Here is a 57447-nt window from a genome sequence, read left to right as displayed (position 1 = left end):
GGACCACCCGGCCTGGCATGTGCGTTTTGACAGTGAAGAGGCTTGCGCTCGTGGGCACGCCGGAGATTGGAACACGCGGCTGGGTGCCAGTCGGTAGAGGTGCAGCAGATAAGATCGAGCGCCCCGCGCGGTGCTCGATCTCATATCCACAGCAAATCACCTGCCATGCACGCCTGCTCCACCAATTCGTGACTGGCCGTTCCCGATCCGCGACGGATGTATTATCGTGGCGAGGTGCGCAAATAACAGCAGCCTGAGCGATCAGGCATCTGCAAGACAAACGAGGGTGTCATGAGTAACGAGATTAACTGGGACAAGCTTGGCTTCGACTACATCAAGACTGACAAGCGCTACCTGTCCGTGTTTCGCGATGGCGAGTGGGACAAAGGCACCCTGACAGAAGACAATGTGCTGCACATCAGCGAAGGTTCGACCGCCCTGCACTACGGCCAACAGTGCTTCGAAGGCATGAAGGCCTACCGTTGCAAGGACGGCTCCATCAACCTGTTCCGTCCCGACCAGAACGCCCTGCGCATGCAGCGCAGCTGCGACCGCCTGCTGATGCCGCGCGTGCCAACCGAACAGTTCATCGAAGCCTGCAAACAGGTGGTCAAGGCCAACGAGCGTTTTGTACCGCCGCATGGCAAGGGTGCCCTGTACCTGCGCCCATTCGTGATTGGCGTGGGTGACAACATCGGTGTGCGCACCGCACCGGAGTTCATTTTCTCGGTCTTTGCCATCCCGGTCGGCTCCTACTTCAAAGGCGGCATGACGCCGCACAAGTTCCTGATCTCCGACTACGACCGCGCCGCGCCACAAGGCACCGGCGCCGCCAAAGTCGGTGGCAACTACGCTGCCAGCCTGCAACCAGGCTACGAGGCAAAGAAAGCCGGCTTTGCCGACTGCATCTACCTCGACCCGCTGACCCACAAGAAAATCGAGGAAGTCGGTTCTGCGAACTTCTTCGGTATCACCGCAAACAACGAGTTCGTTACACCGAAGTCGGCGTCGGTGCTGCCGGGCATCACCCGCTTGTCGCTGATGGAGCTGGCCGAATCGCGCCTGGGGCTCACAGTCATCGAAGGGGACGTTGAGATCAACAACCTCGAGCGGTTCGTCGAAGCTGGCGCCTGCGGCACTGCCGCGGTTATTACCCCGATCGGTGGCATCCAGTACAACGGCAAGCTGCATGTGTTCCACAGCGAAACCGAAGTCGGCCCGGTTACCCAGAAGCTCTACAACGAGCTGACCGGCATCCAGAGCGGTGACGTCGAAGCGCCGGCTGGCTGGATCGTCAAGGTCGCCTGAGCCGCTGCGCCACGCTGAACCACGGGGCATGCCAGGCACTGGCATGCCCCGTTTTGTTTTCCGGCCGTGGGTAGATGAATTTTTCTTAAATCGCCGTTTGGCTATTCTTTGGCACAATCAAGTCTCCAATAAACGCCCAGGAACCAGCATGACACGCGTACTGACCATCGAAGACGACGCCGTCACCGGCCAGGAAATCGTCGCCGAACTCACCAGCCATGGTCTGGATGTGGATTGGGCCGACAACGGCCGCGAGGGCCTGGCCAAGGCCATTGCCGGCGGGTACGACCTGATAACCCTGGACCGCATGCTGCCCGAGGTCGATGGCCTGACCATCGTCACCACCCTGCGCAACCTGAAAATCGCCACGCCAATCCTGATGATCAGCGCGCTGTCCGACGTCGATGAGCGCGTGCGCGGCCTGCGTGCCGGCGGCGATGACTACCTGACCAAGCCGTTCGCCTCCGACGAGATGGCCGCTCGGGTCGAAGTGCTGCTGCGGCGTAACAGCGTACCGATGACCCAGACCCGCCTGCAGGTCGCCGACCTGCAGCTGGACCTGATCAGCCACGAGGCGAGGCGCGGCGAGCAGACGCTAAACCTGCTGCCCACCGAGTACAAGCTGCTGGAATACCTGATGCGCCACAGTGGCCAGGTGATCACGCGGATGATGATCTTCGAAGAAGTCTGGGGCTATCACTTCGACCCCGGCACCAACCTGATCGACGTGCACATCGGCCGCCTGCGCAAGAAGATCGATTCCCCCGGGCAGTCGCCGCTGATCCGTACCGTACGGGGCTCCGGCTATGCCATTGCTGAACCCGTCTAAGGGCTGGAGCTCCTCGACCAGCCGCCTGCTGGCGCTGTACAGCTTCCTCTTCGTGGCCTGGAGCAGCATCCTCATGGGGGTGCTGTACTTCGAGGTTTCAAGCTACCTGAACAAACTCACCCGCCACTCCATGCTGCAGCGCCAGCACCTGTTCGCGCACATGAGCGGCAAGCAGCTGGATGACGCCCTGATCGCCAGCCAGGCGTTCGAAGAGCGCGCCTTCGATGCCTACGGCCTGTTCGACGCCCAGCTCAACCCGATTGGCGGGCGCATCCGTGCCATTCCGCCAGAGCTTGGCATGGACGGCAAGGTACACGAGCTCAAGCGCTGCCTGGATGCCGATGACCCGCACATGCCCCGTGACAGCTGCGACGCAGTGGCCATCAAGGTGCAGGACGGCCGCTGGCTGGTGCTGTTCCGCGACAACGGCTCGCTGTTCGTGGTCACCCGCATCATCCTGCATGCATTGCTGTGGGGCATCTCACTGACCCTGATTCCCGGCTTTGCCGGCTGGTACCTGCTGCGGCGCAGGCCGTTGAAGCGCATTCGCGCGATCCAGGCCCAGGCCGAGCTGATTGTCGCCGGCGACCTCACCCACCGCCTGCCGCTGTCGGCGCGGCGCGACGAACTGGACATGCTGGCCGACATCGTCAACGCCATGCTCGACCGCATCGAACGGCTGATGCACGAGGTAAAGGGTGTGTGCGACAACATCGCCCATGACCTGCGCACGCCGCTGACGCGTCTGCGCGCACAGCTGTACCGCATTCGCCAGCAAAGCCCGGTTGATTCACCGCAAGCCGAGGCACTGGACCAAGCCATCGGTGAAACCGATACCCTGATGGCACGGTTTCGCGGTTTGTTGCGCATCAGTGAGCTGGAAGACCGCCAGCGCCGGGCCGGTTTCGTGCAGTTGGACCCGCATGATCTGCTGGTGGAGCTGCACGATTTCTACTTGCCGTTGGCCGAGGACGGCGTCATTCGCCTGAACCTGCAGCAGCCTGCGCAGTTGCCGGCATTGCATGGAGACCGTGAATTACTGTTCGAGGCATTGGCCAACCTGGTGGGCAATGCCATCAAGTTCACGCCTGAAGGCGGGCGAGTGGGCATTAAGGCGACCCAGGACGATGCGGGCGTGCATATCGCCATCGAGGACAGTGGGCCAGGCATTCCCGAAGAAGAGCGAACTGCAGTGCTGAAGCGGTTCTATCGCAGCGAGGAAGGCCACCGCCATGCGGGGTTCGGGCTGGGGTTGTCGATCGTTGCGGCGATCGTCGACCTGCATGGGTTTGGGCTGGAGATTGGCGAAAGTGAGCTGGGTGGGGCGAAGCTGGTGTTGCATTGCCCGCTGGCGGGGCCGGGCAAGTAAAGCCGGGGGCTGCAGAGCGGCCCCCATTTACATCAGTCAGCCAGGCGCCAGGTAGTCGCGCCCTTGCTGTCTTCCAGCACCACGCCCATGGCGGTCAGCTGGTCACGGATACGGTCGGACTCGGCCCAGTTCTTGTCCGTCCGCGCCTGCAGCCGGGCCTGGATCAAAGCCTCGACTTCAGCCGCGTCAACCTTGCCCTCTGCCCCTGCACGCAGGAAGTCATCGGCGTCCAGTTGCAGCACACCCAGCACATCACCCAGCTCACGCAGGCGACCGGCCAGGCCAGCAGCGGCTTGAGGGTCGCTGTCGCGCAGGCGGTTGATCTCGCGCACCAGGTCGAACAACACGGCGCAGGCTTCCGGGGTGCCGAAGTCGTCGTTCATCGCTACGCTGAAGCGCTCGACAAACCCTTCGCCACCCTTGGCCGCCACCCGCGGCAGGCCGCGCAGTGCGTGATAGAAGCGCTCCAGGGCGCCCTTGGCATCACGCAGGCTGTCTTCGGAGTAGTTGATGGCACTGCGGTAGTGGCTGGCCACCAGCAGGTAGCGCACCACCTCCGGGTGGTACACGTCGAGTACGTCACGGATGGTGAAGAAGTTGTTCAACGACTTGGACATCTTCTCGCCATTGATCCGGATCATGCCGCAGTGCATCCAGGCATTGGCGTACTGCTTGCCGGTGGCCGCTTCGCTTTGGGCGATCTCGTTCTCGTGGTGCGGGAACTCCAGGTCGCTGCCACCACCATGGATGTCGAAGCTCTCGCCCAGGCAGCAGGTGGACATCACCGAGCACTCGATGTGCCAGCCCGGCCGGCCCGGGCCCCATGGCGATTCCCAGCTCGGCTCGCCCGGCTTGACGCCTTTCCATAGCACGAAGTCCAGCGGGTCTTGCTTGGCCTCGTCGACTTCGATGCGGGCACCGATGCGCAGGTCTTCGATCTTCTTGCGCGACAGCTTGCCGTAGCCGACGAACTTGCCGACCCGGTAGTACACGTCGCCGTTGCCCGGCGCGTAGGCGTAGCCCTTGTCGATCAAGGTCTGGATCATGGCGTGCATGCCGGCGATATGGTCGGTGGCACGCGGCTCCATGTCCGGCTTGAGGATGTTCAGGCGGCGCTCGTCCTCGTGCATCGCGTCGATCATGCGGGCGGTCAATGCGTCGAACGCTTCACCGTTTTCGTTGGCCCGGTTGATGATCTTGTCGTCGATGTCGGTGATGTTGCGCACGTAGGTCAGCTCGTAACCACTCTTGCGCAGCCAGCGGGTGACCAGGTCGAAGGCCACCATGCTGCGGCCGTGGCCCAGGTGGCAGTAGTCGTACACGGTCATGCCGCAGACGTACATGCGCACCTTGTTGCCATCGAGCGGCTTGAAGGCTTCCTTGGTCTTGCTCAGCGTGTTGTAGATGTTTAGCACGGCGGTTCCTTAGCTGCCCCAGGAGTCACGCAGTGTGACGGTGCGGTTGAACACCGGGCGGCCCGGCTGGCTGTCCTTGAGGTCGGCGCAGAAGTAGCCTTCGCGCTCGAACTGGAAGCGGTCTTCCGGCTGTGCCTGGCCCAGCGACGGCTCGGCGCGGCAACCGGTGAGCACTTGCAGCGAATCCGGGTTGATGTTGTCGAGGAAGCTGGCGCCCTCCTCGGCCTTCTCCGGGTTCGGCGAACGGAACAGGCGGTCGTACAGGCGCACTTCGCATTCGACGCTGGCGTCTGCCGGCACCCAGTGGATCACGCCCTTGACCTTGCGGCCCTCGGGGTTCTTGCCCAGGGTGTCCGGGTCGTACGAGCAGCGCAGCTCGACGATGTTGCCGTCAGCATCCTTGATCGCTTCGTCGGCGCGGATCACGTAGCTGCCGCGCAGGCGCACTTCACCGGCCGGCTCCAGGCGCTTGTAGCCCTTCGGCGGTTCTTCCATGAAGTCGTCACGGTCGATGTACAGCTCGCGGGCGAACGGCAGCACGCGTACACCCATGTCTTCCTTCGGGTGGCGCGGCAGCTCGAGCTGCTCGACCTGGCCTTGCGGGTAGTTGGTGATGACCACTTTCAGCGGGCGCAGCACGCACATGGCGCGCGGCGCGGTGCGGTCGAGGTCGTCACGGATGCTGAATTCGAGCATCGACATGTCGACCACGCCGTCGGAGCGGTTGGTGCCGACCATCTCGCAGAAGTTGCGGATAGAGGCAGGGGTGTAGCCGCGACGGCGGAAGCCCGACAGGGTCGACATGCGCGGGTCATCCCAGGCGCTTACGTGCTTTTCGTCGACCAGCTGCTTGAGCTTGCGCTTGGAGGTGATGGTGTAGTTCAGGTTCAGGCGGCTGAACTCGTACTGGCGCGGGTGCGCCGGTACCGGCAGGTTATCGAGGAACCAGTCGTACAGCGGGCGATGGCCTTCGAACTCCAGGGTGCAGATCGAGTGGGTGATGCCTTCGATGGCATCGGACTGCCCGTGGGTGAAGTCGTAGTTCGGGTAGATGCACCACTTGTCACCGGTCTGGTGGTGGTGGGCGTGGCGGATGCGGTACAGGATCGGGTCGCGCAGGTTCATGTTCGGCGACGCCATGTCGATCTTGGCACGCAGCACGCGCTCGCCGTCCTTGAACTCGCCGGCCTTCATGCGCGCGAACAGGTCGAGGTTGTCTTCGACGCTGCGCTCGCGGAACGGGCTGTTCTTGCCAGGCTCGGTCAGGCTGCCGCGGTATTCCTTGGCCTGATCAGGGGTCAGGTCGCAGACATAGGCCTTGCCACGCTTGATCAGTTCAACGGCCCAGTCGTGCAGCTGGTCGAAGTAGTTGGAGGCATAACGCACGTCGCCGGCCCAGTCGAAGCCCAGCCATTTGACGTCGCGCTGGATGGCGTCGATGTATTCCTGGTCTTCCTTGGCCGGGTTGGTGTCGTCGAAGCGCAGGTGACAGACGCCGCCGAACTCCTTGGCCAGGCCGAAGTTGACGCAGATCGACTTGGCATGGCCGATGTGCAGGTAGCCATTGGGCTCCGGCGGAAAACGAGTGACGATGCTGCTGTGCTTGCCCGAGTCCAGGTCGGCCTGGATGATCGGCCGCAGGAAGTTCGCAGGGACGGCGGGGGCGCCTTTGGCAGCGGCGTTGGGCGCGTTGTCGGCAGTGGGCTTGCTCATAGGATCCTTGAATGCACGTGTCCGGCCTGGGTAGGCCGATTGAATCAAAGGGCCTATCATAGCCGAAGCAGTCAAGCTGCTGACAGCCAGGCCCGGACAAACTGCCGTGATTTATCGCAGCTTTTTGCCGCAGGCTGGCAAAATGGCCAGTGCGCGCCATGTGTCGCGGTCGCCCGATGTTGCGTCAGGTGACTAAAGGCGCACTGCGCACCCTAATTCCCGAATGCCATGAAAGAGCGAATTTCAGCATGTCCAAAGTCAAACTGAGCACCAACCACGGCGACATCGTCCTGCAACTGAATGCCGAGAAGGCGCCACTGACCGTCGCCAACTTCATCGAGTACGTCAAAGCTGGCCACTTCACCAACACCGTGTTCCACCGTGTGATCAAGGGTTTCATGATCCAGGGTGGCGGTTTCGAACCGGGCATGAACGAGAAGCGTGACAAGCGTCCGAGCATCCAGAACGAAGCCGACAACGGCCTGAAAAACAACAAGTACACCATTGCCATGGCCCGCACCATGGACCCGCATTCGGCCTCCGCGCAGTTCTTCATCAATGCTTCGGACAACGATTTCCTCAACCACAGCGGCAAGAACACCCAGGGCTGGGGCTACGCGGTATTCGGTGAAGTGGTCGAAGGCACTGAAGTCGTCGACGCCATCGAAAAGGTCGCCACCGGCTCCAAGGCTGGCCACCAGGACGTGCCGAAAGACGACGTGATCATCGAGAAAGCCGAGATCATTGAGTGATACTGCTGATCTCTGATCTGCACCTGCAAGAAGAACGCCCGGACATTACCCGGGCGTTTCTTGATCTGCTCGACGGCCGCGCACGGCATGCCAAGGCGCTGTACATTCTGGGCGACTTCTTTGAAGCCTGGATCGGCGACGACGCCATGACGCCCTTTCAGCAGTCGATCTGCCAGGCCCTGCGCCAGCTGAGCGACAGTGGTACGGCGGTCTACCTGATGCACGGCAACCGTGATTTCCTGATTGGCCAGGACTTCTGCAAGGCCGCTGGTTGTACGCTGCTGGCCGACCCGAGTGTGATCGAACTGGGCGGTGAGCAGGTGTTGCTGATGCATGGCGACACCTTATGCACCCGCGACCTGGCCTACATGAAAATGCGCCGCTACCTGCGCAACCCGCTGAGCCTGTGGATCTTGCGGCATCTGCCGCTTGCCACCCGGCAGAAGCTGGCACGCAAGCTGCGCAGCGAAAGCCGCGCACAAACGCGCATGAAGGCGACCGAAATCGTCGACGTCACGCCTGAGGAAGTGCCGAAGGTGATGGCGGCGCACGGTGTGAAAACGCTGGTGCATGGCCACACCCACCGGCCGGCTATTCACAAGCTGGTGGTCAACGGTGAGCCGGCCCGGCGCATCGTGCTGGGCGATTGGGACCGTCGCGGCTGGACCCTGCAGGTAGATGCGCAGGGCTTTCAGCTGGAGCCGTTCGAGTTTTCCTGAAATTGCTCGCTTTGCCGTTGCGGCCTCATCGCCGGCAAGCCGGCGCCCACAAGGTACTTCACTGTTCCCGAGAGCAGCAGTTTACCTGTGGGAGCCGGCTTGCCGGCGATGAGGGCGGTGCGGATTACAACTCAGGGCTGGCGCGCCACCGCAGCCTTGTCCCGCTCACTGATCACATACTGCCGATACTCAGGGTCAGCCTTGATCTGCGCCTCGGTGAACGGGATGGGCGCCAGCTGCTTGGCCGAGAACGCCTTGGTCTGATCGCTCGAATGCGCCGAAGCGGCTTCGCTGGACTGCGAGAACGCCAACAATCCCCGGGCCTGCGGCCCTTTGTCGGTAAAGCTCACCAGCTGCAGGTAACTGGTGCCGCTGACCACCAGGCGCTTGCCTGGCCCATGGGGCACGCTGAAAATCGCGTTGTACACGCCCAACCCCTGCGGGCCACCAGGCACCGGCGTACCATCGGCCGCTTGCTGGATCTGCCCCCAACGGCTGTCTTCGGTAACACCGGCCTTGGCGACCTGTTGCAGTGAAGCCAGCGCCGCTTCGCGCAGCAAGGTGCGCACCGCCGCCTGCTCGACCGCCAACCCACGCGGGGTGTGTTGCGGGTCTGCCGGGTCAAATGCCACTCGCCAGCTTTGCGGGTGCTTGATCAAGGTGTCGACGATATTCTGGAAGTGCACCAGGCCAATGCCACTGTTCAGGTCTGCCTTGCCGTTCCAGCTCGCCAGGCTCGCGCAAAGTGCCTGCAGATCAGCCTCGGCACCTTTGCACCATTGCTGCAGGTCCGGCAGCACCAGGCTGGCCATGTAGACTTCGTCATCCATCACCATGCGCTGCAGGTCGTCCACGCCCAGCTTGGCATTGCCTTGCAGGCGCTCAAGGGCGAAGCGCCCGCGCATGCCCAGTGGCTGGTCATTGCGGCTGACCAGTGGTGAGTAGCCGGTCAACGGCTGCGCCGGGTTGGTCATCCAGGCGGGGTCGTTGGAGCTCTGTACGAAATCGTTGCGTTCCAGGCTGGGTAGCAGGTGTGCAGGGAAGATACCAGGCTGGGCTGCCTGCGCATCGACCTTCCACTGGCAGGCGCTGCGCGAGCCATCCAGTACCACCAGCGGCCCTTGCGCCGCTGGGTTGCTGCACTGGTTCAACAACGACTGGTCCACATACGGCACTACCGACTGGTTCAAGTACAGCGCCCGGCCCCCGGCATCGACGGCCAGGGTATTGACCCAAGGGATACCTTGCAGTTGCTCGATCGAGCCCTTCAGTGCGTCCAGGCTGTCGGCGCGGTTGATGCGATACCACTGCTGCAATACACGGGTATTGTCCAGGTTGGCGTCACGCAGGCTATAGGCCGCCTGGTTGTCCCACTCCAGGCGACCGGGCCACTGCACCACCGGCCCGAACTTCGAGCTGTAGACCTGTCGCTGCACTTGCTTCAGCGTGCCATCCGCAGCCTTGACCGTGACGCTGACGGCCTGGCGGGCCAGCGGCAATGACTGGCCATCGTACAGGTAGCGCGTAGGGTCCTTCGGGTCCAACTGCAAACGGTAGAGGGTGAAGTGCTTGGACGTGTCGACCGTGTGGGTCCAGGCCAAATGGCGATTGAAGCCGATGTTCACCACGGGCAGGCCCGGCAGTGCCGCGCCCATCACATCCAGCTGGCCGGGGATGGTCAGTTGCATCTGGTAGAAACGCATCCCGCCCATCCATGGGAAATGCGGGTTGGCCAGCAGCAGGCCACGGCCGTTGGCGGAACGGTCTGCACCCACCGCAACGGCATTGCTGCCACGCTCTGAGGCGAAGCGCTGTTGCTGGGCCAATGCCGCGCCAAAGCCGGGCGCGGCCTGCTGGCTCGCCAACTGGGGCGGCTGCGCAGCCGCTACTGCTTCGGCAAACTGGCCCAGCCCGCCCTCCATCAACAGCCGGCGGGTCAGTTTGATCAGGTCGAGGCTGGTAATCGGCCGCAGCCACTCACCATCGCCGCACTCGGCCGGCAAGCCCTGGCTGCGCCGTTCACCCAGCGCACGATTGAAGCCGCTGGCATAGCCCTCCAGCAGATCACGCACCGTGGCGGGCTGAGCCTGGAGGAAGCCGCTCACGGCAGCCGGTGTATTCAGCCAGGTGAAAAACAGGTCGCTGGCCAGGTTGTCGCGCTGTTCGAGGGTTTTGCCCTGCGCACCAAAGTAGCGAGAGCGTTCACCGTTGACCGTCAGCACTTCGTTGGCCAGCAGGCACAGATTGTCCTGAGCGTAGGCATAGCCGATACCGTAACCCAGGCCACGCTCGTCCTTGGCCACGATGTGCGGCACACCGAAACTGGTACGGCGAATCTGGGCACTGGCGTCAGTGCTGGTTTCCCGCGCCTGCACGGCAATGCTGGAGGCGACCAGCGCAGCCGCCAGGCTCGCGCAAGTCAGGGGGCGTGAAATAGAGAACACGGGCATTCCTCGGATACAGGGATCATTCCAGATCAGACGAGTGGCCAGATGAAAATTTTACGCAAGTTGCGCAGCAGGATCGTCTTCTTCAAACGGCAGGCAACTTTTTTCACGCTCAGGCTGCAGATTTGCCGCTCTCATTCGTCCTAGTAAGTGAGGCACCCATATTTCGGGATAGTCCACGAAAAGGAGCATTCACATGTACAACCCGCAACCCTCATTGCAGACCGGGCGCGCCCCGGCCAAGGCGGACAAAGGACAGGACGCCTGCGGGGAAGAGCGTGTCGGCAATGAGCAGATCCGCGAGCTGTTGCGCACCTATGGCCTGCGCACCAGCTTGATCCGCCTGAAGGTCATCGACGCCCTGCACACTGCAGGCCGCGATGGCCGCAGCATTGGCGTGCGTGGCGTGCACGCGCAACTCGAGCAACTGGACATTCCGCTGTCGTTCCTCAGCGTACGTGAGGTACTCAAGCGCCTGTGCACGGAAGGTGTCATCAGCCTTGGCAATGACAAGTGCTACAGCCTCAACCCGCAAGCGCGCGCGGTGCTCGACCAGCCCTCGCCGCGCTGATGCAGGGCCGGCCAGGTCTGGCCGGCCGGCACGGTCAAGGTTTGACCTTGCGCCGCATGATCCCGTTGATCACCACAACCACCACCGCGATGGCGATAGCCAGCATCTGGAAGGTCTGTTCACTGATCGTGCCCTGTTTCTGCAGGTGAGACAGGCCCAGCATGAGGCCCAGCACCACCAGGATGATCAGAAGGGAATATTTGAGGCGCTGCACGTGTGTCATCGATAGTTCCTTGCTACATCGGGGGCAAATGGCTCGCAATGAGCCGCGGCAATGATACAACGCCTGTGGGTTACGGCGCTGCATTTCCTGCTTAGCGTTGCCCACCAAGCCTGAAAGCATTGGGCCCCAACCCAATGCCGGAGGCGTCATGTTCAAACCCGCCCTGTTTACCTTGCTGATACTGCCCTCACTCCCCGCCCACGCGCTGGACACCCACCCGCTACCGCCTGAACAATTGCTCACGCTGGGCACCAAGCTGGCTGCCCACGCCGGCAGCAACCAATGGCAGCAGTTGTGGCAGCGAACCCGCGCAGCTGGCCATTTGCAACCCGAACCTGGGCGCGCCTACTTCACGCTATCGCAAGCGCAATTGCCACAGCTTGCCCGCGAGACCTTGACCAAGGCAGACCAGGTCGAAGCCCAGAACAATACCTTCGCACTCTACCGCCGCGCTTTCCCTGGGCAGGTCGTCGGCATGCTCGATGAGCAACCCCTCAATGCCTTCTGCCTCGTCATCGACTGGCGCAGCCTGCCCCAGAACATGGCCGACTCCCCCTATGCCTATCTCAGCAGCGCAAGCCTGGTGCAGGGCTACCCCTGCCCTTGAGGGTACCGGCACCCTCACTGCTCGTGGAAAAGCGACCTATTGAGAAATCAATGCCTTAAGGGCGGCGGTGAAGCGATGTCCTACAAACAGCTAAACCGTTGCCTTCAAATAGCGCTCACGGAGGCTACAAACACCAGCCCACTTGGCGCCTAGCGACGGTATTCGTCGCTCACTGACAATTCAGCCATGCCAACGACTGAACAGCGCTGGTAATCGCTGACCCGCCCCGGGTCTTCAAAGCATCGCGCCCCACCTACCGCGAGGGAGCCTCCCATGGAATTGCCAGATCTCACCGCCATCGACATCAGCCAACTGCCGCATTCGCTGCAGGCCTTGATCGAATGCGTCGGTATTGAAAACGCCTACCAGCTGACCTGCGCCTACGGTGGCAGGCCCAAGTACATCCCCAAGCACCGCGAACGGACCAAGCTCGCTGACGTACTCCCTGGCGCAGCCCTCGATGCCTTGATCAAGCGCTTTGCCGGCGTGGCCCTGGAAATCCCCAAGGCAGACCACTTCCTGCGGCAGTTGCGCAACCTGCAAATCCAGAAAGAAAGCGCTGATGGCTTGTCACGCAGCCTGCTGGCCGACAAGTACGGCTTGAGCCTGCGCCAGATCGGCAACATCCGCCGTCAAGAGCCTTGCGCTCGCTGACGGCAATCACCCTGGCCGCCCGTTGACGGCCACATTTGCAACATCAACCACAGAAAGAGAATCCCGCTATGTCCATAGACAGCAGCCTTATCGGATCCGTCATCAATGCCTTGCCCATGGACCGGATGATCGCCGGCCCGCTTCAAGCCATGGTTCAGGCTCAGGTCACTGCAAGCAAGTCCTATGCCGACTTCCTCATGCAGGTGTGCGTGCAGGACGGCAAGGCGGTCGCCATCCAGTTCGACTATGACGAAACCATCGTCGATGAGCAGGGCGACTACAAAGGTATCGTCAGCAAGTCCATGAAGGTGCCGCTGATGGCGGCCATCACCCACCCGAACATTGTCATCGAAGAGGGTAAAGTCGAGTTCGAACTGACCATCAGCCAGGCGGCCGAAGATTTCAGCGATTCTGCCAAGAGCGGCGACATTGCTGGCGCCCTGGGCTGGGGCCCGTTCAAGCTGGAGATGAAAGGCAGCATTAGCCACAAGTCCACGCAAACCCGCAAGACCGATACCCGCGCCCGCTATGCATTCAATACCACGTTGCGCCGCCAGGATCCGCCAGAGGCGATGATGAGGGTCATCGATTTTCTTACCGATGCCGCCACCAAGCCGACGGTTGTGCCCAAGGCGACCCTGGCAAGCCCTGACGCCATTTCGACCGACGGTGTCCTGACGGGTACACCGTCGCCAGCCAACAATCAGCCGGCAACCCCGACTCCATAACTGGCGTCAATTATCAGCAGCCCCCCTGAATGACCGCCCCGCTGCCACGGCGGGGCGCTCCTGCCCCTGGAGCGATTGATTGGAAAAGCCACCAGCCCCCATGACAGCCATTGACCTTCGGGATATCACCCGGGGCCTTCAAGAAGCCGCAGCGGCCACCAACAGCCTTATTGCCCAGCAATACATCAACCTGTTCGACCAGTTCTTCGATATCGACCCCCAGGCCCTCGGCGCGCCAATGAAGGCCAAGATGGTGGAAGTCGCCATGGACGAAAACCATATTATTCGCGTGCCATTGTTCGCCCTGGTTTCGCCCAAGGGGCTGGCCTTGGAGCGCATGCAGGTTGACCTATCGGTGCGGGTGAATAGCACGGAGGCCCTTCGCGCCCTGCAGGCGGAAAGCGAGCGCGACAGCACCGCAGCCTTCAAGGTGACGATCGGCGCGCAGGGCCGCCAGGGTGATGCCCGCGACCCCGATGAAGTGCAGATCCGCATGCAGTTTCAAGCCAGCGAACCGCCCGAAGCCCTCAATCGCCTGATCGAGGAATACACCAAGCTGATCACCCCCGCCCGCAAGCCCCTCACCCCGCCTGCCACCGACACCAACGAGTTCGTCGAGGCTGCAACCGTACGCTGACGGCAGCCCTCAGAAGTCGCGTTTGTAGAAGATGTCCAGCGAGCTTGCCAGCCCGCTGGCCGCTTCCAGGTAAACCTTTTTGCTGAGCTTGTAGCGCAGCGCGATGGTGTTGGCCGGCTCGAATACCCCTACCCCGTACCGCAGGCTGAGCTTCTCGGTCAGGTTACCGCTGGCCACCACACTGGTTGTGTTGCCGGAGCCTTCGGTGTCCAGCTGGAAATCTTCAATACCCAGGCCCGACGCCAGGCTACCGGTAATCCCGGCGCTGCCAGCCAGCCCCAGGCCCAGCGCAGCTTCAGCAAGCATGTTGTTGTCTTCACCCGAGGTGCCAAGGGGGCGACCCAGCACCAGGTAGGACAGCGCTTGTTCCTGGCTCATGGCCGGTTCGGAGAACACCTTGGTGGTGGGTTGCTCGGCGCTACCACTCAGGCGAATCCCGGCGATCACATCATCCACTTGCCGGATGGCTTCGATATCCAGGTAAGGCTGATCGATAGGCCCGGCAAACAGCAGGCGTGCCCGGCGAATGGTCAAGCGCTGGCCATAGGCGCGGTAGCGCCCATCGGCCAGGCTCAGTTCGCCGCGGGTGTCCATGTTGTCGCCGATGTGCACGTGGCCGAGCAGGTTGGCGGTCAGACCAAAGCCTTTGAACGACAGCTTGTCCTGCCCCACCTCCACATCGATATCCATGGCCATCGCCATGGGCGGCTTGCCCTCCTCGGTCTGGTGGCCGACGATGACGGTGTCATCCGACACCTTGACGGTTGACGGCGGCAGCTCACGCACGGTGATGTTGCCCTTGGGCACCAGGACCTTGCCGGCGACTGCCAGCTTGTCGTCGATCAGGCGCAGGTTGAGGTCTGGCGATACCTCGAGCGTTGCGTAGGGTTCGACCGTGACCGGCAACTGCTGGCCTTGCAAACGTACATCCATGCCCAGCACCTGGCCCCAGGTCAGCTGGCCGGTCAGCCGCGCCCTGCCCGCCTCGCCACTGCGCCAGCCACCACTGAGCTGCACCTGCTCGCCAGCGATCAGGGCTTGCAGCGACAGGTCCTGCACACTCACCGGCAGCTCGGCGCCACTGACCTCGCCGCCACTGAGCAGCAAGTTGCCGTTGACCTGCGGGGCCAGCAAGGTGCCGGACAACCGGCCACTACCATTCAGTTGCCCGGCCAGGCGCTCGACCATGGGCACGAACGGCCGGGCAATCGACAGGTCCAGGCCGGCAAGGCGGAAGTCGCCGGACAGCGGCTTGTCCTTGCCCAATGGGTCGATGCGCGCATTCAGGGTCAGCTCGCCGAGGCGCTCGCCCCGGAAATTCAGGCGTGTATCGATACGGCGCGGCGCCAGGGTGCTGTCCAGGCGCAAGGCCTGGTAGGGGAAGTCGACCCAGCGCGCCTTGTCGCGCACCTTCAGTGTGCCGCCACTGGCATCGATGCTGAAGGTCCCCTTCGGGTCGCTGGCGGGAATGTCCAGGTTCACATCAGCATTGAGCAGCCCCTGCCAGGCAAAATCTTTCGGCAGCCATTGGGCCAGGCTGTCCAGTGGGAACTGCTTGAGGTGGTAACGCAGGCGCGGCTCCGGTGCGAGGCGTTGATCCTCGCCACACAAGCTGGCCTGGCCGGAGCGCCAGCAGTGGGCACCGAAGTCCAGCTGGCCGCTGGCCAGGCGCTGCAGGCGAGCCGGCGCCTGCAGCTGCCAGTCCTGTCCGCCGGCCTGGATCCTGCCGCTGGCCAAGCGGCCACGCCAGTCACCCTTGCTCAACTGGCCGTCCAGCCCCAGGGCGAGCTTCAACTGCGGGCCGTCAAGCCCAAGCGTCAGCGCCTGCTGGCGGATATCGCCCTTGCCGTTGGCTTGCAAGGTACCCAGGACCGTATCGCCCAGGCGAATGCCGTTGGCCTTGAGGTCGATCACGCCGCGCTGGGCATTGTCCAGGCGCGCGTCCAGGTCAAGGCGCTGAATACGGTTCTGTTCCTGGGCCAGTTGCTGCCCCAGCAAGGTCAAGGTGCCCTGCGGTGCAGCCAATGTACCGCTGACGTCCAGCCGGCCCTTGGCCTGGCCCTGAAGCCCGGGCCACAGCTGCCCCAGCCGCGGCAGGTCGAGGTCGACACGCCCGGCCAGGCGTTGTTGCAGGCTGCCACTGCCATTTATGCGGTTGTCGCCCAATTGCACCGCAAGGGCGCCGAGCGTCCAGTTTTGCCCGGCGCCTTTGGCCTCGACCTTGAGTATGGCCGGCTGGCCTCGCAGGCGGCCCTTCAAGTCAAGCTGCGCATCGAGGGTAAGCTGCTCACCCTTCATCTCGCCTTTGCTGCGCAACGGGCCGGCCAGGGTACCCGGCAGCTCGGCGAGCCAGTAGGCCGGGTCGAGGGCCGACAATTGCAGGTCGACGTCCCACGCCAGGGTATCGGCAAAGCGCACAGCGACGCTGCCGGCAGCCTTGCCCTGCCCCGCCGTGAGCGCAAGCTGTGGCAAACGTACCTGGCTCAGGTCGCCCTCGAACGGGCTGGCCAGTGTGAATGCCCCGGCAGGGCCGTCGAGGTCACCATTGAAGGTGCCTTGGTAATTGCCGTCACGGTATTGCACCTGGGCATTGAAGCGCTTGAGGGTCACTTCAGGTGGCGTTTCCAGCGGGTAAAGGCGTAGCCAGGGGAAGTCCTGCCAGTCGAGTTGGGCATCAGCCAGCAAGCCCTTTTGCCAGTCGACGCTGGCCTGCAGCTTGACCCGTTGGGCATCGCTGGCCATAAGGTCAAGGGCCTCCAGTTTCGCCCCTTTGGCATCGACCTTGCCCGCAAGCTGCAAGGCGATCGGCGCCTGTTCGGCGGGCAGGCTGGCGTTACCGGACAGCTGATAACCCTTGAGCAAGTCGCCCTTGGCATCAAGCGTGAGCTGGTTCAGTTGCAGGGTGTCTGGCAGCGATGCGGAAGGTTTGAAGGCGTCGGAGCTGATGTGCAAGGCCGCCGGGAGGTGTTCGGCCAGGGCTTGCAGCTCGCCGGTCAGCCGCGCGTTCAGGTAGCCGCTGCTGGTGCCGTCGAGCTCGAGGGTTTTCTGCAGCTCACCCTTGGCGGTCACTGCCAGTTGCCACGCCTGCCCTTGCACGGCAGGCAATTGCACCTGCCCTTGTAGCTGCACGGGCCAGTCGCCCTCGGGCTGCACGTCGCCCTGCACATCCACGTGCAGATCATCGCGTTGCAACTGCAGGCTGTCGACCCGCAGCCCCGTGGCTGTCCAGTGCGCCGCCAGGTGCAGGTCGCCCAGCAGGTCGCTGCCATCCAGGCGCAGCTGGCCAACCTTGACCTCGCCCAGCTCGATGGCCAGCGGCAGGCGCAACGCCGGCAGCTGCAGCGGGCCAGTGTCTGCAGGTTGTTCGCTCGGCGCAAAGGCCATGTCGATGCGCTGGGCGTGCAACTGATCGATGCACAGCTTGGCGCGCAACAAACAGGCTGGCGACCAGTTCAACAGCGGTGCCTGCACCTCGACCCGGCTGCCAGCGTCGCTCCAACTCAAGCGACTGGCCTGCCAGGTTCCGCCAAGGCGCCCCTGAAAATCGTTGACCTCAAGGCCCGGTACGCGCGCGAGCAGCCAACGGCTACCGCCCTCGGTACCCAGCAACATGCCGGCTGCCAGAACAACGAGCAGCACACTGCCGAGCATGCCCAGCAGAATGAATTTCAACACACGCATCACAGCTCAGGCCCCATGGAGAAGTGCAGGCGAATTCCACCGTCGTCATCGAGGGCCTTGGCCAGGTCCAGGCGCAACGGCCCGACCGGGGAGACCCAGCGCACACCAAAGCCGACACCTGTCTTGAGGCTAGGCAGTTCCAGCGTATTGAACGAATTACCTTGGTCGACGAAGGTCGCCACGCGCCACTTTTCGGTCAGCGAGTACTGGTATTCGACACTGCCCGCCACCAGGTAGCGGCCACCGATGCGGTCGCCGTCGCTGTTTTTCGGCGACAGGGTTTGGTAGTCATAGCCGCGCACGCTCTGGTCGCCACCGGCGAAGAAGCGCAGTGACGGCGGGATGTTGTTCTTGTAACCGTTGGTGGCGCTGCCGCCGAACTGCACCCGGCCAAGGAAGCGGTGGTTGTGGCCCAGGGTGGTCAGGCCCTTGAGCAGGACATTGCCGTGCAACAGGTTGGTGTCGGAAACCAGCCCCTCCTTGGCCACCTGGGTATCGAACTGCAGGCGGTAGCCGTTGTGCGGGTCTATGCGGTTGTCGCTGCGCAGATAAGAGAAGCTCACACCCGGCATCAGCAGGTTGCTCAAGCCCGAATCGTCACCCAGCCGATACTCTTCGCGCTGGTACTTGAGCGAGATCACCCGCTGCCAGCCGCTGGGCAACTTGCTGTGCCACTCGGGGCCCACTGTCAGCAATTTACTGAGCGTATCGGTGCCGGCGATTTCTTCGTTCTGGTAACCGCCCGCGAAGCGCAGCTTGTCGGTTAGCGGCGGGTCCAGCGGCACGTCGTACCATAGGCCAACGTTCTGCCGGGGTGCCGAGAGTTCCGTCTCCCAGCCATAGCTATGGCCTTGGGGGTTGACCCAATGGCGCGTCCAGTTGGCCTTGCCGCGCGGGCCGACGTCGGTCGAGAAGCCAAGGCCCAGGCCCATGGTGCGCGGCTTGCGGATATCGAGGCGAACGTCGACGGGGATTTGTTCCGCCACCGCAGCGGTAGGCGCGGCATCCACCCGCACGCCCTCGAAATAGCCGCTGGATTGCAGGTCGTTGTTCAGTTCGGCGATCAGTTCGGAATCGTAGGGGGTGCCCGGTTTGAACGACACCATGCGTTGCAGCAGGTCTTCGTCCAGCGGCGTGTCACCGCTGAACCTGACCGCCCCCAGGCGATAGCGTGGGCCACTTTGGTACACCAGCTCGATGTCGGCCACCCCGGCCTGCGGGTCGACCGCCAGGCGCTGACGGCTGAAGCGGCCGCTGAAGAACCCATAGCGCGAAGCCTGGTTCTGGATCAGCCGCTTGGCGTCTTCGTACGCGCCATGATTGAGTGGCTCGCCGGCGCGCAAAGCTTTGCTGTCGGGTACGCGAAATGCCTTCATCTCGCTGGCCGGCCCTTCTATGCGCACGGTCACGTTGCGCAGGCGCACAGGCTCACCGGGGTCGATGTGGATGATCAGCTTTGCCGGTTGGTCGGCTTTGGCGGGCGGCTGGACCTCGGTGTCGATCTGCGCCTGATAGTAGCCAAGTGCCTGCGCGGCCTTGCGCGCCTGCTCCTGGGCCCCGCGACTGAAGCGCAGCAGCGCCTCTTCATCGCGGTCACCAAGGGTACCTATATAGCCTTCGACATTGGCTTTGAGCGCCTTGTTGGCTGGCTTTACCTGCACCAGCAATTCGCTCTGGCCCCATGCTGCGAAACTGGCGGCCCAGAAAACCAGGCCCCAGGTTAGTCTTCCTGAATACGTCATGCGGCGCATGCTACCAGAGCCAGGCGCTCAAGGGAGCCGCCTGGCGCCCTTTCAGGCAATTGAGGGCATGGATGACACCGGGTTGGGATGAAAGAACACCCGCTCCCGGATTGGCCCTACAGCCACCTCGCCTATCTCTTCATAGCCCTGGCGCTGGTAAAACGCGAGGTAATGCTCGTTACCCGAGTCCAGCACCACACCTTGGGTGTTGGGGTCTTCCGCGCACCAGTCGTGCACAGCCTGTAACAATTGTTCGCCGTAGTGCTGGCCGCGGAACTGCGGGTGCACGCCCAGCAGCGGCAGCACGTGCACCTGATCGGTCGGCAGGCAGCTCATCAGCGCCGCCTGGTACTCCATGTAGCGCCGGGTACAGCGCTGGCCAGTGCCAAGCAGCATGCGCAGGCGCCATGCCCAACTGTCGGCCACCCCCAGCCTGCGCTGCGGCGGCACAATCAGCGCCAGCGCGATCAGGCGGTCGTCCAGCAGCAGGCCGATGGCGGGCAATTGCAGGTAGAAGTGCTGACGCACCCATTCACGCACCATGACCCGCAAGCGTCGTTCGTAACCTGGGCGCTGGCCCTCGAAGATGTAGGCAAAGGTGGGCTCGTGGCGGTAGGCGTTGTACAGCAGTGAGCGTGCCTCACGGCTGTAGCCGTCATCGAGCGTGCAGACGCGAGCCTGGGCGGCAGTGGCTTCGGGCATTGCGGGCAGTCCTCCTGGAATGGGCATACAGTGCCTTGGAGGTGCACCGCGGCGCTTCGTTCACCCCTGACTGCACGTTAGCAGTGCCTTTGCCAGGCCGCCACGCTGGTGATCAAGGCCGATGTCGGCTAGCATCCGGCCTTTTACCAGGATTGTCTTTCGATGAAGATCGTCTGTTTCAACATCAACGGCCTGCGTGCCCGCCCGCATCAGCTGGCGGCGCTGATCGAAAAGCACCAGCCCGACGTGATCGGCCTGCAGGAAACCAAGGTCAGCGACGATCAGTTCCCTTTGGCCGACGTGCAAGCCCTGGGCTATCACGTGCACTACCACGGCCAGAAGGGCCATTACGGTGTCGCGCTGCTTTCGCGCCAGGCACCGTTGAGCCTGCACAAAGGCTTTGCCACCGATGAAGAAGACGCCCAGCGCCGCTTTATCTGGGGCACGTTCGCGGATGCGAACGGCACACCGATCACGGTCATGAATGGCTACTTCCCGCAGGGCGAGAGCCGTGACCACCCCACCAAGTTCCCGGCCAAGCAGCGGTTTTACAGCGACCTGCAGGCGCTGCTGGAGGGGCAGTTCAAGAATGACCAGCCGCTGCTGGTGATGGGCGACATGAACATCTCGCCCCAGGACTGCGACATCGGTATCGGCCCGGACAACGCCAAGCGCTGGCTGAAGACCGGCAAATGCAGCTTCCTGCCTGAGGAGCGCGAGTGGATGGAGCGCCTGAAGGGCTGGGGCCTGGTGGACAGTTTCCGCCACCTGCACCCAGAGGTCGCCGACCGCTTCAGCTGGTTCGATTACCGCAGCCGTGGCTTTGAAGACGAGCCCAAGCGTGGCCTGCGCATCGACCTGATCATGGCTTCGCAGCACTTGGTGCCGCGCATCAAGGCAGCGGGTGTGGACTATGACCTGCGCGGGATGGAGAAACCTTCGGACCATGCGCCGATCTGGCTGGAATTGAGCTGATCGAGTGCGGCCGTTGGCCGGGGGCGGGCCCGCGCGGGCCCCGGGGCGCCCGCCGGCCCCCCCGGGCCCAGCCCGGGGCGGCCCCCCCCCCCCTCCCCCCCCCCCCCCCCCCGCACATCATCCGCCGCACTGACCAGGGCAAAGTTGTATGCCCCATGCGACCAGTAGCGCGCCTCCAACTGCCCATCGACCCGCTGCCCCTGCGGCATGCGCTCGTAACGCTGGCCTGGTGAGCGCAGGAACAGGCTGATGCGCTGGCCCGCGCGGTCCTGAAACACCAGCAACGCCGCCGGCCCCTGCTCGTTGCTCAGCAACCGCGCGCCCACCGGCTGGAAGCCGTAGCCGGTCAGGTCGGGCAATTGCCCTACCCGGTTGAAATGCCGGCCAAGCCAATCGCGCAACTGCGACGGGTCACTGGCCTGGATATCCAGCGCCTCGCTGCCAGCAAACAACCGATGCGCCTGCACCGCATCGGCCATCGGCAATTCGTTGCCTGCCAGCGTCACCTGGCGCGCTTGCCAGCCACCCAGCCCGCCCACCCCCAAAGCCAGCAGCAGCACCGCCGCCGAAGCCAAACGCCGCTGCCGACGTTGGCGCAAGCGCCGCTGCACCTGGCCCAGGTCGAGCTGCGCCGCCCCCGGCTGCTCGCCAAAGCCAGCCAACGCCGCCCGCAGGCGCCGGGCATCGTTGCGCCAGGCGTCGATGCGTGCGGCTTCCTGGGGGTTGGCCGCCAGCCACGCCTGCACCTCGGCACGGCGCGGCGGCGTGAGCCGGTCGTCGACATAGGCGTGCAGTTCGTCTTCGCTGGGAATCAGGCGTGTCATTTGAGTCTCCGCAAGGCCGGGGGCTGGGGGTTGCCCTCGGTCAGTTCACGCAAGGCGGCACGGGCGCGGGACAGCCGCGACATCACGGTGCCGATGGGGATCTGCAGCGCGACGGCCGCCTCCTTGTAGCTCAGCCCCTCGATACTGACGAGCAACAGCAAGGCGCGCTGCTCGGCCGACAAGCGCGCGAAGGCTTGCAGGTCGGCCTGGGCCAGCACAATGTTCTCGATGTTCCCGCCGAGGGCTTCCTCTTCGCGTTCGGCATGACCGAACCACGACAGCCAACGCGCATGCAGGCGTTCGCGGCGTTTACCGTCGAGAAACAGCCGATAAAGGATGGTGAACAACCAGGCGCGCAACGCATCGGCGTCGCGTTGCTGGCTGCTGCGGGCCAAGGCACGCTCGACGGTGCCCTGCACCAGGTCATCGGCACTGCCCGGCTCACGGGTCAGCCACAGGGCAAAGCGGCGCAGGCGCTGCAGTAATTCGCGCCACTGCTGTTCGTCCAGGTCGTGCATGGCTAGTTACCGGCCTTTGGGGTTATTCAGTGTATGGGGCAGACGCCTGGCAACAAAATCTATTCCCACCGGTGGAATAACTTTTCTGCTGCCGCGTCGTACCGGCATCTTCACTGAACCGGACAAACACCATGAACTCACCCTTGCATGGCCCGAAGAAGGCTTTGCGCCTGGCGGGTATCGGCGCTGTGATGCTGGCCCTGGGCGCCGGCTTTGCTTATGCCGCAGGCTGGATCGGCGGGCCGCAGCTCACCCCGCAACGCATCATCGACACCTTCGAGGCCCAGGCCGGCCACTATGCGGGCTACCGTAAAAACCACGCCAAGGGCCTGTGCGTCAGTGGCTACTTCCAGCCCAGCGGCCAGGCCGCGGCACTGTCGACGGCGCGTGCGTTCAGCCAGCAATACGTGCCGGTGATCGGCCGTTTTGCAATCGGCGGCGCCAACCCGTTCGCCCCGGATACCGCCGTGCCGGTACGCAGCCTGGCCATCCAGCTGAGCACTGACGACGGCCAGGTGTGGCGCACGGGGATGAACAACCCGCCTGTGCTGGCCGTGAGCACGCCCCAAGGGTTCTATGACCAGGTGCTGGCCAGTGCACCGGACCCTGCCACCGGCAAACCGGACCCTGCAAAGCTGCAGGCGTTCTTTGCCGCTCACCCGGAAAGCGCAGCGTTTCGCCAATGGGCTGCGGGCTACAAAGCCAGCGACAGCTTCGCCAGCACCCAGTACCACAGCATCAATGCGTTCCGCCTGATCGATGCACACGGCACTGCCCACCCGGTGCGCTGGCAACTGGAGCCACAAACCCCATTCGCGGCGCTGCCCGGCCAGGTCGATGACAAGCGGTTCCTGCAACACGACCTGCAGCAGCGCCTGGCCCAGGGCCCACTGCGCTGGACCCTGCGCCTGGTGCTGGCCGACCCGGGCGATGCGCAGGACGACCCCGCTCGCCCCTGGCCCGCCGAGCGTAAAACTGTCGATGCCGGCACCCTGGTCATCGAACAGGTGGATGCCCAGGAGCAGGGCGCCTGCCGTGACTTGAACTTCGACCCGTTGATCCTGCCCAGCGGCATTCAGCCGTCCGATGACCCGATCCTCGCCGCCCGCTCGGCTGCCTATTCGGAATCCTTCAACCGCCGCAGCCGCGAATCGCTCGGCGCAGGAGCCCACCCATGAAACCCGAAGCTTTCCACCCGCTGGCCCGCCTGCTGCACTGGCTGATGGCGATATTGATTCTGGCCATGCTGTTCATCGGCGTGAGCATGGTGGGCGACCTGTCGCTGCGCCACCCCACACTCGTCGAATTGCACAAGGCAACTGGGCTTGCACTGCTGGTGCTGGTAATCGTGCGCATCGGCCTGCGCCTGGCGCTGCCACACCCACCGCTGCCACGCGACCTGCCCGCCGTGCAGCGCATCGCCGCTGGCGCATCACACCTGCTGCTGTATGGCCTGATGCTGGCCATGCCGCTGCTGGGTTGGGCGATGCTGTCGGCCGGCGGCTACCCACGCCCTTTGCAACTGCCCGCCATCGCCCCGCACGACCTGCAGCTGTACGCAATACTTCGCCAGGCACACGGCTGGGCCGGCTATCTGCTGTTCGCCACGGTGCTGGTGCACCTGGGTGCGGCTTTGATGCATGCCCTGGTGCGCCGGGACGGGGTGTTGCGTAGCATGTGGCCAGGCCCCCTGCGGCGCAGCGAATGATGGCATGCGCCACAGGGCAGGCTCGACAAACGATAAATGCTCTCATTAAGCTGAGTGGTTTCTGCTCAACTGCCCTGGACTGCCAACATGAATGCCGCAAAGGACCCTGCCACCCTTACCCCAGCCGCCACGCTGGACTTACGCCCCCTGCTGCTGGCCACCATGGCCTGCACCATGTCGATGATGGCCTTCGTCGCCCTGATCGGGCCCATCGCCCGCCTGCTCGGCATGGCCACCTGGCAAGCCGGTGCGGCGGTGACCGTGGCCGGCGTGGTCTGGGTGCTGCTGGCCCGCCCCTGGGGCCGCGCGGCCGACCGCCTGGGCCGTCGGCGCATCCTGCTGCTGGGCAGTGCCGGGTTCACCGTGGCCTACTGGCTGTTGTGCCTGTTCGTCGAAGGCGCTCTGCGCTGGCTGCCTGGGGCGACGTTGGCGTTTGTCGGGCTGATGATCGCCCGCGGCTGCATCGGCGCCTTCTATGCGGCCATACCGGTGGGTTGCAATGCGCTGATCGCCGACCATGTCGGGCCGCAACAGCGGGCCCGGGCCATGGCGTCGCTGGGCGCGGCCAACGCCGTTGGCCTGGTGCTGGGCCCGGCACTGGCGGCGCTGCTCGCACGGCATAGCCTGAGCCTGCCGTTCCATGTGATGTCGCTGCTGCCCGCCAGCGCATTTCTGGTGCTGCTGTTCAAGCTCAAGCCGCAACCGCTGGCAGTCAGCCATGCGCCCAGCCCGGTGCGGCTGAGTGACCCACGTTTGCGCCGGCCGCTGCTGGTGGCGTTCAGCGCCATGCTGAGCGTGACGGTGTCGCAGATCATCGTCGGTTTCTACGCCCTCGACCGCCTGCAGCTGGGGCCGGCCGAGGCCGCCCAGGCGGCCGGTATTGCCCTCACCACGGTGGGGGTGGCGCTTATCCTCTCGCAGGTACTCCTGCGCCAACTGCAGTGGCCGCCGCTGAAAATGATCCGCGTCGGCGCCACGGTGTCTGCGCTGGGCTTCGCCGCTGGCGCACTGGCCACCAGCGCGCCTTGGCTGTGGGGTTGCTACTTCGTCGCCGCTGCCGGTATGGGCTTTGTATTCCCGTCGTTCTCGGCGCTGGCGGCCAATGCCATGCAGGCGTCCGAACAGGGCGCCACTGCCGGCTCCATCGGCGCTGCACAAGGTATGGGCGCGGTGATCGGCCCGTTGGCCGGAACGCTGGTCTACGCGCTTGATCCACGCCTGCCGTTCCTGGCGGTGGCCCTGCTTTTACTGCTGGTCGGGCTATGGCCAATGCCGCGCGAACGACGCGCCTGACAAGCACAGCGCGCAAGCGTGCAGAGTGTGTTTTAATGCGTCGCTCATTATTTTTAACACCTCTGATTACAAGGCGGCTATGGACACGGGGACACGACTCAAACTGGTGCGTGAACGCAACAGCCTTTCCCAACGGGAACTGGCCCGCCGTAGCGGGCTGACCAATTCGACCATCTCGCAGATCGAACAGAACCGCGTCAGCCCCTCGGTCAGCTCACTGAAAAAGCTGCTTGAAGGGATCCCGATGACCCTGGCGGAGTTCTTCAGCTTCGACGAGCCGGTACGGGAAGAGCGCTTCGTGTTCCGCGCCAGCGAGCAGCCTGACCTGGGCCGCAACGGCCTGCGCATGCTGCTGGTCGGGGCCAGTGTCGAGGCCCGGCAGATGCGCATGCTGCGCGAACTGTATGCACCGGGCGCCGACTCTGGCGAGCCGATCGTGCATGCCGAAGGCGAGGAATGCGGGCTGGTCACACGCGGCACCGTGGAGCTGTGGGTCGATGGCCAGGTCAGCATCCTCAACTCGGGCGATGGCTACTACATCCCCACAACCTTGCCGCACAGCTTCAAGAACATCGGCCAGGACGAGGCGGAGATCATCAGCGCCAATACCCCGGCCAACTTCTGATCTGGCTGTGAGCCGTCCGGCCCCTTCGCGAGCACGCCCGCGAAGGGGCCGGCACTGTCATGCACCGGCTTGCTGCCTCAGCGCATCCTCGACGAAATCCAGGCGATCCTGGCCAAAGTACATCTGCCCTTCGACAAAACAGGTCGGTGCGCCAAACACACCGCGCTCCACCGCCTCCTCCGTGGCCTGCTTCAGTGCCGCCTTCACCTCACTGTCAGTGGCCAGAGCCTGCAGTTCGGCCGGGTCGAACCCGGCCTCTCCAAGCACCTGAGCCAGCACGGCGTTATCTGCAAGGTTGCGCCGCTGCGCCCACAGCCCGTTGAACAGCGCCGCCAGCAAGGCCTCGAAGCGTTCCGGCGAGCGCAGCTGCAGGCCGATCACGCCACGCATCAAGGCCAGCGTATTGAGCGGGAACCCGGGCGGCAGCCCGAACGGCACGCCATAGCGCACCGCATAGCGCCCCAGGTCGGTGAACATGTAGCGGCCCTTGGCGGGGATCATCGCAGGCGATGCATTGCCGGTTGCCTGAAACACCCCGCCGAGCAGCATCGGCCGATAACGCAGGGTAGCGCCATGGCGGTCGCACAGCGCGGGTAGCTGGGTCCAGGCCAGGTAACTGGCCGGGCTGCCCAGATCGAAGAAGAATTCGACGGTTTTGCTCATAGCACACTCCTTTGACGAGTCGGGGGCTTACCAGCGCTCCATCCACGGGCGCAGGTCGAGTTCGAAAGTCCAGGCATCGCGTGGCTGCGCGTGCAGGAACCAGTAGCTGTCGGCGATGTGAGCGGGGTCGAGGATGCCGTCCTGGTCCTTGAGGGCGTAACGCTCGGGGAAGCTGTCACGGATAAACGCGGTGTCGATGGCGCCGTCCACCACCACATGGGCAACATGAACATTGCGTGGCCCCAGTTCACGCGCCATGCTCTGGGCCAGGGCGCGCAGGCCGTGCTTGGCCCCCGCAAAAGCGGCAAACCCGGCCGCACCGCGCGTGCCAGCGGTAGCGCCGGTGAACAGAATGGTGCCGCGTTCGCGGGCAACCATGCGCCGCGCCACGGCCTGGGCGGTAAGGAAGCCGGCAAAGCAGGCCATCTCCCAGATCCTGAAGTACTTGCGCGGTGTTTCCTCAAGAATGCTGCACGGCACATTGGCGCCAATGTTGAAGACAAAAGCATCAATCGGACCGATATCGCGCTCGATGGTCTCGACCAGCTCGGCAACCTCCTCTTCCTTGCGCGCATCCGAGCCAAAGCCGTGGGCCTGCCCACCCGCCGCACGGATTTCATCCAGCAAGGGCTGCAGCTTTTCGGCCTGCCGGCGCGTCACGCAGGCGGTATACCCCTCGCGGGCAAAGCGCTTGGCGATTTCGCCACCAGTGGCATCCCCCGCCCCGATCACCAGCACCACTCTTTGTTGTTTTGTCATGCGCGCCCCTATTGGTGAATGATCGTTTAGTAAACGAACGCTATGTTATGATCCGCGCCATCGTCAAGCCCGCGCGTAGAGGTTTCCCGTGCGCTATTCCACTGACCACAAGCAACAGACCCGTGACAGGTTGCTGGCCAGCAGCGGCGCGCTGGCCAAGCGCGGCGGCTTTGCCAGCACCGGTGTCGCCGGGCTGATGAAGGCCATCGGCCTGACCGGCGGCGCCTTCTATAACCACTTCCCGTCCAAGGACGACCTGTTTACCGAAGTGGTCCGCCAAGAGCTTTGCAACAGCCCGCTGGCGCGCCTGGCCACCCAGGGTGCCGGCCGCGAGCGCCTGGCGCGCTGCCTGCAGCAGTATTTGAGCCTCGCGCACCTGCACAACGCTGAAGGCGGCTGCCCGCTACCCCCCCTTGGCGTCGAGATCGCCCGGGCCGAGCGGCCGGTGCGTGAACAAGCCGAACATTGGCTGGTGGGCCTGCATGCCGCCTGGAGCCAGACACTGGAGGATGAGGCACTGGCCTGGGCGCTGATCAGCCAATGCGTCGGGGCGTTGGTGGTCGGGCGCATGCTGGCCAGCGAAGCCGTTCAAACCCAAGTGCTGGACGCCAGCCGCCGCTTCGTCGACAGGGCCCTGAATGAGAGCCGCTAGCCTGCTGTCTGCGTTGTTGCTGAGTGCACCGGCATGGGCCGAGCAGGCTTGCCCACCTGGGCAATATCAGGTCTGCCTGATGGGCTGCTTCTGCGCGCCGATCGACCCCGGCCAGGCGGGCCAGGTGCTCAAGGACGTCGAGGTGATGGCCTCCAGCAGCCTGGCCTTCGCGTTGCGCCAAGCCCGCGACGAAGCAACGGCCAGCGGCAGCGAGCCGATCCCGTTGCATATTCGTGCCCAGCTCGAACCCTGGTATGACTTTGCCGTGCTCGATGCGGCGCGGTACCGGGTTGGCGACGAGCAGCAGATCAGCGCCGCCAACGCCTTGTTGCAGAACCCGGATGTGAATGCGGTGACGCTGATCGACACCATCATCTTCCGCCATGCCAGCGATGCCGAGGATAACGTGGCGCTGTGGGCGCACGAGCTCAAGCATGTGCAGCAGTACCAGGAACTGGGGGTGGAGGCGTTTGCCACAGGCTATACGCGCAACTACGAAGCGCTGGAGGGACCGGCTTACAAGATCGAGGCCGAAGTGGCGAAGGCGCTGCGCCAGCGCAGTTCGGGGCAGGCGCGTTAGCGTGTACCGGCCTTGCAGGCCGGTACGACACCCTGTATTCGTCAGGATGAAGCCGTGGAGGCCTCGCCCTCCTCTACCCGGCTGGCATAGCGCTGGGCCAGCACCGCACACACCATCAACTGGATCTGATGGAACAGCATCAGCGGCAAGATCATCGCCCCGATGCCACTGCCCACGAACAGCACCTGCGCCATCGGCACCCCGGTCGCCAGGCTCTTCTTGGACCCTGCAAACAGAATGGTGATGCGGTCTTCCAGGTTGAAGCCCAGCACCTTGCCCAGCAGGCGCGTCCCTAACAGCACCACTGCCAGCAGTATGCCGCACACGGCGAACAGCCCCGCCAGGTGCTGCGGCGATACCGTGTGCCACAACCCGGTAACCACGGCCTCGCTGAACGCGGTGTAGACCACCAGCAGGATCGAGCCCTGATCCACCACCTTGAGCCAGCGCGCATTGCGCTTGACCCAGGCACCGATCCAGCGCCGCGCAATCTGCCCGGCGACGAAGGGCACCAGCAACTGCAGGGTAATCTTCAGCACCGCATCCAGCCCCGAGCCGGTATCACCACTGGCACCGAGCAACATCACCACCAGCAGCGGGGTCAGGAAGATACCGATCAGGCTGGAGGCCGCAGCGCTGCAGATGGCCGCTGGCACGTTGCCCCGTGCCAGCGACGTGAAGGCAATGGCTGACTGCACGGTGGCCGGCAATGCGCACAGGTACAACACGCCCAGGTACAGCTCGTTACCCACCAGCGGTACGAACAACGGCTTGAAGGCCAGCCCCAGCAACGGGAACATCACGAAGGTGCAGGAGAACACCAGCGCATGCAGGCGCCAGTGCCCGGCACCGGCGATTATTGCCTCGCGCGACAGTTTGGCACCGTGCAGGAAGAACAGCAGGCCAATGGCCAGGTTGGTCAACCAGCCGAAATAGACGGCGCCGTCGCCCGAGCAGGGCAGCACGGTGGCGATGAACACCACCCCGAGCAAGGCCAGGGTGAAGTTGTCGAGCAACATGCGCAAATACTTCATGACTACTTCCATCTTGTCGTTGTGCAGGGGCAGACAATAAGGTGTGGCGCTTTTTCCTGCTAACGCCGGAACCCCCACCGGTGTCGCTCAACGGACACATACCAGAAAAGGAACGCTGCATGCCCCCACTTCGCCTCGCGTCGCTCACGCTCGCCACGGCTCTGGCCTTGAGCAATATGACGGCGCACGCCGCTGACCCGTTGCAGGTGCAGGTCGACCAAGTCATCCGCCCGCTGATGCAGAAGCAGGATATCGCCGGCATGGCCGTGGCGCTGTACGTCAACGGTCAGGCGCATTACTTCAGCTATGGCGTGGCCAGCAAGGCCGACAAAAAGCCGGTTACCGCCGATACCGTGTTCGAGATCGGGTCACTCAGCAAAACCTACACCGCTACCCTCGGTGCCCTGGCCAGTGCCGAAGGCAAGCTGGACCTTGACGCCCCCGCCAGGCTCTACCAACCCGCCCTTGCCGGCACACCGCTGGGCGAGGCAAGCGTGCTCGAACTCGGCGCGTACAGCGCCGACTGCCTGCCCTTGCAGTTTCCCGACGCCGTGCAGACGCCCGAACAAGTCCTGGACTTCTACCGCAACTGGCAGCCCCGCTCCAGGCACGGCACCCAGCGCTGCTATTCGAACCCAAGCATTGGGTTGTTCGGCGACCTGGCCGCGCGTGCTCAGCAACGGCCCTTTGCCGAGCTGATGAGCCAAAGCCTGCTGCCGCAGATGGGCCTGAAACACACCTACCTGCACGTTCCGGCATCCGCCCAGGGCCTCTATGCGCAAGGCTACGACGCGCAGAACCGCCCGGTGCACGTCGGCCCGGGGCCCTATGCCGATGAAGCCTATGGCATCAAGACCAGCGCCAGCGACCTGCTGCGCTTCGTGCGCCTGCACATGCAGCCGGGCGAGCTGTCACCGGCGTTGCAAAAAGCGACTGCCATCACCCAGTCAGGCCACTTCCAGGTGGGTGCGATGACCCAAGGCCTGGGCTGGGAACGCTACCCCTATCCCACCACGCTCGAGACGCTGATCGATGGCAACGGCCCCCGGCTCATCCGTGAACCCCAAGCTGCTCGCCGCCTCGCCCCAGCGCTGCCGGTGCTAGCCGCCGCCTGGTACAACAAAACCGGCTCGACCAACGGCTTTGGTGCCTACGCGGTGTTCATTCCAGCCGAAGGCAAGGCCATCGTCATGCTCGCCAACCGCAATTATCCCAATGAAGAACGGGTGCGCGCCGCCTACCGAATCCTCACCCACATTGGGGGCTGACAGGCCGTTCAGGGTGGATTGTCCGACAAGATGTAGTGAACAAAAATATTCACTACAAAACGATTGACGCCGCCGATCGGCCTTGGGCATGATGAAGCCGTCTCCCTGATCGGGAGCGGTGGCAAGGGTATTCCAGACGGCTTGCGCGGTAACGCAGCCGTCCGTGGAGAGGGAACTGTCCAAAAGGCAGCGTGAGAAAGCCCCTGTTGCGATGCTGCGGTAGCAGCCTTGGTAGCGCGCTACATCTGTAGCGCCAACTGTGAAAACACCAACAAAAACGGGTAATGGGGGCTTTATGATGAACTTGAACAACAATCCGACCATCGACCAACTGGCTAAGCTGTTCGCCGCACGCAAGGACAGCCTCGACGACCACCTGCTGTGGGTCAACCAGACCGGCGAGGTACGCCTCGACCGCCTGCCGCCGAACACGGTCGAAGATGAATTCGAAGCGCACCTGCCCAGCATGCGCGCCCGCTTCAAGGTCTACCGCCGTGGCCAGGGCTACGTCGGCAAGAAGGCCGCCGCCGACACCGAATTCGTCGGCCGCGTGCTGCAGACCCTGCAACAAGAATGGCCCGCCGCCCGTGAGCGGCAGGCAGTCAAGGTGATCGAGCCGCTCAACTGATTGGTCAGTAAGCAGCCTCACCACTTCCAGAGCCCGGCCCGCATAGGCCGGGCTTTTTCATGCCTGCCGACGCTGGCGTTGCCGAGGTGGCAACGCCAGCGCACCGGTCGCCAACGCCCTGGCCCGGTCGACACCCCACACCAGGGCCCGGGTCATGGTCTCGCCTGGCCGTGCTGGGTAGTACTCTTCCAGCAACGCCCTGCCATCCTGGCCATACAGCCCAAGAAACAGCTGCGTGGCGCCAAGCCGTGACAGGCGCACCTGAACATCCAGGGTAGTGCCGTCACTGAGCGCTTCATCATGGCAGCGGCTGTGCAATTGCGTATCGGCCCACTGCCAATAGGTCTCTTCCCTGACTCGCATGGATCACAATCCTCCTTTCCTGAAATTTCACGCAAGAAAAGCACAGCAATTTCGATTCGACGAGCGCTACCCACCAATACCATGAGCAGGGTCAATCAAGGCCAACAAAAACCCCGCCAGCGGGCGGGGTTGTGTGAACGGGTTCACTTTCTGGTCGGAACCCGCGGCGTGAAGCGGCCCTTTTTGCTGCGCTGCAGATGTGCCGGCTGCAGCTGCTCCGAATCGTCCAGGGTCATGTGGGCGAAGCCCAGGCGGAAGGCCGCCTGACCGCAACGCACCTGGCTGTTGATCGGGAACGCATCATTCATGTCTTCGAAAAAGGACTCACTCATGCCCTGTTCTCCCTTCAGTGGCGACCGCGCCGGCACGTTGAGCGTTGCCTGGAAAAACGCGACCTGTGAAAAAGAGACTAGCCGGTCACATGCGGACTGCCCGGCCAAAAGCGCCATAGCCGACCAGTGGCATTTCGCCTTATTTCAACCGCACAGCCGTGCCCGTGGCGAACACCACGACCATGCCGCCTTGTACCGAGGGCATGCTGATTTCAAAATCGACCCCCACTACCGCATCGGCCTGCAACTGCCGTGCCCGCGCCATGAGTTCTACGGTTGCCTGCTCACGGGCCTCGCGCAGTGCGCTTTCCAGCGTCTGTGAGCGCCCGCCGAAGAAGTCGCGAAAGCGCGCGAAGAAATCGCGCACGAAGTTGATGCCCTGCACCGATTCGGAGCTGACTACACCAAGGTATTCCGCAATCGGGCGGCCTTCGAGCTGGCTGGTGGTGGAGATGATCATCGGGAAGCTCCGTTGGCTTGGCAAAAGAGGCCAAGTCTAACAAAGCGTTGGCCCCTTCGCGGCGGTCTGCCGCGAAGGGGCCAACGGGTATCAACACAGCCTTGCTTGCGCCGTGGCTAAGCCGCTACGGCAATCGTCGCGTCGATGCGCAGAGCCGATACATCCCCGGATATTGCAGAAGCAGCGGGTTTGGGTGCGAATGCAGCCATTGCATCGACAAGGTTTGCCACGCTCGGCAACGATTGCTCCGCGGCAAACAAGGATGCCTGCGCTGAAATCACCAGAGCTTCAGGCACGGCAGTCATCTCGGCTGTAACCACAGCCGGCTGCGCGAAGATGAAGTCCTCTGCTGTCACTTGAGCGGTTTCGAGCGCATCCAGGTAAAGCAACTTCACCACACTTTCCTGCCCTGCAGATGATGGAGTATCGACTGCCACGCCATGTATCTGGGCGAAGCCATTGAGGTGGAAGCGTTCATATTTGCTGATTTGCAACTCTTCGAATCGACTGATGCCTACCTGGCTCAGGTCTATCTTGTCGATACCATGCCTGAACCCGCGCAGCGTGTTTTTGTAATCACTCACACCCTCCTGCTTCGCCACCACGAACACGCTGGGCGAAACCGCGGCGGGCATGTAGATTTTTCCTGTGAGAGAAGCTACCAGTTGCCCTGAGTCGTCGCTTGTCAGCGACACGCCACCCGCGCCACCACTCAGCAGTATATTTGCGTTGACCGGTTGTTGGACCTGCCCTTCGGGATTGCCCTCGAAATACCCTGGCGAAGCGGTGAACGCCTCGAGGAAGCGGAAGTTGGCCGGCTGCAGTTCGGCGACGGTTTTACCCTGAAGCCGCAGTGTCTGCCCATTGCCAAGGTCGATCACTGCTGCATCAGCTTCCTGCTGCATCGTCAGGTCAGCAAAACTGCGGTCGCTGAAGCCAATCAGATCGATCACCTCACGAGCGCTCTCGAAAAGCTCGATCGCGTCGTTTCCATCTGCACGTTTATGGATAACGTAGCGGTCAGTACCCTCCCCGCCCCTGAGCAGGTTGTTTCCACGACCGCCATCGAGCAATGCCCCGACAGGCCCCGCTATCAAGGTATCGTCGCCATCCCCACTGATGAGGTTCTGTACGGAGCCAGGGGCGATAGTCAACGCTGCCCCGCCAATGCTGGCACTGCCGCTGATCAAATCCACCGCAATGCTGCGACTGACGGCAGCAGCATTCAACGTGTTGCGCCCTCCCGCCTTGCCGCTGCTGGCATCATCAAGCTGGGACCGCCCAGGGCTCTCGGCCGCCAGGTTCGCGTAGTCGTCTGTAAAGTAATAAACGTCATCGAGGGTTGTGGGGCTACCCGCGAGGCGCAGCGCCCAGCGCTCGAGCGTCAACGGCAGGTCAGTGCCAGCATTGCGCACCTCAAGCGTCCACTCCCCCGCCGAGCGCTCTGCGCGATGATGGGTCGACATGAACCCGTACGTGAACATGCCCGAACGCGAATCACCCAGATCGTCATCACCCGACCCCGGCGCCTTGCCCGCACGATCAAGCAGCACACTGCGCGTACCCCCAGGTGACACGAGTGTAAGCGTCATGTCGCCAAGGCGGCCCACCGTCGAGTGGATGTCGACCTCCACATGCTCCACCAGCACATCAGCGGCCATGGTCAGGGACACCGTAACCACCTGCCCAGCTGCAACCTGTTGGGCCAGCGGTTCACTGCTGGCAGTCAATAGGTGTTCATTGGCCTTGGTTGCCTGGCTGCCCCACGATTCGGCGAGGCGCACTGCCGCACGTGCGTCGACCATGCCGAAGCCGTAGTCGTGGCTGGCGTGCATGCCACCGCCATTCCAGTTGTACCCGGCGTTGTATGCCCATTGCGTGGAGGCGTCATCCACCTTGCGTGCAGACAACGCGAGGATCTGCTGCACATCCCGGTAACCAAGCCCCGCATTGGCTTGCAGCATCAGCGCCACCACGCCTGAAACGATCGGCGCGGCGAAGCTGGTGCCCTGGGTCGTACTGTAGGCGCTCCCCACTGTCGCCCCGCGCTCGGCTTCCAGGCTTACGCCACTGGACAACACATGACTACCCGGTGCGGCGACCAGCAAACTGGAACCTGGGTTGGAGAAGGGGGCGGTAGCGGCTTGCAACACCGACAGGTCCGCCCTGGCATTGATTGCCGCCACTTCAATGGCATGGCGGTTGTTGTTGGTCAACGAGCCCTGCGCACTGCCGCCTTTGTCGCGGTTGTTGCCGCCAGACGCCACGACAATGGTGCCAAGCCCCCCGCGGCCATTGGTGGCGGCGAGGGTGGTGCTGAAGGCCAGTGCAAGCGCTGTATCGATCTTGCCTTCGGGAACGTTGCCGAGCGCAAAGTCCTTGGTGAAGCCCCAGCTGTTATTGGCAATGTCGTAATTGACCATTTGCCCCAGGTTGGTCAGGTCATCGCCTTTGTTGGCCAGGTAATGCCCGCCAATCCTGGCATCGTAGGCAACACCGACACCGCCCTGATCATTTCGCGCGCCGACGATCACGCCCGCCACTTGCGTGGCGTGGTTGGACGCCAGCGTAGGCAGCGTGCCATTGGTACGCTGGGTTTGCAGCCAGACAGCATCAATGTTCGGCTTGAGGTCGGGGTGCTCGATGTCGAAGATTTCCGGTGCAACGGCAAACTCACCCCCCGGCTCGAACTGGCCGATTCTCACGCCTTTGCCTGTGAAATCTCGCCACACTGGCGCTACGTTGATTTCATCCAGATACCACTGGCGCCCCACCAACGGATCACTGGGCGAATGTGCATTGCGCAAGACAACCGTCGCACGCAGTGGCGCCGATGCACCGCTGCCCACCTCGGTCACACTCATCGAGGCATTGCCAGCCGCATCGACCAAGTCATAGCGAAAACTGACATCACCGTCATGACCAGGCAAAGGCGTGACTTCCACATCACCCTGTTCATTCAAACGCACGGTCGCACCCTTGGCATCACTGATCGACGCGATGCGCAGCGGCCCGCTGCTGTTCAGCGGCTGGTCGTTGGCCAGCAGCGTCGCGGCAGGCACCACTACCGTGGTTTCCGTCGTGCTGAACGTAGCCAGCTGCTCGTGTGCGAGCCTGTCACCCACTGGCATGGCGCCAGCGCCAAGAAGATCGACGGCGGCGATGTCTGCAAAACTCAATTTCTGAATATTGCTCAGGGTCAGGCGCCCGTCTCGACCCGCCACAGTGTCCGTGATCTGGTGCCCCGAGTCAGTACGGGTGATCAGGTATTGGTCGTGCGCACCATGCAGGCTGACCAGGTTGGTGCCCGCACCGCCATCGATCGTGGCATCACCACGCCCGGCTTCGATCACGTCATCGCCAGCCGCTCCGGAGATCTGGTCGGCGCCACCGCCGGCGTAAATGATGCTCCCTCCCGCCGATGCCTGAATGCGATCCCCCTTGGGGCCTGCGTAGATTACAGATTTGCCGGAGCCGCCAATGATGTCGTTGCGGCCAGTGCCACCGACCAGCACGTCATTGCCGCCACCCCCGATCAGCAAGCTGTCGCCGGAGCCACCCTTGATGAAAACCCCGCGCTGACCGCCGCTGGCGATGATGTCCTTACCCCGCCCTCCCTGCGCGATGGTCAACCCTGCCTTGGCCATGTTCAGGCCGACACCTTGCTCGCCCACGATCAGTGCCGTGTCCCGCCCGCCGTTGCCGTGCATGTTCGCCCAGTCGTCACTGGCGCTGATCACGAACACATCGTCGCCCGCCCCACCGTTGTAGGTGTTGCTGCCACCGCCGCCGACCAGCCAGCTGCCGGTGGGCCCTGCTGTGAGGATGTCATCGCCGGCAGCGCCGTACAGCGTTTCAACACCTAAGGCTGCGGCATCCAGCGCGCCGCCTTGAGGGGCCTGGCTCACATAGGCACGTCGGGAGGTCGGCCCGCTTGATGAAGTCAGCAACGTACCGCCTTCCTGAGCTTCGACCCGGTTGCTGACCGTATCGGCGAGGAACTTCACTGCCAGTACTTCCCGATCTTCGCCGTTGACGGTGAATGTGCTGCGGGACATCACCTGGTTTCCTTGACGCGCCTCACCCACCGTTGCGATCTGACCGGCCTTGATCTGGGTGATGCCGTGCTCCTGCAATGCTTGCAGCTCCCCGGCATCGGTACGCCCGTCGTGGTTGCCATCAACCCACACCTTCAGTTGCGCCCAGATAGCGTCTTCAGCGCTGATGACGCCATCGGCGTTGGCATCCACGCTGGCCAGCGCGGCGAAGCCATCCTTGAACGGGGTTTCGCCCGAGTTACCTTCGCTGCCGGCTTTGCCGCCGTAGTATTCGGAGAACAGCTGGCTGATGCTGCTGACCTGGCCCGAGCCATCGTCATGTACCAACATGCCGGTCTGCCGATCAACCCAGCCGGTACGGCGCAAAGCTCCGCTGTTATCAATGTCGAACAGCACACCATCTTCGATGCCGGTCAGGCCGACACCTTGACCGCTCAGGTCGAGCAGCAACGGGTCGACAAACGTGTTTACCGTGGTCATGGCTGCCAGACCATTCAGTACCACGGCGTTGCGCAGGCTGAAGTCAGGCTGTTCGCTGCCCTCACGGTAGAACTGCGCCAAGTGCTGGTTGGGACGCACATTGGGATCCAGCTGAAGCTCGCCAGGGCGGATGCCGCCAGTGGCCAGGCTGCCAAGCTGTGCGGAGGTAAAATTGGTGTTGTCGAGGGTTTTGTCGGTGAAGGCAATGCTGTGAGTTAGACGGCGGTCGACGTAGCCGTTGGAGACGTCGTTGCGGATGTCGTCCTGGCCTTGGAGATCGCGGCGGGATTCGGTTATGGGAGTGATTTCGATTTTAAAGAATTCATCCCGAGGAATTTCTGCGTCGCCTTGCTCGAACAGACGAGCGCCGATGGAGTTGAAAATCGAGGTTGCCGCTGCATTTAAAATGTCTGGCACTCCCGATGGCGACTCGACTACGGAAATCCACGCCTTCGCTCGTGAACGATTCTCATCAGATGCAACAACGGAAGTCATTGCCATAAAGCGATGAGTTTCAAGAGAAAGGAAAACCTCATCCACAATTTTCCCAGCCGATGATAGGACAGCGTTCCAATAAGGCTCCTTATCGGCCTCTTGCATCACATCGAAAACGGCTCTCAGGGTCCAGGAGTTCACCGGATAGTCAAGCTTAGCAAACCCAACTTCATGAATCGTCACTACTGCTTTTTGTGGAAGCTGCTGAGTAATTGGACCGTCAGTAATTTGTTCTTCAAGATACTCAATGTAACCACCCGCCATTACCACCCGGACGCCATCAACATCGATTTCCCCCATGGACCGGCCTGATGATGCAGCGACACTCTTCATATAGTTTATCGCCGCTACACCTGCTACCGAATCTCCACGCGCCACACCGTTAGCGAGAACTGCGTATTGATCGCCTTTTGCCGCTAGCACGTCATACATTGCGGACGGCCCATGTTCATCCAAGGCTCTCCGAGCCTCTTGCACATCTGCAAGTTCTAACCTGATCATTTAATTCCTTCCTTTTTCTCGGCACTTAACAAAAAACCATTTACAAGGGCGACTATATTCCTCCACTCGCTAAGCCTGCCTCGCAAAATCTTCAGGCTTACAAGAATATCCGCTCCGGGAAGCAGATATTTCAATTCACAGAAAGAATCTTGCCCCCAGTACCCCTTTACACAATAAGCGACGTACCTCATATGCCCATCCTCCTCCACCCAGAAGAAATCCTGCTTACCCCCTCTAGAATATCTGTCAACCCCCTCAACAAAATTCATTCCAATATTTTTGTCGTAGACCTTCTGAGCAATTATATTTTCCGGCGTATTTTTAAGATAATTGTCAAGCTTCCTCCTCAAGCCGACCTCTCCGTGACTCCAAGGCTCTATCCCTACCTTTGCACCCGTGAAATCGAGAGAAGTAGCCTCATGAAAAGACACCGCATTGAGCTCCGGCAAACTCATAGCCATATAAAGAGACACAAAATTTGCATTGCATCCTTTTTTATTTTCAATAAAACCCACCTCCCAAGAACTCTTACCCTCATACTCCGGCCAATACACCACATAACCTCTAAGAAACTCATAAACGACGCCAGACATCCTCCCGCACACCTTAGGATCTACGGGGACTCTCTCGACAGTTTCCCAAGGCTTAGAAATCACGACCGTCAAAACAAAATAACTTGCCAGCGCCACCACAACCACACCACTTACAATGCGTAGCGCACCCCACACTCCATGTAACAAAATGGATGCTGCCTTTTTATAGTTCATTTATCGCCCCCATGCTTTCTTGCGTATAGCTGCAAGAGGCTCGCCGCCGAGCCTAACTACTCAATTTGCACATACCTCACACTCCTTAAAACCCTCAACCCCCACTTACTACACGTTTGCTCTCACTTAATTTCGCTCGCAAAAGCCGCGCATTTACAAGTATCTCTTTGTCAGGCAGCTCAAACTTCAAGCTGCAGAACGAGGGACTCTCCACATACCCCATCACACAATAAGCCACATATTTCAAACACCCCTTCGCCCCCAATAACCTCCTCCCTGCGAGCAGGCTGAGCATCACTCATTCCTGGATAGCCTTTTGCCGCTAGCACTTCATACATTATGGAAGGTCCATGCTCGCAAAGGTTCTCCGAGCCTACTTAACATCTACGAGCCCTAACCTGATCATTTTATTTCTTCCTTTTTCTCGGCGCCTAACAAAAAACCATCTACAAGGGCGACTATATTTTTCCACTCGCTAAGCCTGCTTCGCAGAATCTTCAGACTTACCACTACATCCGCCCCCGGAAGCAGATATTTAAATTTACAGAAAGACGCTTGCCCCCTATACCCCCTAACACAATAAACGACGTACCTCATACGCCCCTCCTCCTCCAGCCAGAAGAAATCTTGCTTACCTCCCCTAGAATACTTATCAACCCCCTCAACATAATTCATTCCGATATTTTTGTCGTAGACCTTCTGAGCAATTATATTTTTCGGCGTATTTTTAAGATAATGGTCAAGTGTTTTCCTTAACCCCCCCTCTCCATAACTCCAAGGTTGTATTCCTACCTTCGCACCCGTGAAGCTCAGAGAGGTAGCCTCATGAAAAGACACTGGCTTGAGTTCCGGCAAACTCATCGCCATATAAAGGGCCACGAAATTTGCATTGCACCCTTTTTTATTTTCACTAAAACCCACCTCCCAGGAACTCTTACCCCTCATACTCCGGCCAAAAAACCACATAACCTCTAAGAAATTCATAAACGACGCCAGACATCCTCCCGCACACCTTAGGATCTACAGGCACTCTCTCGACAGTTTCCCAAGGCTTCGAAATCACGACCGCCAAAACAAAATAACTTGCCAGCACCACCACAACCACACCACTGAAAATGCGTAGCGCTCCCCACACCTTTTTTACTAAAGCCGACGCTAGCTTTTCATAATCCATCTATCGCTCCCCCAAGCTTTCTTGAACATGTCGCTGCAAAGGACTCAGAAAGTAACTTATGATCTTGCGCCTATCTACAATGACCTCTGCACGCACAGACATGCCCGCCGTTAACGGCATATTTTTCTCCGCCACACGCAACGATTCTTTTCCCAGCCCAATCCGAGCGCTATAAACCAGTCCCCGCCGTTCATCTTCAATCGCGTCATCTGAAATACTCAGCACCACGCCCGGCACAACCCCGTACTTGGTAAACGTGAACGTCTCCACCTTCACTTCCACAGCCTGCCCCGGGTAGACAAACCCGATGTCCTTGTTCTCAACTTTCACTTCAACTTCCACAGGCTGCCCGGTGGGCACAACCACCATTAGCGTCTGCGCAGGCGTTACCACGCCGCCCTGTGTGTGAATGGCGAGTTGCTGTACGGTGCCGTCCACCGGCGATATCAATGCCTTGAGCCGGTGACGTTGTTCGGCCTTGTTCAACTCCTGAGCCAGGGTTGCGATTCGCCGCTCGGCATCACCGAACAGGTCGAGCATGGCGCGCCTCAGTTGAGCGATGGCGCCCGCGCGGCGGTGTTGCGCTGCCAGCCGCGCAGCATTCAGCTCCTCGATGCGCGAGCGCTGGATGGCCAGTTCGCGCTCCTGCTCCAGACGGTCCTGTTCCTTTTCCAGGTAGGTATGCTTGGCCACCGCTGCCTCGCTGAACAATTGCTTGTAATCCGCCGTGAGCTGGCGGGTAATCACCGACAGTTGCTCAAGGGCCCGCGCCCGCGCTTGTGCAGACCGAATCTCCGCTTCGCGCTGGCCGATTTCGGCATCGGCCTGCTCCAACGTGGCCCGCAGTTCGAGGTATTGCCCCTGCAGCCAGCGCTGGGCGCTGGCCTGCTGCGCGGCAGTGGCCAGCGGTACCAGTGGCCCCAGAGAGGCAGGCGGCTCGTTGCTGTCCAGTGCATTCAACAACGTGGTGGCGCGCGCCTGGTCGATCTGCGCAGCCAGCAATTCGCTGCCCAGGCGCCTGATGTCGGCACCGGTCAACTGCCCTTCCAGTTCCACCAGCACATCGCCTTTGCGCACGGCCTGGCCATCGACTACATGGATCGCCTGCACCACCGCGACTTCGCTGGCCTGTATCAGCTTGCTCCTGCCGCTGGGCACGATCCGGCCCTCGGCACTTGCAACCACGTCGAGCTCACCGATACAGGCCCAGGCCAGCGCCAGGCCAATGAATGCCAGCAGGCTCCACTGCAGGTAGCGCGGCAAGGGATGCACCGGCGTTTCTTGCAGGGACAACGCCGCGGGAAGAAAGGCCAGTTCGTCACGCTCGCGGGGCGGGCCGTCCATGCTCCGGCGCTGGCGCCAGGCACCTCGCCACGCATCTTTGTAGCGCTCGGCAAGGTCGTGGAGTGCCGCGCTCATACGGCGGCCCCAAGCTGCAACCGATGGAGGTAGGCATAGGTGCCGTGTGGGTCGCTCAGCAGCTCGTCGTGGGCCCCTTGCTCGATGATCTGGCCCCGCTCCATGACCACAATGCGGTCGGCATGGCGCACGGCGGACAGCCGATGGGCAATGATGATCACAGTGCGCTGTGCGCAGATCTGCGCCATGTTCTGCTGGATGATCCGTTCGGACTCGTAATCCAGCGCACTGGTGGCCTCGTCGAAGATCAGAATGCGTGGGTTGCCGAACAGCGCGCGGGCTATGGCGATGCGCTGGCGCTGCCCGCCTGACAGGCTGGCCCCGTGCTCGCCGACCAGGGTTTCGTAGCCATCCGGCAACTCGAGGATGAACGCGTGGGCACCTGCCAGCGTCGCGGCGGTGATCACGTCTTCGAGCGGCGCTGCGGGGTTGCCAAGGGCGATGTTCTCGCGCACGGTGCGCCGGAACAGCATGTTTTCCTGCAGCACGACACCGATCTGCCGACGCAGCGATGCCACATCGGCGACGGCCAGATCAGCACCGTCGAGCAATACCCGCCCCCGCTCAGGGGAATACAACCTCTGGATCACCCGGGTCAGCGTGCTCTTGCCCGAACCCGAACGGCCCACTATGCCGATCACTTCACCGGGCGCGATCTTCAGGCTGACATCGCGTAGTACCTCGCACCCGTCCGGCCGATAGCGAAAGCACACGCGGTCCAGCTCGACCTGCCCGGCCAGTGCAGGCAGCACCGTCCCCTTGGCCTGGTTGATTTCGGTACGATTGTTGAGGATGTCGCCCAGGCGCTGGATCGATACGCCAGTCTGCTGGAAGCTCGTCCAGAGTTGGGCCAGGCGAATGATGGGTTGTGACACGCGCCCTGCGAGCATGTTGAAGGCGATCAGTTCACCGACGCTAAGCTCGCCTTCAATGACCAGGCGCGCACCCAACCACAATGTGCCGACCGTGACCAATTTGCCGATCAGGCCGACACTCTCGTTCGCCACGTTGGAAAGGTTCTGGGTCTTGAAGCTGGCCGATACATAGGCGGCCAGCTGATTGTTCCAGCGCCGGGCAATCTGTGGCTCCACCGCCATCGACTTCAGCGTGTCGATGCCGTTCACCGTCTCCACCAGAAACGCCTGATTCTCTGCGCCGCGCTGGAAGCTCTGGTCGATGCGCGCGCGCAGCAACGGGGTGACCGCCAGTGATACGAGAACGTACAAAGGTAGCGAGGCGACCACCAACAATGTCAGCCAGCCGCTGTAAAGGAACATGACGGCGATGAAGACCACTGTGAAAAGCACATCCAGCAGCAGCGTGATGCTGTTGCTGGTCAGGAAGCTCCTGATGTTTTCCAGCTCCCTCACTCGGGCAACCGAGTCCCCCACGCGCCGGGCCTGAAAGTAGGCCAGCGGTAGTTCAATCAGGTGACTGAACAGCTTGGCGCCTAGTTCGACATCTATTCGTGACGCCGTGTGCGCCGCTACATAGGCACGCAAGCCACTGAGCAAGGTTTCGAACAGGACGATGACCAGCAAACCCAGCGCAATCACGTCCAGCGTGGTCAGCCCGCGATGCACCAGCACTTTGTCCATCACCACCTGAAAGAACAGCGGTGTCAGCAGCGCAAGCACTTGAATGACCAGCGAGACGACGAGCACTTCGCCAAGAAGCCGCCTGTACTTCACCACGGCCGGAATGAACCAGGTCAGGTCGAACCGCGATAGCCCATCGGGCAATGCGGCATCGGAACGGACCATTATCAGGCCCCCGCCCCAACGGACGGAGAGCTCATCAAGGGTCAGGGTTTGTGCAGCAGCGACATGCGGGTCTTGCACCAGAACGCGTTGGTCTTCCACCCGAGCGATGATGAAATATTTACCCTGGGTGTCGACAGCAATTGCGGGCAACGGCAAATGCTGCAGCCGCTTCAGGCTGGTGTTGAGCTTCTTGGCTTTCAGGCCGAGCTGTTTGAATACACGAAGTATTGCATCATCTGAAAAGTGCTCGCCCGGTGCTACATGGGCATGTAGTACTTGTTCCGCGGAAATAGCCACGTCGTGGTAACGCGATAGCATGATGAGACACGCTAACCCGCTGTCGACTGGCCTGGCATCAGCGCCATAAAAAGGATCCGGCATTGTGCCACCTCATGTAATAAATCAACATGAGGGGATACTAGCGCGAAGCAATAGGACAAGCGTCCTACATGGGTCTGACTATGCCGTGGGAAGCTTCGCACTATTAAACGCTAGTTGTAGGAAGTTTCCGGTAGAGGAAAAAAACCACATAGGAAAACATCTATTACATCGTGAGAAAAGTTACCATCAGAATCAATCAAATGTTCGAGATCGACTCACAACACCTCTGCAAATAGATCCCTGAACCATCAACCCGCACTTGCCGCCCGCAACCGCTGCCCCAGCTTGGGCCCGAACACATTGACCAACAACCCAAGCATGACCAGCAGCGCGCCCCACCCTTGCACCGCTGTCAACCGCTCCCCCAGCAACCACGCCGAAGAACTCAACCCGATGACCGGCACCAACAAGGAAAAGGGCGCCACCTTCCCCGCCGGGTGGCGTGACAGCAGCGTGCTCCACAGGCTGTACCCCAGCATGGTGGCAACGAACGCCAGGTAGATCAGCGCCAGCACCGAACTCCAGCCAATATTGGCCAGCGCATGGCCAATACGCTCCGGCCCTTCCAGCCACCACGACAAGGCCAGAAACGGCAGCGGCGGGATCAGCCCACCCCAGATCACCAGCGCCACCAGGTCCACCGAACCGAAACGGCGGGTGATGATATTGCCCATGCCCCACATGGCACCGGCGCACAGGGTCAGCACCAGCGCCACCAGCGGTACGTGGCCGCTGTCTTCACTGCCGATCAGCGCCAGGCCGCTGGCCGCCACCAACAACCCCAGCACGCTCGCCAGGCGCAGGCGCTCACCCAGAAACAACGCTGCAAAACCGAGCGTGAAGAACGCCTGCGACTGCAGCACCAGCGAGGCCAGGCCTGGCGGCATGCCGCTGTACATGGCCTGGAACAGGAAAGCGAACTGGCCCAGGGAGATGGTCGCGCCGTAGGCAATCAGCCAGCGCCACGGCAAGTTCGGGCGCTTGACCAGCAGGATCGCCGGAAACGCGACCAGCAGAAAGCGCAATGCCCCCAGCAGCATCGGCGGCAGGCCGTCGAGACCCACCTTGATGACCACGAAATTGACTCCCCAGGCGACGATCACCACCAGGGCGATCAGCAGGTCCTTGAGCGGCATTGCTACTTCCTTCTTCAGGCGTTCTAGACATATTTCGTAACAGCATAAGGCCAATTCATATCAGCGGACCGGCACAGTTACCCATCAGCCTTGCACAACAGTCCATCTGCAAAGGCCTGCAAGCTTCACTTGACCGGACTTGTATAGACATGCTCATATCGGTGCGACGCCATTCGTGCAGCGTCCCGCCAATGGCCCTCTCCCACACAAAAACAATGAAGCGGAGCCGTCAATGTCCAGCAAATCCGTGCTCGAGCGGCGCTCGATCGATTACATTCCCGAAGCTGAACGCCATGGACGGGTGTACAGCCAATTCACCCTTTGGCTCGGTGCCAACCTGCAGATCACCGCCATCGTCACGGGGGCCCTGGCCGTGGTGCTCGGTGGCGACGTGTTCTGGTCGTTGATCGGTTTATTGCTGGGGCAACTGATCGGCGGCGCCGTCATGGCCTTGCACGCCGCCCAGGGCCCACGCCTGGGCCTGCCGCAGATGATCTCCAGCCGCGTGCAGTTCGGCGTCTACGGTGCGGCCATCCCGATGGTGCTGGTGTGCTTGATGTACCTGGGCTTCACCGCCACCGGCACGGTGCTGTCCGGGCAGGCCATCGGCCAGTTGCTCAGCGTCAGCGACAGCGCCGGCATCCTTATTTTTGCTGCCGTAATCGTCGCCGCCACGCTCGCCGGCTACCGGGTCATCCACTGGATCGGCCGGGTCGCCAGCGTGCTGGGCATCATCGCCTTCGTCTACCTGTTCAGCCGCATCCTGGTGCTCGCCGACATTGGCCAGTTGCTCGACAACCGCCACTTCAGCTGGGCGACGTTCTTGCTGGCGGTTTCGCTGGCGGCGTCCTGGCAGATCGCGTTCGGCCCCTATGTGGCCGACTATTCGCGCTACCTGCCAAGCAGCACTTCGGCGGTGAAGACCTTCTTCGCCGCCGGCCTGGGTTCGGTGATCGGTGCCCAGGCCTCGATGATCCTCGGCGTGTTCGCTGCAGCCATCGCCGGTGGCCAGTTTTCCGGGCGCGAGGTGGCCTACATCGTCGGGCTGGGTGGCGCCGGTACCACGGCGGCGCTGCTGTACTTCTGCATCGCCTTCGGCAAGGTGACCATCTCGACGCTGAATTCCTACGGCAGCTTCATGTGCATCGCCACCATCATCAGCGGTTTCCGTGGCCACCTGGCCATCAGCCGCACTCAGCGCCTGGTGTTCGTGCTCGCCATCGTCGGCGCCGCCACCTTGGTGGCATTGCTCGGCCAGCACTCGTTCCTGAGCGCATTCAAGTCGTTCATCCTGTTCCTGCTGACCTTCTTCGTGCCCTGGAGCGCGGTCAACCTGGTGGATTATTACTTCATCACCAAGGAACGCTACGACATCCCTGCCCTGGCCGACCCCGACGGCCGCTATGGCCGCTGGAACTGGCCGGGCATCAGCGTTTATACCGTGGGCGTGCTGATTCAGATGCCGTTCATCGACACCAAGCTGTACACCGGGCCCATGGTCGCCTACCTGGGGGGTGTGGACGTGTCCTGGCTGATCGGCCTGGTGGTGCCGAGCGTGTTGTATTACTGGGTGGCGCGCCGCCGCGCGGCTGACGCGCCGGCCAGCATGATCGTACCCGACGCACTGTGACTGCCATGGCGCGAAAAATCGCGGATTAAGCTCCCGTTAAGCATCACTTCATAGACTGGCCAGGAAAACGGCGCTGAGCGTTCGCCTCCATCCTGGATACTGGAGTGATGCAATATGGAAGCTGCATTGATGAGCAAATGGAAATGCCTGTCCCGTACCATAACCTATGTCGGCTGGTCGCTCTTCTGGTTGATGGTGTGGGATATCGCGGTCACCTTCGATGCCATGCTGGTAGAAGGTTACGGGATCGAGTTACCGCTCATGCCGTTGACGCTCCTGTGTTCGGCACTTGTCGTGCTGATCAGCTTTCGCAATTCCAGCGCTTACAACCGTTGGTGGGAAGCCCGAACCCTGTGGGGTTCCATGGTCAACAGTTCAAGAAGCTTCGGCCGTCAGGTGTTGACGCTCATCGACGATGAAGACGGCATCAACCCGTGCAAGGCTCTGCTGATCCGACGTCACGTGGCTTACCTGCATGCTTTGCGCATGCACCTGCGGGGCCAGAAAAATGTTGCAGCGCTGGCGCCATTGCTGCATGACCAGGACCTTGACCGGCTGGCGGCAACCCACAATCTCCCTAACGACATACTGAGCGGTTCGGCCGAGCTGATCGCTGCGCAGTTCAAACGAGGGCATCTGGACAGCATCCGCTTGGCCCGCCTCGAGTCGACCCTGGTCGACATCTCCAACTGGCAAGGCGGCATGGAGCGGATAGCCAACACGCCGCTTCCTTATCCGTACACCTACTTCCCAAGGCTTTTCAGCGCCCTGTTCTGCGTCATCATGCCGCTGAGCCTTGTGCCGACACTGGGCTGGTTCACCCCGATCGTGTCCACGGTGGTGGGCTGCATGCTGCTGGCCATGGAGCGCATCGGCACCGACCTGCAAACGCCTTTTGGCTGCAGCCAGCACAGCATTCGCACAGATGAGTTGTGCCGCAATATCGAGCACAACCTGCGGTCGATGTTCAACTCACCCGAACGCGGTGCGTTGTACCTGTGCAGCGATGTCGAGAGCCTTCAGCTGCAGCGCACCGGGGCAGCCGCCTAGCCTTTGTATGAAAAGTCTTGAGACGCAGGGCAGGCAAGGCGAAAACAGCCGAGGAAGCGGAGTGTACTGGAGTACATGAGCATTCCGAGGCTGTTTTCAACGCAGCATGGACAAGTATCAAGGCTTTTCATACACAGCCTGGCGCCGAGGGGGGTGATACCCGTGGCCTGACAGTTGCCTGGGCGCGCCGAGGCTGTCCATACTCGTGGGACCGAAGCGCCTCTCAGCCAGCGGGCCCAACCATGACCGATATCGCCGCTCAGCTTGAACCCCCGCTCCTGCCCATCGACCACCCCCGGGTGGTGGTTTTCGTCGCGTATGAGGCCATGGGCCTGCTCGACCTCAGCGGCGCACAAACGGTGTTCTGGGCCGCCACCAAGGCCATGGCCGAACGTGGCTTGCCGGGCTATCGCCTGCACACCGCCAGCCTCGACGGTGGCCTGCAGCCCACTGCCGAAGGCCTGACGGTGGCCACCGAGCGCCTGGATGATGTGATGGCCCAGGCCGTCGATACGCTGATCGTGCCCGGCGCACCGGACATTATCCGTACCCTCCCCGGCCACGGCCCGCTGGTGGCCTGGCTGCGCCGCGCCAGCCTGCACGCCAGGCGCACCGCATCGGTGTGCAGCGGCACCTTTCTACTGGCCAGCGCCGGCCTGCTCGATGGCCGCCGCGCCGCCACCCACTGGGCCATGTGCGAGGTGCTGCGCCGCGACTTCCCGGCGGTGCAGGTGGACCCTGAATCCATATTCGTCCAACACGGCACGGTGTGGACCTCTGCCGGGGTGAGTGCCGGTATCGACATGGCCCTGGCGCTGGTCGAACTGGACTGCGGCCGCGATGTGGCGATGCAGGTGGCGCGCGAGCTGGTGGTGTTTCTCAAGCGCCCGGGCGGCCAGGCGCAGTTCAGCGAGCTGCTCAAGTTGCAGGGCCAGGACTGCGCCGAGTTCGAAGCCTTGCACCTGTGGCTCAACGCCCACCTGGGCGACCCGCAACTGACCGTCGAGCGCCTGGCCGAACAGGCGCACATGAGCCTGCGCAACTTCACCCGCGTGTACAAACTCAAGACCGGCCGCACGCCGGCCAAGGCCATCGAGGTGTTCCGCCTTGAAGCGGCGCGGCGCCAGCTGGAAAACACCGACAACCACATCGAACAGATCGCCCGGCAGTGCGGTTTCGGCAGTGAAGAGCGCATGCGCCTGGCGTTCCAGCGCCACCTGGCAGTCACCCCGCGCGACTACCGCGCACGCTTCGCCCGCTGTGTGCCGCTGGCCGAAATTCAGGGTTCTTTGGCCTAGGGTGCGCGCTTCGTCGCCCGTAACATCGTTGACCGCAAACACGGACTACCTTGTTTATCCGGACCTTCCAGGAGCACAACGATGAAAAATATCCTGATCATTGGCGCAGGCTTCGCAGGCCTGTGGAGCGCCCTCGGCGCCGTCCGCCAACTGGACCTGCACGGGCGCACGGATGTCGAGGTGACGCTGCTCGCACCGCAGGCCGAACTGCACGTGCGCCCACGCTTTTACGAACCCGAGGTGCACACCATGGCGGCGCCGTTGGAGGCGCTGTTCGAAACCGTGAATGTGCGTTTTGTGCAAGGCACGGCGTTCCATATCGATGAAGCCAGCAAGCGCGTCAGCTACCGCACCCAGAGCGGTACCGAATGCAGCCTGGGTTACGACCGGCTGATCATGGCCTGCGGCAGCGTGCTCAACCGGCCGGACATGGTCGGCATCGAGCATGTGTTCGATGTCGACAAGATCGACAGCGCAGCGCGTCTTGAGGCGCACCTCAAATCGTTGGCCAACCAGCCCGACACGCCCGCACGCAACACCGTGGTGGTGGCCGGCGGCGGCTTTACTGGCATCGAGACCGCGACCGAACTGCCGGCGCGCCTGCGCGCCATTCTTGGCGAGCAGGCGCAACCGCGGGTGGTGGTGATCGACCGCGGGGCCAGGATTGGTGCGGCCCTGGGCGACGGCATCCGCCCAGCCATCGAGCAGGCATCCGAGGCGCTGGGCGTCGAATGGATCTGCGGTGCTACCGTAGCGTCGGTAGACCGCGACGGTGTGCTGCTGGACAACGGCCAGCGCATCGACGCGAGCACGGTGGTGTGGACCGTGGGCTTCAAGGCCAACCCGTTGACCGAGCAGATCAGCGGCGAACGCGACCGCCAGGGCCGCTTGCATGTGGATGGCAACCTGAAGGTCAAGGGCAACGATGCGGTGTACGCGGCGGGTGATGTGGCCTATGCGGCGTGCGATGAAGCCGGCAACTACGCGGTGATGTCGTGCCAGCATGCCATCCCGCTGGGCCGTTATGCGGGGAACAATACCGCAGCCGAACTGATCGGCGTGGCACCGATGACCTACAGCCAGCCCAAGTACGTGACCTGCCTCGACCTGGGTGCCTGGGGCGCGGTGTATACCGAGGGCTGGGAGCGCACGGTGTCGCCGCCGACGGACAAGGCCGAGGCCAAGCTGCTCAAGTCCCAGATCAACACGGTGTGGATCTATCCACCAGCCGCCAATGACCGCGCTGCGGCACTGGCGGCGGCAGACCCGACCATTCCAGTGGCGTAGTCCACGCAGCGCCTGCGGGGGCGGGCCCGCCCGCTCCTGCAGCGCCCATTGCATTTGCACATCGCACAGAACCCATGGCATAGATGCAGGTCCACGTCTGTACGTGACCGTATTGCGCCTTCGAAGGAGTTCCAGGCATGAGCAAGCACCCTTACGTCCCGCCCAAGGTCTGGCGCAACGACGCAGCCTCCGGTGGCCAGTTCGCCAGCATCAACCGGCCGATCGCCGGCCCTACCCATGACAAGGACCTGCCGGTCGGCAAGCAGCCGCTGCAGCTGTATTCGCTGGCCACCCCCAACGGCGTGAAGGTCACCATCCTTCTTGAAGAACTGCTCGCCCTTGGCCACAGCGGCGCCGAGTACGACGCCTGGCTGATCCGCATCGGCGAGGGCGACCAGTTCTCCAGCGGCTTCGTGGGGGTCAACCCCAACTCGAAGATCCCCGCCCTGCTCGACCGCAGCGTCGAGCCGCCGGTACGGGTGTTCGAATCGGGCTCGATCCTGCTGTACCTGGCCGAAAAGTTCGGTGCGCTGCTGCCCAAGGCGGCCGCTGCACGCACCGAAAGCCTGAACTGGCTGTTCTGGCAGATGGGCTCGGCGCCGTACCTGGGCGGTGGTTTCGGCCACTTCTATGTCTATGCGCCGGAGAAGATCGAATACGCCATCAACCGTTTCACCATGGAAGCCAAGCGTCAGCTGGATGTGCTGGAGCGCCGCCTGGCTGAAAGCCGCTACCTCGGTGGCGATGAATACAGCATTGCCGATATCGCCGTGTGGCCCTGGTATGGCCAGCTGGTGCGCGGCAACCTGTACGACGCTGCGCAGTTTCTTGCGGTGCAGGAGTATCCGCACGTGCAGCGTTGGGCTGAAGACATTGCTCAGCGGCCAGCGGTGCAACGGGGTACCCGGGTCAACCGCACCTGGGGCGATGAGCAAAGCCAGGTGCCCGAGCGGCATTCAGCGGCGGACCTGGCCTGAGTGTATCGGGGCCGCTTGGCGGCCCCCTTCCGACCGGTCCGGCGCCAAGGCCGCTGCCACAGATTTGCACTGCGGGCTGGCGGGACGAAACGCGCCGACAATGCCTGGTTGCAAAAATCCATTTGCCCCGGCGCAAACCTGCGCCCCCCGTGCCCTTCTTGTACACTCCTCGCAAAAGCCCCCACCTGCACAAATTTTGGTGAAAGCATGATCGAGGTAACCGAGGTTTCCATTGCCGAGCTGCGCGACGCGCTCGAAGCCGGCCGCACGACGGCGGTCGAGCTGGTCCAGGCCTACCTGGCGCGTATCGACGCCTACGATGGAGCCGATACCGCCACTGCGCTGAACGCCGTGGTAGTGCGCAACCCAGAAGCACTCAAAGAAGCCGAAGCCTCCGACGCCCGCCGCGCCCGTGGCGAACTGCTCGGCCCGCTGGACGGCATCCCCTACACCGCCAAGGACAGCTACCTGGTCAAAGGCCTGACCGCCGCCTCCGGCAGCCCGGCCTTCAAGGACCTGGTCGCCCAGCGCGACGCGTTCACCGTCGAGCGCCTGCGCGCGGGCGGCGCCATCTGCCTGGGCAAGACCAACATGCCGCCCATGGCCAACGGTGGCATGCAGCGTGGGGTTTATGGCCGCGCCGAAAGCCCGTACAACGGCAACTACCTGACCGCACCGTTTGCCTCCGGCTCGTCCAACGGCGCCGGTACCGCAACCGCCGCCAGCTTCAGTGCCTTTGGCCTGGCCGAGGAAACCTGGTCGAGCGGCCGCGGCCCAGCTTCGAACAACGGCCTGTGCGCCTACACGCCGTCGCGCGGGGTGATCTCGGTACGCGGCAACTGGCCGCTGACGCCGACCATGGACGTAGTGGTGCCTTACGCCCGCACCATGGCCGACCTGCTGGAAATCCTCGATGTCGTGGTTGCCGACGACGCCGACAAGCGCGGCGACCTGTGGCGCCTGCAGCCATGGGTACCGATCCCGGCAGCTTCTTCGGTGCGCCCGGCTTCCTACCTGGCCCTGGCCGTTGATGCCAGCACCCTCAAGGGCAAGCGTTTCGGCGTGCCGCGCATGTACATCAATGCCGACGCCGAAGCTGGCACCTCCGAAAAACCTGGCATCGGCGGCCCGACCGGCCAGCGCATCAACACCCGCGCGACCGTCATCGACCTTTGGCAGCAGGCGCGCCAAGCCCTGGAAGCGGCCGGTGCGCACGTCGTGGAAGTGGACTTCCCGCTGGTGTCCAACTGCGAGGGCGACCGCCCGGGCGCCCCGACCGTGTACAACCGCGGCATCGTCAGCAAGCAATTCCTCCACGACGAACTGTGGGAGTTGTCCGGCTGGGGCTTCGACGACTTCCTGCGCGCCAACAACGACCCCAAGCTCAACCGCCTGGCCGACGTCGATGGCCGGCAAATCTTCCCCCACGACCCCGGCACCCTGCCCAACCGTGAGGATGACCTGGCGGCCGGCATGGACGAATACGTCAACATGGCCAAGCGCGGCCTGAAGACCTGGGACCAGATCGAAACCCTGCCCGACGGCCTGCGCGGGCTGGAAAAAACCCGCAAGCTTGACCTGGAAGACTGGATGGACGCCCAAGGCCTGGACGCGGTGCTGTTCCCCACCGTCGCCGACGTGGGCCCGGCCGATGCCGACGTCAACCCGGCATCGGCGGACATCGCCTGGAGCAATGGCATCTGGGTGGCCAACGGCAACCTTGCCATCCGCCACTTGGGCGTACCGACCGTCACCGTGCCAATGGGCGTGATGGCCGACATCGGCATGCCGGTGGGCCTGACCTTCGCCGGCCGCGCCTACAGCGACAACAACCTGTTGAGCTTCGCTGCGGCCTTCGAGGCCACCGGCTCGCGCCGAATCATCCCGCCGCGTACGCCTGCTTTGGGGTAATCGTGCGCTGAAGGTTTGCGCCATTGCCCAAATCGAGCGCCGCCCACGCGGCGCTCGATTTCAACCTCATCACAGATTCAACGACATACACCCCGCAGCCCGCGTTACCATCCAGCTCTTACTGAAGCATGGAGCTACGTGATGACGCTGCATATCCACACCCCCCTGATCGAATCCCGCCCGCTGTCACTGGCCGCCGGCCGTACCGTGTGGCTCAAGCTCGACGCGCTGCAGCCGTGCGGTTCGTTCAAACTGCGCGGGGTCGGCCATGCCTGCGAAGTGCACCATGCCCGTGGCGCACGGCATTTCGTGTCCTCGTCCGGTGGCAACGCCGGCCTTGCGGTGGCCTATGCCGGCCGCAAGCTTGGCGTGCCGGTGACCGTCGTGGTGCCTGAAACCACCACCGAGCGGGCCAAGGAACTGTTGCACCAGGAGGACGCCAAGGTGGTCGTGCATGGCAGCTCCTGGCAAGAGGCCAACGCGCTGGCACAAACCCTGGTCGGCCCCGACGATGCCTTTATCCACCCGTTCGATGACCCGTTGCTGTGGGCGGGGCACGCCAGCCTGGTGGATGAAGTCGCCGCGAGCGGATACAAGCCCGATGCGGTGGTGCTGTCGGTGGGCGGCGGCGGCTTGCTCAGTGGTGTGGTCGAAGGGCTCAAGCGCAACGGTTGGAGCGATGTGCCGGTGCTGGCGGTGGAAACCGAGGGCGCAGCATCGCTGCATGCGGCAGTGCAGGCGGGCCACCCGGTGGAGCTGGAGCGCCTGGCTTCGGTGGCGACTTCGCTGGGCGCCAAGCGTGTGGCCGATCAGGCCATGGTGTGCGTACGCGAACACCCGGTGCACAGTGTTCTGGTCAGTGATCGCGCAGCGCTCGAGGCATGCGAGCGGTTTTTGGCGGACCATCGGGTGCTGGTGGAGCCGGCCTGTGGAGCGGCGCTGGCGGTGGCTTACAACGCCGAAACGCTGGGTGATTACAGCAATGTACTGATTGTGGTCTGCGGCGGCGCGACGGCGACGCTGGGGCAGATTCAGGCGTGGTTGGAGCAGGTCGACTGACTGACTGTTCCGGCCTCATCGCGGGCAAGCCCGCTCCTACAGGGGCGGCGCTGGGTATGTAGGGGCGGGCTCGCGCGCGATGAGGCCGAACTGTCAATCCAGTAACGGAATGATCCGCGGTACCAGCCGCTCCCCCTCGATTTCGATCACCGCTACTGTCACCGGCAACTTGAACCGCCGCGGCCCGGCACTGCCGGGGTTGAGATAGAGCCGCCCTTCCCGCCAGTCGATCAGCGGTTTGTGCGAATGCCCGGTAATCACCACCCGCACCGGCTCATCCAGTGCCGCCGGCACATCGGCGATGTCGTGCACCAGCAGCGTCTGCCAGCCGCCCATGTCGAAACGCAACACATCGGCAAGTGGCGCCGCCCAAGGCAGTTTCACATCGTTGTTGCCCCGCACGATCTGCAAGGGCGCCAGGGCCTCGAGCACCTCGATGACCTGCGGTTTGCCGATATCCCCTGCATGCACGATCAGCTCGCAGCCCACCAGCGCATCGACCGCTTCGGGGCGCAGCAAGCCGTGGGTATCAGCGATGACGCCAACCCTCATGCACAGCTCCTGTACGCATCTGCTCGGTATCGGTTACTCATCGGATTCTTCCTTTATCTGCAGCGCCAGCGCTCAGGATGTCACATAGCGTTGTTCCAATGAGCCTTCGGCCTTCGGGAAAATTCCCGCCCAACGGCAAAGACCGCGACGAAATGCTTATCTCGCCCTTTCGATCTGTAGCAAGTGAAGGCACAATGCGTGTCCTTTTTTTGGCCGGCCTGGCCGGGGGCCTTTAAATGATCAAGACGCCGTATTACCTCATCGACAAAACCAAGCTGCTGAGCAACATGGAGAAGATCGCGTACGTGCGCGAGAAGTCCGGTGCCAAGGCGCTGCTCGCCCTCAAGTGCTTCGCCACCTGGTCGGTGTTCGACCTGATGCAGCAGTACATGGACGGCACCACCTCTTCGTCGCTGTACGAGCTCAAGCTCGGCCGCCAGAAGTTCGCCGGCGAGACCCACGCCTACAGCGTGGCCTGGGCCGACGACGAGGTCGAGGAGATGCTCGAGAACTGCGACAAGATCATCTTCAACTCCATCGGCCAGCTGCAGCGCTTTGCCGAACAGTCCGAAGGCAAGGTCCGCGGCCTGCGCGTCAACCCGCAGGTGAGCAGCTCCGACTACCTGCTGGCCGACCCGGCGCGCCCGTTCAGCCGCCTGGGTGAGTGGGACCCGGAGAAGATCGAAAAAGTCATCGGGCAGATCTCCGGCTTCATGTTCCACAACAACTGCGAGAACGGCGACTTCGGCCTGTTCGACAAGATGCTCACGCACATCGAAGAGCGCTTCGGCCACCTGCTGCACAAGGTCGAGTGGGTCAGCCTGGGTGGCGGCATCCACTTCACCGGCGAAGACTACGCGGTCGATGCGTTCTGCGAGCGCCTCAAAGCCTTCTCGGAACACTATGGCGTACAGGTCTACCTGGAGCCGGGCGAAGCCGCCATCACCAACAGCGCCTCGCTGGAAGTGACCGTGCTCGACACCCTGTACAACGGCAAGCACCTGGCCGTGGTCGACAGCTCGATCGAAGCGCACCTGCTCGACCTGCTGATCTACCGCCTCAACGCCAAGATGGCGCCCAACGATGGCGAGCACACCTACATGGTCTGCGGCAAATCGTGCCTGGCCGGTGACATCTTCGGCGAGTATCAATTCGACCGTCCGCTGGCCATCGGCGATCGCCTGTCGTTCATCGACACCGCGGGTTACACCATGGTCAAGAAAAACTGGTTCAACGGTCTGAAAATGCCTTCCATCGCAGTCAAGCAGCTCGACGGCAGCGTCGAACTGGTGCGCGAGTTCGGTTTCGAAGACTACGTTTCGAGCCTGTCGTAAGACCGGCCCTCAAAAGTAAGGAGCAACAGGTAAATTGAAGAAGAACGTTCTTATCATTGGTGCAGGAGGTGTCGCCAAGGTGGTGGCCCACAAGTGCGCGCAGCATAACGACGAACTGGGTCGTATCGCTATCGCGTCACGGAACATCTCCAAATGCCAGGCCATCATCGACAGCGTCAAGGCCAAGGGTAGCCTCAAGGTACCCGCCGACATCCAGGCCTTCTCGCTCAACGCCCTTGATGTCGAGGCCACCAAGGCCCTGATCCGCGAGACCGAATCGCAGATCGTGATCAACGTGGGCTCCGCTTTCCTCAACATGTCGGTGCTGCGTGCCTGCATCGATACCGGTGTCGCCTACCTGGACACCGCCATTCACGAAGAACCGGGCAAGATCTGCGAGACGCCGCCCTGGTACGGCAACTACGAGTGGAAACACCTCGAAGAGTGCCAAGAAAAGAACATTACCGCCATTCTCGGCGTCGGTTTCGACCCGGGTGTGGTGAACAGCTACGCAAAACTTGCGCAGCAACAGTATTTCGACAGCATTGATTCGATCGACATTCTCGACGTCAATGCCGGTTCGCATGGCAAATACTTCGCCACCAACTTCGACCCGGAAATCAACTTCCGCGAGTTCACCGGTCAAGTATGGAGCTGGCAGAACAGCCAGTGGACCAGCAACACCATGTTCGAAGTCAAGCGCACCGACGACCTGCCGGTAGTCGGCTCGCAAAACCTGTACCTGACCGGTCACGACGAGGTCCATTCGATCTCGAAGAACCTCAACGTACCGAACGTGCGCTTCTGGATGAGCTTCGGCGAGCACTACATCAATGTGTTCACCGTGCTGAAGAACCTTGGCCTGCTCTCCGAGCAGCCGGTCAAGACTGCCGAAGGCCTGGAAGTGGTACCGCTGAAAGTGGTCAAGGCCGTGCTGCCTGACCCGGCTTCGCTGGCCCCGGGCTACACCGGCAAGACCTGCATCGGTGACCTGGTCAAGGGCACCAAGGATGGCCAGCCGCGCGAAGTATTCATCTACAACGTGGCCGACCACGAAGAAGCCTACGCCGAGACCGACAGCCAGGGTATCTCCTACACGGCCGGTGTACCGCCAGTGGCCGCGGCCCTGCTGGTCGCCCGCGGCGAATGGGATGCCAAGCGCATGGTCAACGTCGAGGAGCTGCCAGCCGAGCCGTTCCTCAAGGCGTTGGACGTCATGGGCCTGCCGACCCGCGTAAAAGATGAAAAAGGCGATCGTCCCTGGGACGCTGAAGCCTAAGCCGCATGTCTAGTCCTGAAATAGGTTTACATCTGTTCAGGTAGGCCGACAGGCCTCAAAACGCCCGATGCACAGCATCGGGCGTTTTGTTTTTCAGGGCCATATGAGGCCGTTCTG

General features: G+C 62.5%; 51 protein-coding genes and 1 pseudogene (1 of these 52 only partly in view). 29 read left to right on the top strand and 23 right to left on the bottom strand.

The window, feature by feature from the left end; genetic code table 11:
- The 4 genes from ACNQPL_RS23430 to ACNQPL_RS23415 all read left to right on the top strand — a co-directional run.
- Positions 1–97, top strand: the final stretch of a protein-coding gene (locus ACNQPL_RS23430; protein ID WP_416468036.1) for a hypothetical protein. It extends 266 nt beyond the left edge of the window; only the last 97 of its 363 coding nucleotides appear in the window; the start codon falls outside the window, past its left edge; it ends in the stop codon at positions 95–97.
- Between the two features lie 194 nt (positions 98–291).
- The gene (locus tag ACNQPL_RS23425) at positions 292–1308 is read left to right on the top strand and encodes a branched-chain amino acid aminotransferase (RefSeq protein ID WP_346613157.1); all 1017 of its coding nucleotides are present in this window, start codon (positions 292–294) and stop codon (positions 1306–1308) included.
- Between the two features lie 148 nt (positions 1309–1456).
- A complete protein-coding gene (locus ACNQPL_RS23420; RefSeq protein WP_346613156.1) occupies positions 1457–2137 on the top strand; it encodes a response regulator transcription factor in 681 nt (226 codons plus the stop codon).
- Entirely contained in the window at positions 2115–3506 is a 1392-nt protein-coding gene (locus ACNQPL_RS23415) for a sensor histidine kinase (protein ID WP_416468035.1), read from the top strand. Before ACNQPL_RS23420 ends, ACNQPL_RS23415 begins: the two co-directional genes overlap by 23 nt.
- A gap of 32 nt (positions 3507–3538) precedes the next feature.
- Here the strand turns inward: ACNQPL_RS23415 and cysS are convergent, their stop codons facing one another.
- Together cysS and ACNQPL_RS23405 are read right to left on the bottom strand one after the other, a co-directional pair.
- Positions 3539–4921, bottom strand: coding sequence for a cysteine--tRNA ligase (gene cysS / locus ACNQPL_RS23410; RefSeq protein WP_416468034.1), 1383 nt, complete (start codon positions 4919–4921; stop codon positions 3539–3541).
- Between the two features lie 9 nt (positions 4922–4930).
- Positions 4931–6634, bottom strand: coding sequence for a glutamine--tRNA ligase/YqeY domain fusion protein (locus ACNQPL_RS23405; protein WP_346613153.1), 1704 nt, complete (start codon positions 6632–6634; stop codon positions 4931–4933).
- Between the two features lie 248 nt (positions 6635–6882).
- Between ACNQPL_RS23405 and ACNQPL_RS23400 the strand changes: the two genes are divergently transcribed.
- Together ACNQPL_RS23400 and ACNQPL_RS23395 are read left to right on the top strand one after the other, a co-directional pair.
- The gene (locus tag ACNQPL_RS23400; protein WP_346613152.1) at positions 6883–7386 is read left to right on the top strand and encodes a peptidylprolyl isomerase; all 504 of its coding nucleotides are present in this window, start codon (positions 6883–6885) and stop codon (positions 7384–7386) included.
- Complete coding sequence (locus ACNQPL_RS23395; protein WP_346613151.1) at positions 7383–8105, top strand: UDP-2,3-diacylglucosamine diphosphatase; 723 nt, start codon at positions 7383–7385, stop codon at positions 8103–8105. The genes ACNQPL_RS23400 and ACNQPL_RS23395 overlap by 4 nt, the downstream gene beginning before the upstream one ends.
- A gap of 131 nt (positions 8106–8236) precedes the next feature.
- Here the strand turns inward: ACNQPL_RS23395 and ACNQPL_RS23390 are convergent, their stop codons facing one another.
- Positions 8237–10549 (bottom strand): acylase, encoded by a 2313-nt coding sequence (locus tag ACNQPL_RS23390; protein ID WP_416468033.1) that lies wholly within the window; start codon positions 10547–10549, stop codon positions 8237–8239.
- Between the two features lie 199 nt (positions 10550–10748).
- Between ACNQPL_RS23390 and ACNQPL_RS23385 the strand changes: the two genes are divergently transcribed.
- Entirely contained in the window at positions 10749–11123 is a 375-nt protein-coding gene (locus ACNQPL_RS23385; RefSeq protein WP_346613149.1) for a fe2+ zn2+ uptake regulation protein, read from the top strand.
- Positions 11124–11157: 34 nt separating this feature from the next.
- On the opposite strand, the gene ACNQPL_RS23380 is transcribed toward ACNQPL_RS23385, so the two are convergent.
- On the bottom strand, positions 11158–11346 hold the full coding sequence (locus tag ACNQPL_RS23380; protein WP_346613148.1) for a hypothetical protein: 189 nt from the start codon (positions 11344–11346) through the stop codon (positions 11158–11160).
- Between the two features lie 148 nt (positions 11347–11494).
- On the opposite strand from ACNQPL_RS23380, the gene ACNQPL_RS23375 reads away from it, so the two are divergent.
- The 4 genes from ACNQPL_RS23375 (at position 11495) to ACNQPL_RS23360 (ending at position 13972) form a co-directional block, all read left to right on the top strand.
- Positions 11495–11953: a hypothetical protein gene (locus ACNQPL_RS23375; RefSeq protein WP_416468032.1), complete on the top strand. Its 459-nt coding sequence runs from the start codon at positions 11495–11497 to the stop codon at positions 11951–11953.
- A gap of 273 nt (positions 11954–12226) precedes the next feature.
- Entirely contained in the window at positions 12227–12607 is a 381-nt protein-coding gene (locus ACNQPL_RS23370; RefSeq protein ID WP_346613146.1) for a Mor transcription activator family protein, read from the top strand.
- Between the two features lie 68 nt (positions 12608–12675).
- Positions 12676–13335: a DUF2589 domain-containing protein gene (locus ACNQPL_RS23365; RefSeq protein ID WP_346613145.1), complete on the top strand. Its 660-nt coding sequence runs from the start codon at positions 12676–12678 to the stop codon at positions 13333–13335.
- A gap of 79 nt (positions 13336–13414) precedes the next feature.
- Entirely contained in the window at positions 13415–13972 is a 558-nt protein-coding gene (locus tag ACNQPL_RS23360) for a DUF2589 domain-containing protein (RefSeq protein ID WP_416468031.1), read from the top strand.
- A 9-nt stretch (positions 13973–13981) separates the two neighbouring features.
- Here the strand turns inward: ACNQPL_RS23360 and ACNQPL_RS23355 are convergent, their stop codons facing one another.
- Genes ACNQPL_RS23355 through ACNQPL_RS23345 form a run of 3 tightly spaced genes read right to left on the bottom strand, consistent with a single transcriptional unit; the run spans position 13982 to position 20097 of the window.
- Entirely contained in the window at positions 13982–17656 is a 3675-nt protein-coding gene (locus ACNQPL_RS23355) for a translocation/assembly module TamB domain-containing protein (RefSeq protein WP_416468030.1), read from the bottom strand.
- The gene (locus ACNQPL_RS23350) at positions 17653–19395 is read right to left on the bottom strand and encodes an autotransporter assembly complex protein TamA (RefSeq protein ID WP_416468029.1); all 1743 of its coding nucleotides are present in this window, start codon (positions 19393–19395) and stop codon (positions 17653–17655) included. Before ACNQPL_RS23350 ends, ACNQPL_RS23355 begins: the two co-directional genes overlap by 4 nt.
- Positions 19396–19446: 51 nt before the next feature.
- On the bottom strand, positions 19447–20097 hold the full coding sequence (locus ACNQPL_RS23345; protein WP_346613142.1) for a GNAT family N-acetyltransferase: 651 nt from the start codon (positions 20095–20097) through the stop codon (positions 19447–19449).
- 162 nt (positions 20098–20259) lie between these two features.
- On the opposite strand from ACNQPL_RS23345, the gene xthA reads away from it, so the two are divergent.
- A complete protein-coding gene (xthA, locus tag ACNQPL_RS23340) occupies positions 20260–21072 on the top strand; it encodes an exodeoxyribonuclease III (protein WP_346613141.1) in 813 nt (270 codons plus the stop codon).
- Between the two features lie 92 nt (positions 21073–21164).
- On the opposite strand, the pseudogene ACNQPL_RS23335 reads toward xthA, so the two are convergent.
- A pseudogene (locus ACNQPL_RS23335) lies at positions 21165–21896 on the bottom strand (anti-sigma factor family protein); the annotation flags it as partial.
- Entirely contained in the window at positions 21893–22414 is a 522-nt protein-coding gene (locus ACNQPL_RS23330; RefSeq protein WP_346613139.1) for a sigma-70 family RNA polymerase sigma factor, read from the bottom strand. The gene ACNQPL_RS23330 and the pseudogene ACNQPL_RS23335, both read right to left, overlap by 4 nt.
- Positions 22415–22545: 131 nt before the next feature.
- Here ACNQPL_RS23330 and ACNQPL_RS23325 point away from each other — a divergent pair, with 131 nt between their 5' ends.
- The 4 genes from ACNQPL_RS23325 (at position 22546) to ACNQPL_RS23310 (ending at position 26040) form a co-directional block, all read left to right on the top strand.
- Positions 22546–23592 carry a catalase family peroxidase gene (locus tag ACNQPL_RS23325; protein ID WP_416468028.1) on the top strand — a complete coding sequence of 349 codons (1047 nt, stop codon included), beginning with the start codon at positions 22546–22548 and terminating at the stop codon, positions 23590–23592.
- The gene (locus ACNQPL_RS23320) at positions 23589–24122 is read left to right on the top strand and encodes a cytochrome b (protein ID WP_346613137.1); all 534 of its coding nucleotides are present in this window, start codon (positions 23589–23591) and stop codon (positions 24120–24122) included. Before ACNQPL_RS23325 ends, ACNQPL_RS23320 begins: the two co-directional genes overlap by 4 nt.
- A gap of 87 nt (positions 24123–24209) precedes the next feature.
- Entirely contained in the window at positions 24210–25415 is a 1206-nt protein-coding gene (locus ACNQPL_RS23315; protein WP_416468027.1) for an MFS transporter, read from the top strand.
- Between the two features lie 79 nt (positions 25416–25494).
- Positions 25495–26040 carry a cupin domain-containing protein gene (locus ACNQPL_RS23310; RefSeq protein ID WP_346613135.1) on the top strand — a complete coding sequence of 182 codons (546 nt, stop codon included), beginning with the start codon at positions 25495–25497 and terminating at the stop codon, positions 26038–26040.
- Positions 26041–26097: 57 nt separating this feature from the next.
- Here ACNQPL_RS23310 and ACNQPL_RS23305 read toward each other — a convergent pair whose 3' ends face one another.
- Positions 26098–26703 (bottom strand): 2-hydroxychromene-2-carboxylate isomerase, encoded by a 606-nt coding sequence (locus ACNQPL_RS23305; RefSeq protein ID WP_416468026.1) that lies wholly within the window; start codon positions 26701–26703, stop codon positions 26098–26100.
- Between the two features lie 27 nt (positions 26704–26730).
- Positions 26731–27462, bottom strand: a complete 732-nt coding sequence (locus ACNQPL_RS23300) for an SDR family oxidoreductase (protein ID WP_416468025.1) — start codon at positions 27460–27462, stop codon at positions 26731–26733.
- Positions 27463–27550: 88 nt separating this feature from the next.
- Here ACNQPL_RS23300 and ACNQPL_RS23295 point away from each other — a divergent pair, with 88 nt between their 5' ends.
- Positions 27551–28114, top strand: coding sequence for a TetR/AcrR family transcriptional regulator (locus tag ACNQPL_RS23295; protein ID WP_416468024.1), 564 nt, complete (start codon positions 27551–27553; stop codon positions 28112–28114).
- A complete protein-coding gene (locus tag ACNQPL_RS23290; RefSeq protein WP_416468023.1) occupies positions 28101–28694 on the top strand; it encodes a DUF4157 domain-containing protein in 594 nt (197 codons plus the stop codon). Before ACNQPL_RS23295 ends, ACNQPL_RS23290 begins: the two co-directional genes overlap by 14 nt.
- A 41-nt stretch (positions 28695–28735) precedes the next feature.
- Here the strand turns inward: ACNQPL_RS23290 and ACNQPL_RS23285 are convergent, their stop codons facing one another.
- Positions 28736–29728, bottom strand: a complete 993-nt coding sequence (locus ACNQPL_RS23285; protein ID WP_387529484.1) for a bile acid:sodium symporter family protein — start codon at positions 29726–29728, stop codon at positions 28736–28738.
- 119 nt (positions 29729–29847) lie between these two features.
- Here ACNQPL_RS23285 and ampC point away from each other — a divergent pair, with 119 nt between their 5' ends.
- Positions 29848–30996: a class C beta-lactamase gene (gene ampC / locus ACNQPL_RS23280; protein WP_416468022.1), complete on the top strand. Its 1149-nt coding sequence runs from the start codon at positions 29848–29850 to the stop codon at positions 30994–30996.
- A 295-nt stretch (positions 30997–31291) separates the two neighbouring features.
- Positions 31292–31624 carry a hypothetical protein gene (locus ACNQPL_RS23275; protein WP_416468021.1) on the top strand — a complete coding sequence of 111 codons (333 nt, stop codon included), beginning with the start codon at positions 31292–31294 and terminating at the stop codon, positions 31622–31624.
- Between the two features lie 57 nt (positions 31625–31681).
- On the opposite strand, the gene ACNQPL_RS23270 is transcribed toward ACNQPL_RS23275, so the two are convergent.
- The 10 genes from ACNQPL_RS23270 to ACNQPL_RS23225 all read right to left on the bottom strand — a co-directional run bounded on the left by ACNQPL_RS23270 (position 31682) and on the right by ACNQPL_RS23225 (position 44953).
- Positions 31682–31987, bottom strand: coding sequence for a hypothetical protein (locus tag ACNQPL_RS23270; protein WP_346613127.1), 306 nt, complete (start codon positions 31985–31987; stop codon positions 31682–31684).
- A gap of 143 nt (positions 31988–32130) precedes the next feature.
- On the bottom strand, positions 32131–32319 hold the full coding sequence (locus ACNQPL_RS23265) for a hypothetical protein (protein ID WP_346613126.1): 189 nt from the start codon (positions 32317–32319) through the stop codon (positions 32131–32133).
- 139 nt (positions 32320–32458) lie between these two features.
- On the bottom strand, positions 32459–32779 hold the full coding sequence (locus ACNQPL_RS23260; protein WP_387529494.1) for a YbjQ family protein: 321 nt from the start codon (positions 32777–32779) through the stop codon (positions 32459–32461).
- A gap of 116 nt (positions 32780–32895) precedes the next feature.
- A complete protein-coding gene (locus ACNQPL_RS23255; protein WP_416468020.1) occupies positions 32896–38112 on the bottom strand; it encodes a S8 family serine peptidase in 5217 nt (1738 codons plus the stop codon).
- A 197-nt stretch (positions 38113–38309) separates the two neighbouring features.
- Positions 38310–39080, bottom strand: a complete 771-nt coding sequence (locus tag ACNQPL_RS23250) for a hypothetical protein (protein ID WP_416468019.1) — start codon at positions 39078–39080, stop codon at positions 38310–38312.
- 402 nt (positions 39081–39482) lie between these two features.
- Positions 39483–40064 (bottom strand): hypothetical protein, encoded by a 582-nt coding sequence (locus ACNQPL_RS23245; RefSeq protein ID WP_416468018.1) that lies wholly within the window; start codon positions 40062–40064, stop codon positions 39483–39485.
- Positions 40015–40254, bottom strand: coding sequence for a hypothetical protein (locus ACNQPL_RS23240; RefSeq protein WP_416468017.1), 240 nt, complete (start codon positions 40252–40254; stop codon positions 40015–40017). Before ACNQPL_RS23240 ends, ACNQPL_RS23245 begins: the two co-directional genes overlap by 50 nt.
- On the bottom strand, positions 40255–41673 hold the full coding sequence (locus tag ACNQPL_RS23235) for an HlyD family type I secretion periplasmic adaptor subunit (RefSeq protein WP_416468016.1): 1419 nt from the start codon (positions 41671–41673) through the stop codon (positions 40255–40257).
- The gene (locus ACNQPL_RS23230) at positions 41670–43817 is read right to left on the bottom strand and encodes a type I secretion system permease/ATPase (protein ID WP_346613121.1); all 2148 of its coding nucleotides are present in this window, start codon (positions 43815–43817) and stop codon (positions 41670–41672) included. Before ACNQPL_RS23230 ends, ACNQPL_RS23235 begins: the two co-directional genes overlap by 4 nt.
- A gap of 248 nt (positions 43818–44065) precedes the next feature.
- Complete coding sequence (locus ACNQPL_RS23225; RefSeq protein WP_346613120.1) at positions 44066–44953, bottom strand: EamA family transporter; 888 nt, start codon at positions 44951–44953, stop codon at positions 44066–44068.
- Positions 44954–45185: 232 nt separating this feature from the next.
- Between ACNQPL_RS23225 and ACNQPL_RS23220 the strand changes: the two genes are divergently transcribed.
- From ACNQPL_RS23220 to ACNQPL_RS23190, 7 genes are all read left to right on the top strand, one after another.
- Positions 45186–46583, top strand: coding sequence for a cytosine permease (locus ACNQPL_RS23220; protein WP_346613119.1), 1398 nt, complete (start codon positions 45186–45188; stop codon positions 46581–46583).
- 114 nt (positions 46584–46697) lie between these two features.
- Positions 46698–47633, top strand: coding sequence for a bestrophin family protein (locus ACNQPL_RS23215; protein ID WP_346613118.1), 936 nt, complete (start codon positions 46698–46700; stop codon positions 47631–47633).
- A gap of 242 nt (positions 47634–47875) precedes the next feature.
- On the top strand, positions 47876–48931 hold the full coding sequence (locus ACNQPL_RS23210; RefSeq protein WP_416468015.1) for a GlxA family transcriptional regulator: 1056 nt from the start codon (positions 47876–47878) through the stop codon (positions 48929–48931).
- An 81-nt stretch (positions 48932–49012) separates the two neighbouring features.
- Positions 49013–50218 carry an NAD(P)/FAD-dependent oxidoreductase gene (locus ACNQPL_RS23205; protein ID WP_416468014.1) on the top strand — a complete coding sequence of 402 codons (1206 nt, stop codon included), beginning with the start codon at positions 49013–49015 and terminating at the stop codon, positions 50216–50218.
- A gap of 137 nt (positions 50219–50355) precedes the next feature.
- A complete protein-coding gene (gene yghU / locus ACNQPL_RS23200; protein ID WP_416468013.1) occupies positions 50356–51195 on the top strand; it encodes a glutathione-dependent disulfide-bond oxidoreductase in 840 nt (279 codons plus the stop codon).
- 207 nt (positions 51196–51402) lie between these two features.
- Positions 51403–53106 (top strand): amidase, encoded by a 1704-nt coding sequence (locus ACNQPL_RS23195; RefSeq protein WP_416468012.1) that lies wholly within the window; start codon positions 51403–51405, stop codon positions 53104–53106.
- 141 nt (positions 53107–53247) lie between these two features.
- Positions 53248–54165 (top strand): pyridoxal-phosphate dependent enzyme, encoded by a 918-nt coding sequence (locus tag ACNQPL_RS23190; protein WP_416468011.1) that lies wholly within the window; start codon positions 53248–53250, stop codon positions 54163–54165.
- A 93-nt stretch (positions 54166–54258) separates the two neighbouring features.
- Here ACNQPL_RS23190 and ACNQPL_RS23185 read toward each other — a convergent pair whose 3' ends face one another.
- Positions 54259–54717 carry a metallophosphoesterase family protein gene (locus tag ACNQPL_RS23185; RefSeq protein WP_416468010.1) on the bottom strand — a complete coding sequence of 153 codons (459 nt, stop codon included), beginning with the start codon at positions 54715–54717 and terminating at the stop codon, positions 54259–54261.
- A gap of 236 nt (positions 54718–54953) precedes the next feature.
- Between ACNQPL_RS23185 and ACNQPL_RS23180 the strand changes: the two genes are divergently transcribed.
- Both ACNQPL_RS23180 and ACNQPL_RS23175 read left to right on the top strand, forming a co-directional pair.
- Positions 54954–56051 carry a carboxynorspermidine decarboxylase gene (locus tag ACNQPL_RS23180; RefSeq protein WP_416468009.1) on the top strand — a complete coding sequence of 366 codons (1098 nt, stop codon included), beginning with the start codon at positions 54954–54956 and terminating at the stop codon, positions 56049–56051.
- Between the two features lie 34 nt (positions 56052–56085).
- Complete coding sequence (locus tag ACNQPL_RS23175) at positions 56086–57330, top strand: saccharopine dehydrogenase family protein (protein WP_039602482.1); 1245 nt, start codon at positions 56086–56088, stop codon at positions 57328–57330.
- Positions 57331–57447 lie beyond the last annotated feature (117 nt).

Origin of the sequence: Pseudomonas sp. LFS044 (assembly GCF_047978245.1) — a bacterium.
In the GTDB taxonomy this organism is placed as follows: Bacteria; Pseudomonadota; Gammaproteobacteria; order Pseudomonadales; family Pseudomonadaceae; genus Aquipseudomonas.
The sequence above is the reverse complement of the archived record's forward strand: the minus strand, read 5'-3'. Positions and strand labels throughout refer to the sequence as shown.

Bases quoted from the DNA above. Each gene is read 5' to 3' on its own strand.
- ACNQPL_RS23270 (WP_346613127.1), bottom strand. From the start codon at position 31,987: ATGCGAGTCAGGGAAGAGACCTATTGGCAGTGGGCCGATACGCAATTG.
- ACNQPL_RS23285 (WP_387529484.1), bottom strand. From the start codon at position 29,728: ATGAAGTATTTGCGCATGTTGCTCGACAACTTCACCCTGGCCTTGCTC.
- ACNQPL_RS23265 (WP_346613126.1), bottom strand. From the start codon at position 32,319: ATGAGTGAGTCCTTTTTCGAAGACATGAATGATGCGTTCCCGATCAAC.
- ACNQPL_RS23325 (WP_416468028.1), top strand. From the start codon at position 22,546: ATGAACTCACCCTTGCATGGCCCGAAGAAGGCTTTGCGCCTGGCGGGT.
- ACNQPL_RS23405 (WP_346613153.1), bottom strand. From the start codon at position 6,634: ATGAGCAAGCCCACTGCCGACAACGCGCCCAACGCCGCTGCCAAAGGC.
- ACNQPL_RS23230 (WP_346613121.1), bottom strand. From the start codon at position 43,817: ATGCCGGATCCTTTTTATGGCGCTGATGCCAGGCCAGTCGACAGCGGG.
- ACNQPL_RS23235 (WP_416468016.1), bottom strand. From the start codon at position 41,673: ATGAGCGCGGCACTCCACGACCTTGCCGAGCGCTACAAAGATGCGTGG.
- ACNQPL_RS23330 (WP_346613139.1), bottom strand. From the start codon at position 22,414: ATGCACGACCTGGACGAACAGCAGTGGCGCGAATTACTGCAGCGCCTG.
- ACNQPL_RS23400 (WP_346613152.1), top strand. From the start codon at position 6,883: ATGTCCAAAGTCAAACTGAGCACCAACCACGGCGACATCGTCCTGCAA.
- ACNQPL_RS23305 (WP_416468026.1), bottom strand. From the start codon at position 26,703: ATGAGCAAAACCGTCGAATTCTTCTTCGATCTGGGCAGCCCGGCCAGT.
- ACNQPL_RS23310 (WP_346613135.1), top strand. From the start codon at position 25,495: ATGGACACGGGGACACGACTCAAACTGGTGCGTGAACGCAACAGCCTT.
- ACNQPL_RS23180 (WP_416468009.1), top strand. From the start codon at position 54,954: ATGATCAAGACGCCGTATTACCTCATCGACAAAACCAAGCTGCTGAGC.
- ACNQPL_RS23290 (WP_416468023.1), top strand. From the start codon at position 28,101: ATGAGAGCCGCTAGCCTGCTGTCTGCGTTGTTGCTGAGTGCACCGGCA.
- yghU (WP_416468013.1), top strand. From the start codon at position 50,356: ATGAGCAAGCACCCTTACGTCCCGCCCAAGGTCTGGCGCAACGACGCA.
- ACNQPL_RS23205 (WP_416468014.1), top strand. From the start codon at position 49,013: ATGAAAAATATCCTGATCATTGGCGCAGGCTTCGCAGGCCTGTGGAGC.
- ACNQPL_RS23195 (WP_416468012.1), top strand. From the start codon at position 51,403: ATGATCGAGGTAACCGAGGTTTCCATTGCCGAGCTGCGCGACGCGCTC.
- ACNQPL_RS23380 (WP_346613148.1), bottom strand. From the start codon at position 11,346: ATGACACACGTGCAGCGCCTCAAATATTCCCTTCTGATCATCCTGGTG.
- ACNQPL_RS23250 (WP_416468019.1), bottom strand. From the start codon at position 39,080: ATGAACTATAAAAAGGCAGCATCCATTTTGTTACATGGAGTGTGGGGT.
- ACNQPL_RS23275 (WP_416468021.1), top strand. From the start codon at position 31,292: ATGATGAACTTGAACAACAATCCGACCATCGACCAACTGGCTAAGCTG.
- ACNQPL_RS23240 (WP_416468017.1), bottom strand. From the start codon at position 40,254: ATGGATTATGAAAAGCTAGCGTCGGCTTTAGTAAAAAAGGTGTGGGGA.
- ACNQPL_RS23260 (WP_387529494.1), bottom strand. From the start codon at position 32,779: ATGATCATCTCCACCACCAGCCAGCTCGAAGGCCGCCCGATTGCGGAA.
- ACNQPL_RS23215 (WP_346613118.1), top strand. From the start codon at position 46,698: ATGGAAGCTGCATTGATGAGCAAATGGAAATGCCTGTCCCGTACCATA.
- ACNQPL_RS23300 (WP_416468025.1), bottom strand. From the start codon at position 27,462: ATGACAAAACAACAAAGAGTGGTGCTGGTGATCGGGGCGGGGGATGCC.
- ACNQPL_RS23190 (WP_416468011.1), top strand. From the start codon at position 53,248: ATGACGCTGCATATCCACACCCCCCTGATCGAATCCCGCCCGCTGTCA.
- ACNQPL_RS23375 (WP_416468032.1), top strand. From the start codon at position 11,495: ATGTTCAAACCCGCCCTGTTTACCTTGCTGATACTGCCCTCACTCCCC.
- ACNQPL_RS23370 (WP_346613146.1), top strand. From the start codon at position 12,227: ATGGAATTGCCAGATCTCACCGCCATCGACATCAGCCAACTGCCGCAT.
- ACNQPL_RS23425 (WP_346613157.1), top strand. From the start codon at position 292: ATGAGTAACGAGATTAACTGGGACAAGCTTGGCTTCGACTACATCAAG.
- ACNQPL_RS23415 (WP_416468035.1), top strand. From the start codon at position 2,115: ATGCCATTGCTGAACCCGTCTAAGGGCTGGAGCTCCTCGACCAGCCGC.
- ampC (WP_416468022.1), top strand. From the start codon at position 29,848: ATGCCCCCACTTCGCCTCGCGTCGCTCACGCTCGCCACGGCTCTGGCC.
- ACNQPL_RS23225 (WP_346613120.1), bottom strand. From the start codon at position 44,953: ATGCCGCTCAAGGACCTGCTGATCGCCCTGGTGGTGATCGTCGCCTGG.
- ACNQPL_RS23365 (WP_346613145.1), top strand. From the start codon at position 12,676: ATGTCCATAGACAGCAGCCTTATCGGATCCGTCATCAATGCCTTGCCC.
- ACNQPL_RS23255 (WP_416468020.1), bottom strand. From the start codon at position 38,112: ATGGGGGAAATCGATGTTGATGGCGTCCGGGTGGTAATGGCGGGTGGT.
- ACNQPL_RS23185 (WP_416468010.1), bottom strand. From the start codon at position 54,717: ATGAGGGTTGGCGTCATCGCTGATACCCACGGCTTGCTGCGCCCCGAA.
- ACNQPL_RS23315 (WP_416468027.1), top strand. From the start codon at position 24,210: ATGAATGCCGCAAAGGACCCTGCCACCCTTACCCCAGCCGCCACGCTG.
- ACNQPL_RS23385 (WP_346613149.1), top strand. From the start codon at position 10,749: ATGTACAACCCGCAACCCTCATTGCAGACCGGGCGCGCCCCGGCCAAG.
- ACNQPL_RS23345 (WP_346613142.1), bottom strand. From the start codon at position 20,097: ATGCCCGAAGCCACTGCCGCCCAGGCTCGCGTCTGCACGCTCGATGAC.
- ACNQPL_RS23220 (WP_346613119.1), top strand. From the start codon at position 45,186: ATGTCCAGCAAATCCGTGCTCGAGCGGCGCTCGATCGATTACATTCCC.
- ACNQPL_RS23350 (WP_416468029.1), bottom strand. From the start codon at position 19,395: ATGACGTATTCAGGAAGACTAACCTGGGGCCTGGTTTTCTGGGCCGCC.
- ACNQPL_RS23210 (WP_416468015.1), top strand. From the start codon at position 47,876: ATGACCGATATCGCCGCTCAGCTTGAACCCCCGCTCCTGCCCATCGAC.
- ACNQPL_RS23420 (WP_346613156.1), top strand. From the start codon at position 1,457: ATGACACGCGTACTGACCATCGAAGACGACGCCGTCACCGGCCAGGAA.
- xthA (WP_346613141.1), top strand. From the start codon at position 20,260: ATGAAGATCGTCTGTTTCAACATCAACGGCCTGCGTGCCCGCCCGCAT.
- ACNQPL_RS23245 (WP_416468018.1), bottom strand. From the start codon at position 40,064: ATGAATTTCTTAGAGGTTATGTGGTTTTTTGGCCGGAGTATGAGGGGT.
- ACNQPL_RS23320 (WP_346613137.1), top strand. From the start codon at position 23,589: ATGAAACCCGAAGCTTTCCACCCGCTGGCCCGCCTGCTGCACTGGCTG.